Raw genomic sequence first — 57671 nt, 5'->3', positions numbered from 1 at the left:
TTCTGTAATTCTTGTACTGCATATTCTGGGACTTTCCCTGTGTCATTGCCCTTATTGCCGCAACTAGACAAGAGGGCTAAGCAAAATGCAAAAAAAACAATTCTACTTTTCATACTTTATATTTATCTGTTTTTTAAAATTGTGCGTTCGTCGCTGTGTACATTCATTGTATGGATAGATGATCTAAGGAAGAAAAGCCGGAAACTTATTCTATGAAATAAGTTTCCGGCTGCAAAAGTACTTTAAATTCGGTATTCTTGTACTCTGATACCGTGTTTTTTAACTATGTTTTTTACTTCAGTTTATGATATACAGGATTCATTATGAAACTGAACTCATAATCCTGATATGGAAGACGGTATTTTTCCAAAGCGATAGCACCCCAGCTGTTTACGCAGGCGAGTCCCGTTTGTGCCTTATCAATACAGAAGTTTGTGAAGTTGGCTTTTTCTACTTCCGGTGAGTGACGCTGGTCTTTGCCGGCACCGTCATCCAATGATTCGATTGTATAATTCAGTGCGGAAGCGGAGAACGGTGCATCGGCTACAAACTGCAGTCCGTTGCCGCCGATATTAAGCAGTCTCCACCAGCGGATATCAGTTTTGGTACCGGTTTCCTGCGGGCGGATGTATGGATAGAATTGTTCTTCTACGGTCTGGCGGTACTTGCCGATCCTTGCGGCGTGGTTACGGTCAGAATAGTTTTCACCCGGTCCGCGTCCGTAATATTCAATCTCATTGAAGGTGACAGGCATACGCAGCTGCATTCCGAAACGGAACATGTCGGAAACCTTCTTGCTCTTGTCTGCTTCCATCTTTTGAGTTACTTTTACTGCTCCCTTATTATTGATGGCATACGTCAGGTACAGCTTTCCACCAATAGATTTCATGTCATATTCTGCACGAACCACTGCTTGTTCGTTTTCTATATCATGCTTCAATGAAGTCAGTTTTAGTTCCGGATTCTTCCATGCGGCATATCTGTGTTGTAATCCTGCTCCAAAGTCGTTGTCGGTCGGAGCACGCCAGAAGTTGGGAGTCAGTGCACTTCCGTTTTCCATCAGTTGCGTTCCGCTGACGTCGTAGCGGCAGAGGTAACCGTTGTGCTTGTTGAATTCGAGTGTGAAGTCTTCGCCGGAAACAATCAGATAGTTGCGGTCGTTATCGTGGAAAGAGGGAACTACGACTGCGATATTGGAGGACTGCTTGTTTTCCAGTTTTAGTTCCGGTGCCTTGTAGTCACGGATACTCATTTGGTCATAAGCGATGGTTTCTCCCGCAGGAAGCAATGTCTCGGCAGCTTTTAGCTTGTAACTGACATTCAGAAGCAGTTCCTTGCAAGAACAGATGTTCTTTATGTCGAATGGGAGTTGAAGTTTTGCAGTCTGTTGCGGGGCTACATTCAGGTCTGATACGATGCCGTTTTGTACGATTTCCCCGTTAGCCAGTAACTGCCATTCCAGATAGAATGCAGACAAGTCACGGAAGAAGTTCTCGTTATAGATATTGATCTCACCTTTGGAAAGATCGGCCGGAGTAGTCCAGATATTCTGATAGAAATATCCTACTTCGTAAGCGTGCGGGTTTGGTACGCGGTCGGGGCTGATCAAGCCGTTGTCATTGAAGTTATTGTCCGAAGCGTCATATTTGTTAAAGTCGCCTCCATAGCCGTAGATGGCTACACCGTCTTTATTTTTCCAATGGCAGGACTGGTCGACAAAGTCCCAGATAAATCCACCTTGATATTTCGGGTACTTGCGGGTGATGTCCCAGTACTCCTTGAATCCACCTTGTGAGTTGCCCATAGCGTGTGCATATTCGCATTGGATAAGGGGTTTGTCAATGTTGCCTTCACAATATTTGATACAGTTATTGTAATCATAATACATCGGGCAGAAAATGTCGGTGAATTCGCTGGTTCCCGCTTGTTCATATTGTACGGCACGTGTTTTGTCTTCGTTCTTGATCCATGTATAGCAATGTTCGAAGTTAGGTCCCATACCGGCTTCGTTACCCAATGACCAGAAGATGATGGACGGATGGTTGTAACCACGTTGTACATTGCGTTGATTACGTTCCATATGTGCTTTGGCGTAAATGGGGTTTTTGGCAAGGCTCTTGTCTCCATATCCCATTCCGTGGGATTCGACATTGGCTTCGGCTACTACGTATAAACCATATTGGTCGCAAAGATCATACCAGCGGTTGTCGTCCGGATAATGGCAGGTACGTACTGCATTGATATTAAGCTGTTTCATAACTTTGATATCTTGTATCATACGTTCGAGGGAAACGACATAACCACCGTCCGGGTCCATTTCATGACGGTCGGCTCCTTTAAAGAGTACTGGTTGGCCGTTGACGAGTATTTGTCCGCCTGTCAGTTCGATCTTGCGGAAACCTACCTTGACAGGGATCACTTCAGTAACGGTACTTCCATTTTTCAGAGTAGCGGTCAATGTGTAGAGGTTGGGCGTTTCAGCAGTCCATTTGGCAGGATTGGCTACGTTGATAGTCGTGTTCAATTTGCCGGAACCTTTCAGATCGGCTGTGGCTACACTTTTTCCTTGTGCGTCTGTCAGGTCAAGAGCTACAGTGCCGCTGCCTTTCATGTCGATAGCTATGTTCAGTGTACCGTCTTTATACTGGCTGTCCAGATCGGGAGTGACGCGGATATCCTGAATGCGTTTCTTGTCGCGTGCATACAGATAGCAGTCGCGTCCTACGCCGGAATAACGGAAGAAGTCTTGATCTTCCAGATAACTGCCGTCGCACCAGCGGAACACCTGGAAGGCAATCAGGTTTTTGCCGGGTTTCAGGTAGTTGGTCAGATCAAATTCGGCTTCCAGTTTGCTGTCTTCGCTATAGCCTACGTAGCGGCCGTTTACCCAAAGATACATATTGGAAGTTACCGAGCCGAAGTGGGCAAAGATGTCTTTTCCTTTCCAGTCGGCAGGAAGAACGATTTCTTTTCGGTAAGAGCCTACGTGATTGTTTTCTGTGGGGACAAGGGGAGGATTGTTCTGAAATTGGTTTCTCCAGGCATAACCGACATTTACGTAGATCGGATCGCCATAACCATTCAATTCCCAAACGGCGGGTACTTTAATATTGTCCCATCCTTTGTCGTTAAAACTGGTCTGATAAAAGTTTGTCGGGCGTGCGTCTGCATTTCTTACCCAGTTAAATTTCCAGAGACCGTTCAGAGTCATAAAATTCTGAGAGTCTTCTTTGCTGCCCGCTTTAGCTTCATCAGCCGATGCATAGGCAAAATAATTAGTGTGCATTGCGGAGCGGTTTACGGAATTCACTTCCGGATCTTTCCACTCGTTAAAGTTTTGTGCTTGGATGGCTGTTGTTAGTCCTAGTGCAGCCAAACAGCAGGAAAGTAGTTGTTTCTTCATGGGTTTTTTGTATTAGGTTTGAATTTCGGGAGTCAAAGATAGGGATTTATTAACAAGATAAGGACCAATAATCATTCATTTAAGGCTACTTTTTAATAAATTAGCTAGAAAGTGTAGTGTTTATTGGTGAAGAACGTTTATTTTTGCACCATGTTACAATTTGAGAATCAAAAGATAAAACATATCGTGCGCAAAGCTCTTCCGGTGATTGCACTGGTGGCTATATTGTACTCCTGTGCCAGCATTGGACGGCCGGAAGGCGGGCCTAAGGATTACGATCCTCCGCGTTTTGTCGGCAGTACCCCTGCTGCAGGTGCGATTAATAATAAGAGGACTAAAGTTTCTCTTCAGTTCGATGAGTTTATTAAGCTAGAGAAAGCAACCGAGAAAGTGGTTGTTTCTCCTCCTCAGATTCAACAACCGGAGATAAAGGCTTCCGGAAAGAAAATACAAGTGAATCTGCTTGACTCACTAAAGCCTAATACTACCTATACTATAGATTTCTCGGATGCCATCGTCGATAATAACGAAGGCAATCCTCTGGGTAATTTTGCATTTACTTTTTCTACCGGTGCGCAGATCGATACAATGGAAGTATCGGGAACGGTGCTTGACGCCTCTAACTTGGAGCCTATTAAAGGTATACTGGTCGGACTGCATGCAAATCTGAATGACTCCGCCTTTACTAAACTTCCTTTCGACCGTGTGGCACGTACCGACAGCCGTGGGCGTTTCTCTATTCGTGGGGTAGCTCCCGGCAAGTATCGTATCTTTGGCTTGATGGATTCAGATCAGAACTTTGCTTTCACTCAGAAGAGTGAGGTCATTGCTTTTAATGATTCACTGATCATCCCCCGTATGGAAGAAAGACTTCGTATGGATACGGCTTGGGTGGATTCATTGACTTATGATACGATCGTTGAGAAGAAATATATGCATTATTTGCCGGATGATGTGATTCTCCGTGCTTTTAAAGAGCTCAATTATTCGCAATATTTGATTAAGTCCGAACGACTGGTTCCCCAGAAATTCACCTTTTATTTTGCTGGCAAAGCAGATACCCTGCCTGTACTGAAAGGGTTGAACTTCGATGAGAAGGAGGCTTTTGTGATAGAAAAGAACCAACGGAACGATACGATTCATTATTGGGTAAAGGACTCTTTGCTCTATAAACAGGATACTCTGGCTCTTAGCCTTACCTATCTTTATACGGATACGCTGAACCAGTTAATTCCGCGTACAGATACATTGAAATTGGTATCCAAACAAAAGACTCTGACCAAAGAAGAGCCCGAGAAGAAGAAAAAGAAGAAAAAGAAAGAGGGTGAAGAAGATGAGCCGATACCGACTAAATTCTTACCGGTGAATGTGAATGCACCTTCATCAATGGACGTGTATGGCTATGTTTCTTTAAACTTTGAGGAGCCGATTGCAAGTTTTGATACTGCGGCAATTCATCTACGGCAGAAGGTGGATACAATTTGGAAAGATATTCCTTTCGAATTCGAACAAGACTCATTGAATCTGAGGCGGTTTAATCTGTATCCGGCAAATGATTGGGACGCTACAATGGAATATGAGTTCTCGGTGGACTCAACTGCATTTCATGGCATTTATGGTTTGTTTACCGATAAGATAAAACAATCATTTAAGGTACGTAGTGAGGATGAATATTTTACTCTTCATTTTATTGTAACAGGAGCAGATCCTCAGGCATTTATAGAATTACTGGATACCCAAGATAAAGTGGTTCGACGAAGACTGGTGGATGATGGAAGGGCAGATTTCTATTACCTGAATCCGGGGAAATATGCCGCCAGACTGATCAATGATAGAAATGGAAACGGAGAATGGGACACGGGAGACTATGCAAAAGGAATACAACCGGAAGAAGTTTACTATTTCCCCAAGGTTGTTGAATATAAAGCGTTATGGGATGTTGACCAAAACTGGGATATACACGCAACTCCTGTAGACAAACAGAAACTGGATGAACTAAAAAAACAAAAACCAGATGAAGACAAGAAAAAGAAAGAAAGAGAAAGAGATAGAAATAACCAAAACCGTAACCGTCGCTAATTTGCGACGTCATCTAATTGTTGGAATTCTTGCATTGTTGATGGGAAGTTTTGCGCTTCCTGCCAATGCTCAGTGTGAAGCTAAAAACGATGCTTTTCAATCCGGAGAGCATGTAATGTATGATTTGTACTTCAACTGGAAATTCGTTTGGGTGAAAGCGGGTATAGCCAGTCTGACGACTAATGCAACTACCTATCATTCGGAACCGGCTTACCGTATCAATCTGCTTGCCTTAGGTAGCAAGCGTGCCGACTTCTTTTTCAAGATGCGCGATACACTGACTTGCGTCATGGGTGAAAAACTGGAACCTCGTTATTTCCGTAAAGGTGCCGAGGAAGGAAAACGCTATACGGTAGATGAGGCTTGGTTCTCTTATAAAGACGGCCTTTGCTTTGCCAAACAAAAACGTACGTTCCGTGACGGAGAAGTTCAGGAGTCGGAAGAAAGCGACAGTCGCTGCATCTACGATATGCTGACTATCCTTGCCCAAGCGCGTTCTTATGATCCTGCTGATTATAAGGTAGGCGATAAAATCAAATTCCCGATGGCTACCGGACGTAAAGTGGAAGAACAGACACTGATTTATCGGGGAAAAGAGAATGTGAAAGCGGAAAATGGGGTTACCTATCGCTGCCTGATCTTCTCATTAGTTGAATACGATAAAAAAGGGAAAGAAAAGGAAGTGATTACTTTCTTCGTAACAGATGATAAGAACCACCTTCCTGTCCGTTTAGATATGTTCTTGAATTTCGGTTCAGCCAAAGCTTTCTTAAATGATGTCAGAGGTCACCGTCATCCATTGACTTCTATAGTTAAATAGTCTGTCTACAGAGTAAAAGGTACTTTCTGATCTTTCCGGAAAACACTTGATTCGAATGTAGCGATCAAGTCTCCGTTCTGGTTAGTAACATCTACTTGATAGCAGCCGGTGCTTCGGCCGATATACCGTTCGCGTGCCTCGGCATAGAGAGTGTCGCCCGGACCGCTGGCACGCAGAAAAGTGATTGAGGATGAAAGAGAGAAAGCGAGTGTTCCGTGCGAATTGGCAGCTGCGGCGAGTGCCAGATCTGCCAGCGTGAAAATCGCTCCTCCTTGTGTCCGCGCTCCGGCATTAAGATGTTCGGGTTTTATTTCCAGTTTGGCTTTACTGTATCCTTCGCGTACTTCAAGCAATACTACGCCTGCATTTTCGGCGAACAGGTCCTTTTTAAAAAACTCTTGTGGGGTCATAATGATTAATTTTGAATTACTAATTTGAAACGTTGAATGATAAGTTATGAGAGCCGAATTAGCCTATAATTTAAAATTCAAGATTCTTCCGCAAATGTAATAAATATATTCCCATATATGGCTGTCGGATACTTACGTTTTTAGGGGGTATTATTCTTCATCAATCTCGAATACCTTATGACTGGTATGGTGTTTGCATTCGTATCATCTAATAAAAATGCTATATGGAGTATCCTGATAAAAGAAAGAGGAGATAAGCTTCTATGTTTAATCAAGTGCTTGTCTCCTCCTTTTTTAATTTTCTCTTACCATTCAATAGCTTGATCCTCATCCGGTATCAACGGGTTGATCTGGCGTTCCATTGTCATAGAACCTTTTACTTCGTAAGTTATCGGATAATCCGGATTGGAAGTGACATCCGTGTACTTATAACTCAGTTCCAGTGTGGTAAGGTGGCGTTCCATATATTTGATGGTCTCGTGCTGAATGATTCGTTTTTCATATTTGCATTCTCCCAATGGTCGGATATTGATTCCCGGTTCGCCTTCGTCACCGTACAACTTCAACTTTCCTTTAATAGTACCTTCCTCGTCCTCCGTTCCTTCTTCAAACTCGACAAATACTTTATACCTGGAGCGGTTTTCATCTTCCACCCACGTTGAGCCGGCATAGAAGAAAATGGTATTCTCGTCCACCACGCGGGCTAAGCGTGTATCTACCTTGGCGGGATCGGTTGTCGTTCCTTCGATGTAAATGTTCATCAGCGTGGTGTTATACGTTCCGGAGTAGTCATTGAACAGATTGACTCCCAGCAGCGCTTTATAACGTCCCTTATATTTGTTTTGAACATAAGAAGGGTCTTCTTCAATAGTCAGCGGAAGTACGTATTTCTCATCCAGTTCCAACCCGTTAAAGTTGAAATGGATGGGGTAGAGCTGTATATTCTCTCCCGCAGGAATATGGCAAATGTTTGATTCAAAAGAATAATGCTGTTCTGCAAGGGGGACATACCAGAGGTCCTGACGACCTACAGGGAATTTTTCCTGGTTAAGTATTCGGAGCGTATCCTCATCCACGGCTATTTTTGCATCGATATTCCGACTGTTGCTTTTCGAGCCGCTGACAATGACCGGCAACTGGTATATTCCTGTTCCATCCGGCTGATAGCGTACATAAATTTCACTCAAGCCGTTGTCACCTAAAGGTGCCTTGAAAGAAAGCATCTGTGTGTAAAGTTCATCTTTCCACTCGTCATTGCATGCACTGAATGTTGCATACATCCCCAGTATCATTCCTAAAATATATAATTTTCTCATATTGATCTTTTGGTTTATAATGTTAACACTAATCATAATTCTGCCATCCGGGAGCTTGTGAGAGATTATTGTTGCGTTTCAGCTCATCGAAGCTGATAGGCCAGAAGTACTGTTTGCGTGAGAAAGAAGTCTGTAGTTCGGCCACTCTGACTGGCAGATAAAACATGTCCTTGTATTCTTCGTTCATCAGTGTATTGCAACCGTAGATTTGTTCTCCTTCATGTTCTTCGACAATTTTCCAACGACGCAGGTCATAGTAGCGTTGGGTTTCTGCAAAGAATTCGATCTGCCGTTCATGAACTATTTTTTCAAAGAATTTTTTCGGGTTTTCATATACTTCATCGCTATAGTCGGGGACTCCGGCACGCATACGGACAGGCTTAACTCCACGGCGCATCTGTTCTTTGTCACGGAAGATGTCGTAAGTCTGGCTTCCGTCCCATGAGGCCACCTGGTAGTGTGTCCCTTCGGAAATATTATTCAGTGCTTCTGCATACATCAGTAATATGTCGGCATAACGTAATGTAGGTTCCACTTTCTGGTAGATCGAGCCTCCCCATTTGGCGCAATCGTTCGGATTTACATATTTCATGATGCCGATGCCCGTAATACACCAGTTATCAGATCCATTGATACGCCCGTCGGTTGCTCCGCGATAATACCAGATTTGTTTGTTTCGTGAGTCTTTTCCTCCTTCTTCCTTAATGCTCAGTGCGTTCCATTGTGCTCCGTTGAAAGCTACGGAAGCATAGAAGCGAGGCTCACGGTTGGTATATCCCCACCATACGCCATTTTTTACATTGTCGTACTTGTGTTCATCTTTGTTTTCATCGTTTGTGAACTTCCCTTTCCATAATGTGTAGCATTCTTTGTCAAATGATGTACCATCTGCCATAGCGTATGCTTCACTCTGCTTCAGGGTCATTCCGTGTACGTTATATCCTCCAAAAGTTCCGGGCAGTTGATGCTTTACGAAATCTACCATCGTGTTGTCTGTTTTTAAGTCATTGCTGTCACCATTGGTTCCTCGGGTAAAAATAAGTTCCGGATTTTCGGCTGCATAGATATCTCCATTAAAAAGAGACCGATATGATTCAAATGGATCTATATTGGACCATCCTTCCGGAAAAGGCTTGTTACTGTATTCCTCATGATATGGCGGTTCAATAGTGGTTGGATAAGCCTCGTCTGTACTAACCGGGCGCCTTTCAAAAGTATAAAGTTTGTAGAGTCCGCTCGTTTCCGAGTACTCGATCATGTCTCTGGCGGCAGCAGCGGCTTTTGCCCACTTCTCTTCATTGTATTCTTGTGGAATCAACTGTTGGCCGTCCTTGTTGATGAAGTCTGCCATTTCCGTATTCCCGTTTACCAGCGGACTGGCAGCATAAAGGAAAACTTTGGCACGTACAGCCAGCGCGGCTCCTTTAGTCGGGCGGGCAATGTTCAAGTTATCGCGTTTTTCGAACAGTTCGGTAGCTGCAATTTCGAGTTCTGAAGTGATGAATGCCACGCACTCATCATAGGTTTTACGTGGGTAGGCCAGTTCGTCATACGATTTTGTATAGTCGGCTCCTTCCGGTGGTAGAATGGGTATCGGACCGAATTTTCTCAGCAGTAACCAGTAGAAATAGGCACGCAGAAAACGGGCCTGTCCTCTTATGTCCGTCACTTCCTCCGGAGTGAGATCTTCATTCTCATACAATTCATTCAGTAGAATGGAGGCTTGATAGATTCCGTCATACGACCATTTCCAAGCATTTTGGCCGCCAGTGGAATTTAAATATTCGCCGCGTTTGAATTTGGCAAAACGGTCTCCTCGTTCGTTGAATACTTGGTCGTCTGAGAAATTGAAAGGGCATACGTCACTGTGTCCCACCTCCAGATTATCTCCCTGCAGGCGACTGTAGCAGAATGACAGCCATTGAAGTGTATAGTCTTTGTCCGAGAAAATGCGTTCTGTAGATTGTTGGTCTCTGAAATAGCGGTCTACATTTAGGAAATCGGAACAGGAAGTGAGTCCCAAGCCGAGTACCACTGCTCCCAATAAAATGTATTTATTTTTATTCATAACTTTTCTTTTAATGATTGTTTTAGATTCCTACCGTCAGTCCGATGGTCACTGTTCTGGATAACGGATATTGTTGTCCATTGGAACTACCCAGTTCCGGATCCCAAAGCTTAAAGTCGGAGAAGGTCAGTAGATTCGTTCCCATCAGGTAGAGGCGTACACGGTCCAAATGGAGTTTATTGACAAACCGTTTGGGGATGCTGTAACCTAATTCCACATTCTTTAAACGGATGTACGAACCGTTTCGCAGCCAGTAAGTAGAAGCACGATAGTTGTTGCTATTACCTCCATAACTCAGACGCGGGTATTTGGCATTCGGGTCTTCGTTGATTCCCAGCGACCAGTAGTTACCCACTACATCCGTCAGAATATTGCCCCATGACTTCTCTTGGAATGGATATACGGTGAATCCGTCTATGAAGAAGGATGACTTGCCGGCTCCTTGGAAGTGAACGTTGATATCAAATCCTTTCCATTGTGCAGATACACCGAACCCGTAAATCAGGTTAGGGCGGGTGGTCGCACCGATGGGCACTTCGTCATCTCCGTTAATGACTCCGTCACCGTTTACGTCCTTGTATTTGATGTCTCCCGGCATGATGCCTGAACCTTGTGAGGGTCTGTTACGGATTTCTTCATAATCCTTAAACAATCCTTCGGCTATCAGGCCGCGTGCCTGGTCTACACGGAATCCGTATTTCATCTTATACGGATAGCGGCTGTTCTCTTCGTCATACTCCTTGATTTCATTCTTACTATAGGTCATGTTGGCACGTACCGTAAGGTCTACCTCACCTATCCTCTGTTTATAAGCGATATTACCGTCAAAACCTTCGGACAAGACAGATCCCACGTTGGCATAAGGTTTCGTTGTGATGTGATTCAGACCGATGATCTGAGGAAGGTAACTACGTACCATATAAATACCGTTGCGTTGTTCGTGGAAGTAGTCAATGCTGCCACTGAACTTATCATTGAACATAGAGAAGTCAAGTCCGAGGTCATGTTTCTTGGCTACCTCCCAAGTGATGCTGCTTGACGCAATTCTCGAATAGGTCAGTCCGGTATAATAATAATTACTGGTGCCGATATCACCGTAATAATAACCGTCTTCATCCCATGTCCCGAATTTCTCTACGTATGGGAAGCGGGTTCCCACATTGTCGTTACCTACCTTACCATATGAGTAGCGCAGCTTAAACATATTCAGCCATTTGAGATGTTTCTTGATGATTGACTCTTCAGCGATGTTCCATGCTACAGAATAGGCGGGAAAGAATCCAAACTGCTGACCTGAGGCGAAGTTCTCGGAGCCGTTGTAACCGAAATTAAAGTCAAAGAAGTAGCGGTATTTCCATCCGTATGTGAAACGTCCTGCAAACCCCTGATGACGATTCTGAATACTCTGCACAATCTTCTCGTAGCTATCTGTATTGCCGTTGTGAGATGTATTGGTAGTCTTATCCTGAGAATACTTTAAAACGGCCCCTAGCATGTGGTCGCCAAACGTACGGTTATAGTGTAGCTCTGCCTCCAAGTATTCCTTCCGTTGTCCACTTGAATACATCGTTCCGTCCATCAGTTTCTGCGTCTCTATTCTTCTGAATTGCAGTTCTCCGTCGGAGGTACGCTGCCGTTCCGCTAACCAACTTTCCGGCCATTTGAAACGGTTGTCACCGTTATCCGTATATGTATCGAATCCGAAACGTCCGTAGAATTTTAATCCCTTTGTGATAAATTTCAAATCTTGTTCAAGATTAACCGTAGTCTGTATTTTATTCTTCCATGTTTCCTGATATCCCTGTTGGGTGGTCAGTACCCACGGATTTCTTCGTCCTTCACTACCGACTGCTGCCCATTTCCCGTCACTATACTGTACCGGAGAAGCGATGGGACTGTATCCCATTAACGAGTGCCATATTTCATGATACTGGCTTCCCGGCAGGTTCTGCTTGTCCAAAGAACCCGATACGCCTACTTTTAGCAGCGTGGATTTTGTCAGGTCTATGTCTACATTCATGCGGTAGTTCCAGCGATGGTAGTTGGCATTGGTGTTATAGTCCGTCATTGCACGATCCGTCTCGTACATGCCGCCTTCATTTACATAACTGGCAGAAATGAAATAGCGGGCTACCGTACCACCTCCGGTCAAGTCTACAGTTGCGCGATAAGTGGGGGCACCGTCTTTCAGTATTAAGTTCATCCAGTCCACATTCGGGAAAAGATCCTGATCCAGCCCGTTTGCAAACAGTTCCAAGTCGCTTTCGCTATAGGCCGGAGCCTGACTACGACTAACCAAGGCTTCGTTCATCATGCGGGCATATGTTGGACCGTCCACAAATTCCGGAGTTCTGGTGCGTGTATTATACGAGGTTTCTACTTTGGCATTGACGCGGGTCTTCCCTTCCTTGCCGCGTTTGGTCGTGATCAAGACAACGCCATTTGCACCGCGTGAACCGTAAATGGCTGTTGCGGAGGCATCTTTCAACACGGAGAAGTCCTGGATATCTTCCACATTGATTTCATTCATATCACGTTCGAAGCCATCGACCAACACCAATGCACTGCCTCCGGCACCGAAAGTGGAGATACCGCGTATCCAGAACTCAGAAATATTGCTACCCGGCTGTCCGGAAGTCTGGCGGGCGAGTATACCGGCTACATTGCCTGCAAGAGCATTGGTGATGCTTGCCGTCGGAGTACGTAGCTGGGAAACGTCGACTGTGGTAACGGCACCTGTCACAGTTACCTTCTTCTGAGCACCGGTCCCTGTGACAACAACCTCGTCAATGACCGTTTCTTTCGTCTCTGCCATAACGATGTTAATGATTTTTTTGTCTTTGATAAAGATTTCCTGCTTTGTAAATCCCACATAGGAAAAAATCAAGTAAGAGTAATTGGGAACCTTGATCTTGTAACGTCCGTTTATGTCTGTTATCGCACCGAAGCCGGGCATATTTCTTGCTGTAACGTTCACGCCTATTAAAGGTTCGTTCTTTGGATCAGTGACGATTCCCGTCACCTCAATCGTCTCTTGTTCATTTTGAGCGCAGACTGTAGTTGTCCAGCCTACTATCAATAAAAATAGTAAGATTACATTTCTCATATTTACTTGTGTTTTAAATAGTATTATTCCGTTGTCATATAACGAATCCCTTTATTATCAATATCTCCAATATAGAACATATCTGTATCAGGGTCGTAAGCAAGACCGGCTGGCTGATTGAAACGTGCCTCATGCAATGGATTGCCGTCTACGTATCCCCATATTTTGCCGTCGGCGTTTTCGTTACTTCGTCCGGCTGCAAGAGACGCTACCCCATGAGGATCCAGTTTCCAGATGCAGTGATTTTCTCTGTCACAAAAATAGAAGTCATATTGGTCGTTGTCAGGACCAATTCCTTCGCCGTATTTCTCGTTTTTTACGAATACACCGAACTGTGGTTTGTTAAACCGGGCGCTTCCTCCCGTTCCTTCCTTGAAACTTTTATCGTTCATGTTTCCGGCAATGATGCTAGGATTACCGAATGTTTTTGCCACCGGATCATAATCGGCTCTGAACACTGCGCCAAAATTGTCGGAAAGCATATACATAAATTTATTGGACGGGTGCCTGAATAATATCGTATGTGAACCGCCCACTGCCGATATCTGACTCAGGCTAAAGGCAACCTCCGCATTCTCGTCGATATTGGGAATAGCCCCATTGCGTATCATTTTGTAGACTTTTCCCTCCCACCAGGTGGTGTAAAAGATGGTTCCGTCATCCATATACACTAAGCTATATGCTGTCCTGCCATAGTTGTAGGGACGAATTCGTCGAAAGTTTTCACGACGGAGAGAATAATAGATATTTGCCCGGGTGGTGTTGTCCTGACCGTGATCATCGGTAAACAGCAACGTGTCTCCGTCAGCACTGAATGTGAAAGAATACATTGTGCTATATCCCGTTCTTGGGAAGAGACGTTTTACAGTCTGTTCTGTCAGGTCTATTAGATGGAGACCGTCAGAATGGTTTGAAGAAAAAAGTAACCGGTTGTCCCCATCCTTGTACTTGGGGTCGAACACCATACAGTCATTGGAAGGAATAGAAGCTCCTTCATCGAACGAACCCTCTTGAAATGCAGAATTATTATCCTCGTCTACCTTACGTAGCAAGGTACCTACGATCGTTGCAGGAGTGTACTTGAATTCCTCTTCAAATGTATGTTCTGCAATAGGTTTGCCATCCGGACCATCTACACGAACATTGATTATTCCATCAAAAGCCTTGGAAGGAACCATGCAATAAATCTTTTTTCCATCGGCTCCGATGGTTTTGGTTTTTTCTCCACCGATCGTAATGTGAATTTTGGTGGGATCATTCCCGAAGTTACTGCCTTCAATGTACAGGCGGGTTCGCATACCTCCCTCTTTAGGGCTAAAATCTGTAAATACTACTGGTTGAGATGGGTCATACTGATTAGAGTTGGCTTTATCATCTTTACAACCGATGAAGAATAAACAGCAGACAAGTACTGTTATTAGGTGGTTTTTCATAAATATAAATAATAAAATGGTTAAAGTGCATCCGAACAATAAATATTATTGCTTACAACGTTTGCCTATCTTTCTTATTATAAGCATAATATGTATCTAAATCTTTAGGAGTTTTAGGTATCCTTCACCTTGTTGATGTTGGCATGTTGTGCTCATAATATGTTGTAGATTTAAGTACAAATATCTATATATGTCTGATTCTCATCAACGAAGAGTTTGACTGAGAAAAGACATGGCAAAGCTAACTAAATAAGTAATTTCTTATTTAGTTTGCATAACTTTATGTAGGTGTGATGATGATAATTATAATTAACAATCAATCGGTTAATTACAAATAAATATAATAAAAATGTAGAAGAGTTAGAATGCCTTTTTTTTGAAATGACCAGAATATATTATATATTAGTCAGATTATTATAATTACATTTTCAATTACATTAAATAATTAAGCAGGCTTTTGGGGAATATCTGTGCAAATATGCCCTTCAAGGGAGAAATGTACCAAATTTGTCCCTGAATTGGATTATTTGGGACGGTCTATTCTATTTGAAAGTACTACTTTTGCCACCAGATAATTATTAACTTAACAAATAATCCATGTATTATGAAAACAATTCTTAGCGCATTGGGACTTTCGCTTCTGATCTTTACGAGTTGCGGTGGACAAAAAAAGGTTGAAGTCGATTTTATTCAGGACAACATCGACAACGCTGTAGCACAAAACACAATTCAGACAGACATTATCGAGAAATCCGGTAAAATTCTGAATCCAAGAACCATCAATGCAGATGGTAGTATCTCCTATATACCTATTGATGACTGGTGCTCCGGTTTCTTTCCGGGCAGCATGTGGCTGACTTACAATCTGACAGGGGATAAAAAGTGGTTGCCTTTGGCAGAAAAATACACAGAAGCCCTCGATTCTGTGAAATATCTGAAGTGGCATCACGATGTCGGCTTTATGATCGGGTGCAGTTATCTTAACGGTTACCGTTTTGCAGATAAAAAAGAATATAAGGATGTGATTGTAGAAGCCGCAAAATCATTGTCTACCCGTTTCCGTCCGGGAGCAGGCGTTATCCAGTCATGGGATGCCGATAAAGGCTGGCAGGGAACACGCGGATGGAAATGTCCGGTGATTATCGATAATATGATGAATCTGGAATTGCTGTTTGAAGCTACGGCTTTTTCCGGTGACTCTACCTTTTACAATATAGCAGTGAAACATGCGGATACAACGATGGCCCACCATTTCCGCCCGGACAACAGTTGCTATCATGTGGTAGACTACGATCCCGAAACAGGAGAAGTGCGTAAGAGACAAACAGCACAAGGATATGCGGACGAATCATCATGGGCTCGCGGACAGGCTTGGGCATTATACGGTTATACCACTTGCTATCGCTATACAAAAGACAAGAAGTATCTCGATCAGGCACAGAAGGTGTATAACTTCATCTTTACCAATAAGAACCTGCCGGAAGACCTCGTTCCTTACTGGGATTACGATGCTCCGAACATTCCGAACGAACCTCGTGACGCTTCGGCAGCCGCCTGTACGGCCTCTGCTCTGTACGAACTCGACGGTTATCTGCCGGGCAATCACTATAAGGAAACTGCTGATAAGATTATGGAAAGCCTCGGCTCACCGGCTTATCGTGCCAAAGTGGGCACGAATGGAAACTTTATACTGATGCACTCTGTAGGCAGTATCCCTCACGGCCAGGAAATAGATGTGCCTTTGAACTACGCTGACTATTACTTCCTGGAAGGATTGATGCGCAAAAGAGACCTGGAAAAGAAGTAAGAACTGCCTTGCTTGTACTTAGCCGGATATGTGCATATATTAGTCTCTTCCGGTGCATTAACTGTTATTCTTTATATCATGATAAACAAATCAGTAAACTTATTGATGGGTGGCTTGACCCTCTTTGCAGCGCAAGGCTGTAAAGCTCCCAAACAGGTGGCAGAGCAGGCGGAACATCCAAACATCATCTATGTATTTCCTGATCAGTATCGCAATCAGGCAATGGGCTTCTGGAATCAGGAAGGTTTCAGAGATAAGGTAAACTTTCGGGGAGACCCCGTGCATACTCCTAACATAGATACCTTCGCACGTGAATCTATGGTGCTGACTTCTGCTCAGAGCAACTGTCCGCTGAGCAGCCCCCATCGTGGAATGTTGCTGACCGGTATGTATCCGAATCGCAGTGGTGTACCTTTGAACTGTAACTCTACACGTCCTATCAGCTCTTTGCGTGACGATGCGGAGTGCATAGGCGACGTATTCAGCAAGGCTGGTTATGATTGTGCTTATTTCGGTAAACTTCACGCTGACTTCCCGACCCCGAATGATCCGGAGAATCCGGGACAATATGTAGAAACACAGCGTCCAGTGTGGGACGCTTATACGCCGAAAGAGCAGCGCCATGGTTTCAACTATTGGTATTCGTACGGCACGTTTGACGAACATAAGAACCCGCATTATTGGGATACGGACGGCAAGAGGCATGATCCGAAAGAATGGTCACCGCTCCATGAGTCGGGCAAAGTTGTTTCTTATCTCAAGAATGAAGGAAACGTGCGTGATACGAAGAAGCCATTCTTCATCATGGTGGGAATGAACCCGCCGCATAGCCCATACCGTTCGCTGAACGATTGTGAAGAACAGGACTTCAATCTTTATAAAGATCAACCGCTGGACAGTCTGCTGATTCGCCCAAACGTAGATCTGAATATGAAAAAAGCGGAATCCGTCCGTTACTACTTTGCTTCTGTGACCGGAGTAGACCGTGCTTTCGGACAGATTTTGGAAGCACTGAAACAATTGGGATTGGATAAAAATACAGTAGTCATCTTTGCTTCCGACCATGGCGAAACAATGTGCAGCCAGCGAACGGACGACCCTAAGAACTCTCCCTATTCCGAATCTATGAATATTCCGTTCCTGGTTCGTTTCCCCGGTAAGATTCAGCCCCGGGTAGATGATTTGTTGCTTTCTGCTCCCGACATTATGCCTACCGTACTCGGCTTGTGCGGTCTGGGGGATTCGATTCCTTCCGAGGTGCAGGGACGCAACTTCGCACCTTTTTTCTTCGATGAAAAGGCGGAAATTGTTCGTCCGGCAGGTGCGTTGTATATTCAGAATCTGGATGGAGAGAAAGATAAGGATGGATTGGTGCAATCTTATTTCCCCTCTTCGCGCGGCATTAAGACGGCTCGCTATACATTGGCTCTGTATATCGACCGGAAGACGAAACAGCTAAAGAAAAGTCTGCTGTTTGATGACGTAAACGACCCTTATCAGCTGAATAATCTGCCTTTGGATGAAAATAAGGAAGTTGTGGAGCAACTTTATCGTGAAATGGGAACAATGCTGAAAGAAATCGACGATCCGTGGTATACGGAAAAGATTCTTTCGGACCGTATACCTTACTGATACCGTATACTAATACGGTTTGTATGACACCCGGGTCTCATACATACCGACACCCGGATCTCATACATGCTGACACCCGGGTGTCGTGCATCCTGACACCCGGGTGTGGTAAGAACTGCCTTTAAACAATTAATGATCATGAAAGCTGTTTGTTTTATATTTCTGTTCTTGTTTTGTTCTTTGTCCTCTTATGCGCAGGTCATAGGGTTTGAAGAAAAGGTTCCCGAGACGTTCAAAGTTTCGGGGAAAGGTGAAGTGAAACTTTCTTCTCTTTTCTATAAAGAGGGAGAAAGCAGTCTGGAATGGGATTTCCAACCTGCCTCGACACTGGACGTTCAGATAGAACCTTTATCGCTGAATGCCAAAAAGGAACAGCAATTTGGTATTACCCTGTGGATATATAACGAGAAACCCCAACAGGACTCTATCCGTTTTGAGTTTCTAAATAAGGCGGGTGAAGTCTCTTATTGGTTCACGTATCATCTGCAAGCGGCAGGCTGGCGGGCTTGCTGGATATCTTTCGCCTACATGAACGGTGATAAGAAAGATAAAAATATAGTTTCTTATCGTCTGGTCGCTCCCGACCGTAAAGGGCGCATCTTTCTGGATCGCCTGATCTTTCCGGAAAAGAAGATGAATCTGCGCACGACACCGGACCAACAATTGCCAGCTAACAACGGTCTTTCCAATCGTGACCTCTGGCATTGGTGTCTTGTATGGAAGTGGGAACAGCAGTCTTATGATGTCCCCTTGCTTTCTAAACTGACAACTCGGCAAAAGAAGGACTTGAAAACAATCGAACAACGCCTGACTGAATTTCTCGATGTGAAGAAAGCTCCCCAAGGACAGATCAACGCTGCCTATAAAACTTTTGAAAGAGCTGCCATTACTCCCTCCGCAGCCGGAACCGGCTTTATCGGAACTCCTGTTGTAGCACCGGACGAGCAAGACAAGAAGAAAGGGGAGATGTCATGGAATGATATCGAAACGATGCTTGCCGGTTTTGCATACGATGCCTTCTACAATCAGAATGAGGCATCGAAGAAGAACTATTTTACCGTATTCGACTATGCAATGGATCAGGGATTCGCTTTTGGCAGCGGCATGGGGACGAACCATCATTACGGCTATCAGGTACGTAAAATATATACTACCGCCTGGCTCATGCGGGACGCGATTTATAAACATCCTCACCGGGATGCCTATCTATCCACTTTACGTTTCTGGGCTGCTTTACAGGAGACCCGTCAACCGTGTCCGCCGGAGCGGGATGAATTACTGGATTCATGGCATACGCTCTTGATGGCAAAGTTTATCTCCGCCATGATGTTCCCCGATGCAAGGGAACAGGAACAGGCTTTGAATGGTTTGTCGCGCTGGTTGTCTTCATCGCTGAATTATACTCCGGGCACTCTCGGCGGTATCAAAGTAGATGGAACGACCTTTCATCACGGAGGTTTCTATCCCGGCTATACAACCGGAGTACTGGCTACCATCGGCCAATTTATCGCTCTCACCAACGGGACTGGATTTGAACTGACGGAAGAGGCACGGCAACATATCAAGTCTGCCTTCCTCGCCATGCGCAATTATTGTAACCTTTACGAATGGGGGACAGGCATTAGCGGTCGCCATCCTTTTGGCGGAAAGATGGGAAGCGATGATATAGAAGCATTTGCCAATATTGCATTGTCAGGAGACTTGTCCGGTCAGGGAAATACATTCGATCATGGACTGGCCGCCGATTATTTGCGTCTGATACGTGATCGGAATACAAGGAATGCACATTTCTTCAGAAAAGAAGGTATTCAGCCTGCACAGGCTCCCCACGGTTTTTTTGTTTATAACTATGGATCGGCAGGTATTTTCCGCCGTGCAGACTGGATGGTGACACTGAAAGGATATACCACAGATGTATGGGGTGCTGAAATCTATGCGAAAGATAATCGTTACGGACGTTATCAAAGCTACGGATCGGTACAGATTATGGGAAAAGGAAATCCCGTCTCCCGTGCCGGAAGTGGTTTTGTACAGGAAGGATGGGACTGGAACCGTCTGCCCGGTACGACCACCATTCATCTTCCTTTTGAACTCTTGGACAGTCCCCTGAAAGGTACGACGATGGCACGGTCTACGGAAAACTTTTCCGGAAGCAGCTCTTTAGGCGGCATGAACGGAATGTTTGCAATGAAACTGACGGAACGTGATTATGAGAACTTTACTCCTGACTTTGTAGCCCGTAAATCCGTCTTCTGTTTTGATAACCGGATGATCTGCCTCGGAACAGGCATCACGAACAGCAATGCTGACTATCCTACGGAGACCACTCTCTTCCAGACGAAATTTAACGGCAAAGAGCAGAAGACAGGTAAGGATAACTATTGGTTGCACGACGGCTATGATAATTATTATCATGTAGTTGACGGAACCCTTCGTTCACAGATAGCCGAACAGGAGTCGCGTCATGAGAAAACCCGCGAAAAGACTAAAGGAACATTTTCTTCTGCCTGGATTGAACATGGCAACGCCCCGAAGAATGCTACTTATGAATATATGGTACTGATTCAGCCTTCAGCTTCGGATTTGGATGAACTGAAGAAAACGCCTGTATACGAAGTATGGCAACGTGATCAGACTGCGCATATTGTCTATGACAGGAAAACGGGTATAACCGGATATGCTGTTTTTGAAGATTACCGGTCTGCTGACGATAAGCTGGTGGTTGCTTCCATTCCTGCGGAAACGATGGTCATGTATGCGGCAGAGGGAAAAAAGGCGATTCGTCTCAGCGTCTGTGACCCAAACTTGAATATTGCGGAAAAGACGTATACGACAAAAGAACCGAGCCGCCCTGTTCGTAAAATAATAGAGCTGAAAGGCCGCTGGAGTTTCTTGGAGACACCGGCGAATGTAAGGCTTGAATATAAAGGTGCCCATACGATACTGGATGTAACTTGTCAGCATGGACAACCGGTGGAAATGATTCTTGAAAATAAATGAAGAGAGAATTTAAATAGGTATTGATGTTTGTGTTTCTATGAAAGAAAGAGGGTCGGTTCAGCGAAGAATCGACCCTCAGTTTTATATGCGATTAATGAGACAGTCTGCTAGGGAGAACTTGAATTACTTGTTTAATCTCCATTCGAAACCATCTTTCGTATCTTTCACTTCAAATCCGAGTGCAGTCAATGTATTACGGATTTCGTCGGAAGTAGCCCAGTCTTTGTTGGCTTTTGCTTTCATGCGTTGTTCAAGAAGCATATCAACGACTTTGCCATAAGCGGCTTCGCGACCGTCGGAAGAACCTTTCTCTTCTTTCAGCCCCATGATGTCGAAGCAGAACAGGTGGAAAGTTTCTTTCAGGTCTTTCAGATCTTCTGCGGAGATCGTTGCATTTCCTGCGTTGATATTATTGATGATGCGGGCACCTTCGAAAAGCTGTGCGATGACAATAGGAGTATTCAAGTCGTCATTCATAGCTTCGTAGCATTTAGCACGCAGCTCTTTCACGTTGATACCTTCCGAAGTTGTTGCGGCCGGAGTGATCTTGTCGAGTCCTTCGATTGCTTCTATCAAACGTTGCAGCCCTTTTTCCGAAGCTTGCAATGCTTCGTTACTGAAGTCTACAGTGCTGCGATAGTGAGCTTGCAGGATGAAGAAACGGATGGTCATCGGAGTGTAGGCTTGTGCCAGCAACTTGTGAGTACCGTTGAAGAATTCATCCAGCGTGATGAAGTTGCCGAGTGATTTACCCATCTTCGTACCGTTGATGGTAATCATGTTGTTGTGCATCCAGTAGTGAACCATGTCATCGCCTTGCGAAGCTACCGACTGTGCGATCTCACATTCATGATGCGGGAAGATCAGGTCCATTCCTCCTCCGTGAATATCGAAGTGCTCGCCCAGATACTTGCGTCCCATGGCGGTACATTCGGCATGCCATCCGGGGAAACCGTCGCTCCATGGAGAAGGCCAGCGCATGATGTGTTCCGGCTGCGCTTTTTTCCAGAGGGCGAAGTCGGCGGGATTACGTTTTTCGCTTTGTCCATCGAGGTCGCGGGTGGTATTCAGTACGTCGTCCAAGTTGCGCCCTGAGAGTTTGCCGTAATGATAATCCTTGTTATATTTAGCTACGTCAAAGTAGACGGAACCTTCGCTTTCGTAAGCGTATCCGGCGTCCAGAATCTTCTGTACGAGCTGGATTTGTTCGATAATGTGACCCGAAGCGTGCGGTTCGATGCTGGGAGAAAGTACATTCAGTGCTTCCATTGCCTTATGATAGCGGTTCAGGTAATACTGAACAACTTCCATAGGCTCCAATTCTTCGAGACGGGCTTTCTTGGCTATTTTGTCTTCTCCTTCGTCAGCATCATGCTCTAGATGACCGACATCGGTAATATTTCGTACATAGCGTACTTTATATCCTAAATGAGTCAGATAGCGGAAGAGTACGTCAAATGTGATGGCGGGACGGGCATGTCCCAAGTGAGCATCACCGTATACTGTCGGTCCGCATACATACATGCCTACATGCGGTGCGTGAAGCGGTACGAATAGCTCTTTTTTTCTATCTAAAGTGTTGTAGATGGTCAATTGATGTTCCATAACGTTTACTATTTATTCGATTTGAAACCACAAAGTTAGAATAAAACTTTGATATATAATGATAAATCAACTTGAAATCTGTATCCGGAACATTATATTATATGTATCAATCATTAAGTAAAAACCATCGTCTGACTTGGATTGGCGGAAAACAATATGTATATTGAATAAATTGTAAAGATCAAGTTAAATTATATTTATTCGTGAAATATAATACGATGATTAGCAGTATATTCATTTTTTATTTTTATATTTAGCGTATTAAAACTAATACACAAACATTATGAAAGAAGCACAAGACATAAGACAAGTAACATCTTTGGATGTCATTATCTGCAATCCATATTCTGTTTGCGTTTTATCCTATTGCTCTCCCAATAAAGAAGTCTGAATACATACAAACAAAATAAGAATATGGAAGATCAGGAACTATTGCATAGATATTCAGTTACCAACATTTTGAATAATGACTTTTATTCATCATTGGGATTGGCGCACGGTAAGATGCGTGCTGTGATTTTCTTTTTTCACTGTGCTCGTTGTTCTGGTGATGTGTACTATGAAGAAATTGCCGGCGACTTGTTGGATAAGCTTTTAGAAGAACTTTCTTTAGAAATACCTCTCACTTTTGCGGATGGACTGTGTGGCATCGGCTGGGGAATAGAATATCTGATCCAATCCGGTTTTCTGGAAGGGGATGCCGATGAGATTCTTGTCGAAGTAGACCAGTGTGTTCTATATGCAATTAATTACGAACCAATCAGTGAACTGGGGTTAGATAATGGCATTTTAGGCTTGGGACGCTATATACTGATGCGCCTGCGTCCAAGCTGGCAAAGGGGCGATACCTATTCTAGCATCGAACTAAAAGAAAATTTGATTTACTTGATCGACTGGATGGACCGAAAACTGGATGGACCGGGAAATGATGTAAATGACCTTCTCGACTGGCTACTCGAACTGCGTGTGACAGGATTCTATAAGACGAAAGTGGACAAGATGATAAACAAAATAACATGGAAGAGTTAATCTATGACATTGGATTTCATAAAGGCGAAGATACTCTTTTTTATCTGTTGAAAGGTTATAACGTAGTGGCTGTAGATGCAGATATTGAACTGATAGAAGAAGGTAAAAGCTCTTTTAAAGAGTATATTGATAACGGCAGGCTTATCCTGCTTAATTATGCGATAACGAATGAGAGTGATAAAGATATAAATTTCTTTATTAGTCAAAATACTCTTTGGAACTCGACCAATGGTGCGGTCGCTTCCAGGCAGGGAAATAAAACACTAAAGAAAAAGGTTCGGTCAAAACGGCTGGATGACCTATTCAGAGAATATGGAATGCCTTTTTATTGCAAAATAGATATAGAAGGAAATGATATTATTGCATTGCAAACAATAGAAAATAGTGATGAAAAGCCTCCATATATATCAGTGGAGACAGAATGCCTGGGAGAGAATGAAACCATTGCGATGGGCAAGGAACTGGAGACTCTGGAACGCTTGTATCAATTAGGATATAGAAGATTTAAGTTGGTAGACCAACAAACCCTTACCGTATTAAGTAAACGCGACTTCTATTTTAATATTCCTGAACATCATTGGACTGCGCAAACAGCAATAGATTGTAGATACGCAAAAGAACAATTAGAACTCACTTCAAACCAACGAGGAATGAAATTTACGGATTTCTTTCCAAATGCTTCAGGACCATTCGGTGAAGAACTAGCCGGCAGATGGTACGGCTATAAACTAGCTAGGGAAATACTTAAAAAACATAGAAGAGATAAGATGCAACTGGATGAACCGGAATGGACCTTCTGGTGCGACTGGCATGCTGCATTTTGAGTGTTATAGAAATTGTATTAATAAAAAGGTATCTATCTCATGGAAAACACAGAACAAATAACAATAATAACCACGCTTCGGGTCGATAGCTCCGAACGTCAGCGCAATATGGACGCTGTGCTCCGTTATCTACAGCCTACAGGTATCCGGGTGCTTGTTTTGGAAGCAGACAGGGAGAATCTTTATACGACATGGAAAGACTTTGAGAATGTTGATTTCTGTTTTGTGTATGACGAAGACCCTGTCTTTTATCGTACACATTATTTAAATAGGCTATTGAAAAGATGCACAACTCCTGTTGTTGCTGTATGGGATGCCGAAATGATACTTCCTTATAAGCAGATAGACGAATCATTGGATATGATTATGAATGGGAAGGCGGCAATGGTGATTCCCTATGATCAAACTGTCCTGTTTTTGTCAGAAGAACAGACTGTTGCAAGCTTGAGAGCTGACTCTATCTTAGAACATTTGCAGCTACACTCAGCTTCTTATAGGCGGTGGCTTGGGCGCCCTTCCTGTGGCGGACTTTTCTTTGTGAATAGGGAGGTCTACTTGAAATGTGGCGGAGAGAACGAACATTTTTATGGTTGGGGACCTGAGGATGCCGAACGGGTCCGGCGAATGGAAATATTGGGTTATCCTGTAGGTGTGAATACCGAAGGCCCTTTATATCATTTGTGGCATCCAAGAGGAGATAACTCTCGCTTTTTTAATAGGCAGCTTGCTTCCAACAGTCGTTTGGAGTTAATCAGAATTTGTAACATGGATACTAAGGAGCTAACAGATGATGTAGCATCTTGGAGAAATCGGAAATAAATATGGAAGATAAAGATTTATTGTTAAGTCGGATAGCCAATCATCAATTAATGTTTGGCAGTTTTAATACAGACTCAAGTATTGTATATGGTCGAATGGGACTCGTACTTTTTTTCTTTCACTATGCACGGTATACAGAAAATACCTTATTTGAAGATTTTGGAGGTGAAATATTGGATGAAATCTTTGATGATATGCATACGGAGATGATTTGGGGGTTTGAATCCGGACTGTGCGGCATTGCTTGGGGTATAGAATATTTGTTGGCAAATAAATTTATATCAGGTGATTCTAATGAAGTTCTTTTTGATATCGATCAGAAGATTATGGAGAAGGATCTGAGACGTATCACCGATTACTCTTTTGAAACAGGTTTGGCCGGTTTAGCTTGCTATGTTTCATTACGCCTTATTGGAAAGAATGAGGAAACCGCTTTTGATAAGAGTTTTATTGATGAATTGATGTATGCTTGCTCCAGAATGGAAATAAGCGATCATAATTCTACTGTTGGGGTTGCCATGTTGCTTGATTTGTATAATGGGAAACGGGTTGATTATCCATATATTGATATAATAAAACGGATTGTAAACAAGCAGGTCGATGGCAAACAGGAAGAATTATCATGGAGAAATGGATTGAAATTATTATTGCTATGAAGCAAATTTACTTAATCAATACAAGAAATAGAGCTGCCAGCTATGGTATAGGTACTTATATAAACCAACTTATAACGTGCCTTTGCCAAACTGCATCTTTGTATCTCACGGTGGTAGAACTGGATTCTGATGAAAAAGAAGTTACACTAGTGAAACAAGATAATATAAGGTATTTGAAATTTCCTCAAATAAGCAGCTTCCTCTACAATACTTATACTGATAGATATAATCGTAATGTAGCTTATTTATTGTCCTTGTTTGTTGATGAAAAGATTGGTTGTATTTTTCATTTCAATTATTTACATCATGCTTCTTTGGCTAGGTGTATTAAATCTCGATTCCCAGAGGCATCTATTATTCTGACGATACATTATTTTAATTGGTGTCTCCTTTTGAAAGGTAACACCTTGTTATTTCGTGAGATTATATATGGCGAAAAAGATGAAAGAAATGATTTTGAACAAATGATTTATATGGATTTTCTGCAGGATAAATCTTTTCTTAATGGCGTAGATAAAGTGATTTGTCTCTCACAATACACTTATAAGCTACTAAATAATGAATATAAGATTCCTGATTCTAAAATAGTGTCTATGGTTAATGGTATTCGTCTGCCTGATACGCTGCTGAACGAGCAGGAATGTGAGAATGAAAAGCGTAAGATGGCATTTGGAAAGGATGAAAAAGTAATACTTTTTGTCGGGAGATTGGATGAGATAAAAGGAGTCAGTTTAATCATTCAAGCTTTCAAAGGAATTCGGGAAAAATTGCCTGATGCCCATTTGTTACTGGTGGGAGATGGGAATTATGATAAATATTTGCCTTTATGTCGGGATTGTTTTGGGAAGATAACGTTTGCCGGGAAAGTAGATAAGGAGCTTTTATCAGTCTTTTATCAAATTTCTGATGTCGGAGTTATGGCTTCTTTCCATGAACAATGTAGCTATGTGGCAATTGAAATGATGGCTTATGGCATTCCTTTGGTTGGTACTGATACGACAGGACTTAAAGAAATGCTCGAAGATGAATGCTATATTTCGGTAGAATATATTGAAGGTAAAAAAGATTTGATAATGAATGCTTTAACTGAAAATTTATTGACTGTTTTATCATTAAACCGGCATAAAAGAATAAGAGATCAATCATGGAAGTATAATATAGAGAATGTAAAACTTCAACTCCTCTCTTTTTATTTGGGAATGTAACACGCGTGTTATTTATTATATTGTTTAATTTAATTTTTTGCAAGATGAAGAAAATTTCAAAAATTAGCCTTCATCAGCTCGATAGAGCTGAGTTGAGCAAAAAGCAGCAGGGTCTTCTCTTTGGAGGAGGCGACCCAGGTTGGTGTAAATGTGGCTCTTGTGCCACTCCATCAGGTGGATCACCATCAACAGCAGAGAATGAGGCTGCAAACAAGGAGAATGGTTATACCATTACCGGTTCAAATGATCCTGTTTGTGTTTGCCAAGGTGGTGAAGGTAGTGCTATGCAAACTGTTTCAAAATAGTGAAATGGCTTGACTAGACATTGAGAGTGGTTATACTCTCATGTATAACTACTCTCTTTTAATTGTAAAATTAAAGCTATTATTATGAAACAATTAATTATTATGTTTCTTTGTGCCTTTCTATTTGCATGTACTTCTGCAAATAAAGGTCGAATAGGGAATGAACAGGATATTACGATTATAGATTTGAGTGATGTGAAATATTCCGAAGAACCGTCGAAGCTATCGGAGTTTGTAGAAAGTATATCTTATATACGTTTAGATGATACGCCATTGATTCCTGATCTACTTTTTACAGGTATAGCGGTAATTGATGATGCCATTTATATTGATCAGAAATTTGTTTATAAATATACTCTTGATGGTAAATTCTTGATGTCATTATTTAAGCAAGGACAAGGACCGGGGGAAGCTAATAAAGTAGCGACGAGGGCTGCCTATGATTTAGAAAACAAGATGGTGGCTGTCAATAATAATATGGGATTAACATTTCGTCTGTATTCATTGGAAGGTGAGCATATAGGTGACGTTTCAAAAGCAGATAGTATTGGTTGGAATAAAACAATTATTTCTTATGTAAATGGGAATGAAGTATATTATTATCTGCCTTGGTCTCGCCCTTTGAGAGGCGATACCATCAATTACGATGGTCCCAATTTTATATTTGCAAAAGATTTGCAAACGGATTCTATTGTTTATCGTCAACAGAATTATCATTATGATATAAAAGCTGTAGTTCAGAATGGAATAGTAAAGGATCAAGGCTATCCTTTCAGTTATGGTTTTAATGACAATCTGTTTTGGTGGAAACACCAATCTGTGGATACAATTTATTGTACTTCTGACTTTAAGGATGTGCGTCCTTGCTATATCATCAAGAAAGATAAATCATTTGCAGATTATGATTTTTGTGTTCATCGCATGGTACTGGACATCCCTGAATATGATTTTGGACGTAGATTGTTGTCTATGGTATATCCGTTGGGAAATGGTGTTTTGTATCATGTAGCAGGAAGATTGGATGACTCCGGCTCGGGTTTCTGTAAGAATAATGATAAGGCCTTGACGTTCTCTCCAAATGGCTTTGTTAATGATGTTGATGAATGCTTTAAATACTGGAATCCCTCTGGCGTTTTAGGTGGAAGTGGATGGGTGAAAGATGGATACCTTTACGCTTTAATGAATGCTTATGAGTTCTTTGAAGAAGGCTGCAAACCTCCATTCTCGGACTTGACAGAAGAAAGCAATCCTGTTATTGTAAAACTAAAATTGAAAAAGTATGAGGAATAGTGATTTATTAGAGCAACTTCAGCAGAAAGATGTTACTTATGTCTACAATTTGTCCGGGCATAATGTATTGAATTCTTTGATAAATTTAAAGCAATTAACCTTTGAAGTGACAGATGCCTGCAATCTTAAATGTAAATATTGCGGTTATGGAGATTTCTATGAAACGCATGGAAAAAGAGAGGATAAGTTTCTTCAGTTTGATGTTGCTAAAAGGCTAATCGATTATCTTTATGATATATGGACTAATCATCAGGCAGCTTCCTCTCCTCATAAGATTGTATTCGGATTCTATGGTGGAGAACCACTTATGAATATGAGCCTTATTGAACAGATTGTTGCTTACCTGGAGTCATTGCCGACAATACCCGGAGTGAAATACGGATATGCAATGACAACTAATGGAATGTTGTTGGATAGATATATGTCTTTCTTGGCAGAAAAGGAAGTGATGTTGTTGCTTAGCCTGGATGGTGACGAATATGCTCAGGGATATCGTGTGGACCATCGGGGAGCTAATTCCTTTCAACGGGTGTTTCATAATATGAAATTGTTGCAATCAACTTATCCTGAATATTTTGCAGAACATGTGAGTTTTAATTCTGTAATTCATGATAAAAATAATGATGTTGAAGTTCTAAAGTTCATTATTGAGCATTTTAATAAACGTCCTCGATTGGCTGAACTAAATAATTTTGGAATAAGTGAAGCTAAAAAGGAGGAATTTAGGAAAATGTTTCGATCCGCTCAAACTACGGAATTTTCATGTGCTGATAGTGATTTCCTGTATGCTTCTTCTGATGTGATGGATCTTCTTAGACTGATAGACAGATTGACTGATAATGTTTATTATCAATATAACTCGTTGTTGAAAAAAAATGCAAGTATAATATTTCCTACAGGAACGTGTCTGCCATTTCAAAAAAAGATATTTCTCACAGTAAATGGAGATATACTGCCATGCGAAAGAATTGATCAGAAGTATATATTGGGGCATGTCACATCTGAAAAAGTCGATCTGGATTTGGATGCGATAGCCAAACAATACTCTGCATACTACAATAAGACCAAACACTTGTGCAAGGCTTGCTATATGAAGCCGTTTTGCAAACAGTGTTTGTTCTATATGGAGAATTTGTCGTCTTCTCCTAGATGCCCCGGTTTTAAAAACAGGAAAGAAGCGTTGGATTATTTGGGCTATTATCTGAATATGCTCCAACAACAGCCCGAAATATATGCAAGAATATCAAAAGAACTAATGGTACAGATATGATGAAACCGACTTATTATTACACCTTATATCCTGATACGTTTCTGTGGATAAATGAAACGGAAGGAGTTATGTATAATGCAAAAGAACACACTTACTTGAGTTTCGACATACACGGTTTGATAAAGAAATACTGCTTGATGTTGAATGAATTAAGAAACTTGTACACTATAGATGTATCACCGGAAGACTGGGAAGATACTGATCTGCGATCATGGATGCTGGATACAGTAGAAAATAAAATGGGGTGTCTGATTGAATATTCGGATACCGAATCACGCCCCATCAGTTTTCCTCCATTACTCAACCTGCAATCGGATGTAGACCGGATTGAAAAGGAGAAAGGAAGAGAAGTGGGGGAATATGTAGCTTATAACTGGAACGAATTATCCCTCTTCCTGGGTGGGCAGAGTGAACACCCCGATTACTGCCGGCAGTTTCTCTATCCGATAGCCGATGAACACTTCTTGGATATTCAGACATTGGAAACTTTTTTGGCTACGGCAAACAATACTTATCTCTTGCAGGTCAATGTAATAGGAGATATACTGCAATATCCTTATAAAAAACAACTGATGTGCTTATTAGGAGGTTTAACTGCGAAAGTTTGCCTGTATATGCTGGGAGATAATGCTAAGGGTATCGGGGACTTGTTGAACTCTTCGGAGTTTGATAAAGACAAATATGAATTAAAACTTTACTATGCCGGGCAAAACTCATTTGATGAAATAAACCGGATGCTGGCAGATTCTTCTATATCGTTTTCATGGATCTATATCATACTCGGAGAGTCTGATATAGAGGAGATGGAAGAAATGAAGCAAAACAACGTTAATGTGGAAATTATTCCGTGTCCTGCCTTTACCGGAGATAATTTGGATTTCTTTGAGCAATACATATATACTTGTAAAGAAGATATTACTGTATGTAGTTATGATAAAAAAGATATTTTTGCGCATCAGGTGATGAATTCAAATTATTGGGGCAGATTGTCGGTATTCCCTGATGGTAGTGTTTATTCTAATATTAATAATCCTCCTGTCGGTACCATAAAAGATACTATATATGATTTGATAATCAAAGAGATGAAGAATCGCTCGGCTTGGAGATTAACACGGGACGTTACTCCCGAATGTGCAAAGTGCCTGCACCGTTATTTGTGTCCGCCGCCTTCTAATTATGGGTTTGTGATTGGAAAATTCAATTTATGCCATCTGAAATGAATAAGCAGATATATGTTTTAGATGAATACATCACTTCTACTAAAAATGGGATAGGGGTATTTATCACTGAGCTTCTACAGTGTCTAAAGAAAATGGATGTGGATATTTGCCATGTAATCTTTAATGTCAGGCAACCGGAGATTAGGGTATGTTCTAAAAATGGAATGAAGATAATATCGATACCTCGTTTTCCTTCTGGTAATTTCTTTGATAACTGGAAAGTGGTGAACAGAGTTTTTCGTCTGTTCGTTCCTGATTCTTTGGAGAATGTGTTTTGCTTTAATCATTCTCCTTGTCCTGAATTGCTGGAGAGTCTACGCAACTCTCATCCTTTGTCCAAGCAATTGTATGTTATTCATAATCTTTGGTGGACTTCACCTTTACTTGGGGATGACTGTTTGTTGGCAAATATTGTAAAGAATAGAAGTAGATCGTTGAAGAATAAAACATATAAATGGATTTTAAATACTGTTGATAAGGAGCTACAGATGTGCCAGACAGTAGATGCAGTAGTTTGTCTGACAAAAGGAACACATCAAGTACTTACTAATATCTATAGGATTGATCAGGAAAAGATATTCTTAATACCTAATGGACTGAAAAGAAATCAATACATAAACTCAAAAATGGATAAGAATAAACTTCGAGAACAATACTATATAGATGACAAAGAGAAAGTGATTCTTTTTGCAGGAAGACTTTCTGAATTTAAAGGGATATATGCTGTGTTGGATGCTTTTTGCATATTACTAAAAGAGTTTTCTAATATTCGTTTAGTACTTGCAGGTTCTTTACTACCCGAATTTGTCTTGTCTAATTATGCTCATATTTCTACTAAAGTAACATATACCGGGCATTTGGAACGTAAGGAGTTGAAGAAGTGGTATCAAATGGCAGATATTGGAGTCATTCCTTCTTACACAGAACAGTGTAGTTATGTTGGTATTGAAATGATGATGCATGGACTTCCGATAGTGACATCTGATGGTTTCGGTTTACGGGATATGTTTAAAGATCAGGGCAATGCTATAGTAGTCCCTATTGGGAAAAGAACAAAGAAAAATGGTACTTTTAGTGAGAATTTGGTCCATGCTTTGACTATGCTTTTATCTTCGGAAACACTAATGAATGAGATTGGACGAAATGCGCGGAAGGCTTATCTCAAACATTACGGTTTATGCCAAATGAAAGAGGGATATAAACGCTTGCTGGATGCTTTTTAAAAAATTAAATATATGATGGAAATACCCCGAATTCTTTATTCTTCCCCTTTTATGGGAAACTATTTTTGTGAAATCGCTCATTATAATATGGCTTTTGTCGCTATAGCAAAGAATGCAGTGACTTATCTTAAGAGTCTGGCTATCTATGCTAAAACAGGTACTGTTGTTTCTGATAAGGAAGAAATACATGAAGTGGTCGGTTATAGTTCCATGAATGGTTATCTATATCCGGTGAAACAACTTGATGGAGAGTGGGGAAATGGTATTATGAAGTTTGCTGTTTGGAGAGATCCTGTTGAAAGATTAGTTTCCTGCTACAAGAATTTCTGTTTGGAATACCACCACCAGCAACGGCGTTATTTTGAGTATTTGGATTTGTGTCGGGAACCGTCCTTCGACCGGTTTATGGAATTTGTGCGTTTTGAACTGGGGAAAAGTGATCCTCTTTATCAAGATGAGCACATTCGTCGGCAGTCGGATTATTATTCTTGCGAGGATGTAGACTATATCGTTCCTATAGAAAAGTTGGATACCTTTCTGCAGGTATATAAGATCCCTCAGGTTGGAGATATTAGAAATTCTACTCATGCAAAATTTGCATTGATTAATACTGATTATATTGAAGAGATTAAAGACCTTTATAGGTTAGACTATCAGATTCGTCCCAACTACTAATTTTATATTTAGATCAAATGAAAAACGCACTAAAAACATGAAACGTTTTCCTCATTATATCCAACTGGACGCCATGGATTGTGGTCCATCCTGCCTCCGTATGATAGCGAAGTACTACGGCAAGACTTACTCGCTTCAAACGCTTCGTGCCCGTTCCTTCATTACTCGCGAAGGAGTATCGATGCTTGGAATCAGTGATGCTGCCGAATTCATAGGCTTCCGTACATCCGGTGTGCGAATCACTTTTAAGCAATTAGTGGAAGATGTCCCTTTACCATGTATTCTTCATTGGAACCAAAATCACTTTGTCGTTTGCTATGACATTCGTAAAAAGAAAGACGGTTATTGGGTTAGTGTTGCTGACCCTGCTAGCCAGTTGGTAACTTATAAGGAAAAAGAATTCAGGAAATGCTGGATTTCCACGAAAGTAGGTGGGGAAGAAAAGGGGGCTGCCCTGACATTAGATCCTACTCCCGACTTTTATGAAATGGATGATGAGAAAAGGGCGGGGGAGCGCAGCCTCTCTTTTTTCCTGAAGTATCTGACTCCCTATAAAAAGCAGTTAATCCAATTAGTTTTGGGTATGCTGACTATCAGTGTGCTGCAACTCATCTTTCCTTTCCTTACCCAGTCTCTGGTGGATGTCGGCATTCATGGAGGTAATCTGTCTTTTATTACTTTGATATTGATAGCTCAGCTGGTCGTCTCTCTTTCTCAGCTCTCCGTAGAATTTATTCGTAGCTGGATTATGCTTCATATGAATGCCCGTATCAATATCGCACTCATTTCAGACTTTCTGGTCAAGCTGATGAAGCTACCTTTGCATTATTTCGATACGAAAATGATAGGAGATATCATGCAGCGCATCGGTGACCACGGACGTATTGAGTCTTTCCTTACCGGCTCTTCTATCAGTACATTGTTCTCATTTGTCAACTTCTTTATCTTTGCTTTCGTACTGGCTTATTATAACTTGGGTATTCTTGCCATCTTTCTGGTTGGCAACTCTCTTTATGTCTGCTGGATACTTCTCTTCATGAGATATCGTCGGGAACTGGATATCCGTCGCTTTGCACAGGCGGCGGGTGAACAGAGCAGCCTGATACAGCTTGTAACCGCTATGCAGGAAATTAAACTGAACAACTGCGAAAAGCAAAAACGTTGGCAATGGGAGCGAATTCAGGTGAAACTCTTCAAGATTAGCGTGAAAGGTCTTGCATTGGGACAAACCCAACAGGTGGGTTCCATCTTCTTTAACCAAACTACCAACATCGTCATCTCTTTTATTGCTGCCAAATCGGTGGTGGACGGCGAAATGACTTTGGGCATGATGATGTCTCTTACCTATATTATCGGTCAGTTATCGGGACCTATCGGTTCCTTCATCGGTTTTGTCCAACAACTTCAGGATGCCAAGATCAGTCTGGAGCGATTGAACGAAGTGCATGGCAAGGAAGATGAGGAACAGAATATCGAATCAAAACTAACATTGCTGCCGGAGGAACGCGATATCTGTATCGAAGGACTCTCTTTCAGCTATGACGGGGCGGAAAGGGACTATGTATTGGAAGACTTGAATCTGCATATTTCGGAAAGGAAAGTGACTGCGATAGTTGGTGCGAGCGGTAGCGGAAAGACTACGCTGATAAAACTGTTATTAGGTTTTTATACTCCCAACAAAGGAAAAATAAAACTGGGAGAGACTCCTCTTGAAAATATCAATCCTCATTTATGGCGTTCCCGTACGGGGTCGGTGATGCAGGACGGATTTATATTTTCCGAATCTATTGCTCAGAATATTGCCGTTGGTGAGGAGCAGATTGATATTGAAAGACTCCGGCATGCTGTTACGGTAGCCAATATTCGTGACTTTATCGATTCGCTGCCTTTAGGCTATAACACCAAAATCGGTATGGAGGGAAATGGTATCAGTCAGGGGCAACGGCAACGCATCCTGATTGCCCGTGCCGTCTATAAGAATCCTGAATTTCTTTTTTTCGATGAGGCTACGAATGCCTTGGATGCCAATAATGAGAAGGAGATTATGGAACATTTACATGAGTTTTATAAAGGCAAAACAGTAGTTGTAGTAGCCCATCGCTTGAGTACTGTGAAAGATGCTGATAAGATTGTAGTGCTGGATAAAGGGCGCATCATGGAAGAAGGTACCCACCAGGAATTGACAGAGAAGCGAGGACTGTATTATGAATTAGTGAAGAACCAGTTGGAACTAGGGCAGTAGGAAGGAGCATTTATGGTACAAGAAGACAAAAAGGAATATAAAGAAATAGAACTTCGGAGCGAAGAAGTGCAGGAAGTGATGAGCCACGTTCCTGTGTGGATTCTCCGTTGGGGGATCACTGTCTTGTTTTGTATTGTTATCATTCTACTGATTGGGAGCTATCTGTTTAAATATCCGGATGTAGTGGAAGCGGAGATTACGGTTAGTACACAGAATCCTCCAGCTTATGTGGTTGCTAGGGTAGCCGGAAGATTGGAAGAGTTGTGTGTGGAGAACGGTGCGGTAGTCAGGAAGGAGGCTGTGTTGGGAATGATAGAGAATTCAGCAAAAGCGGAAGATTTGTTTTTACTGAAAGAGCGCATGAAACAATGGGAAGCTCAAGGGTTTGTCCTGAGTATGGCCGAACAGCTTTTCGACGGGCAATATTTGCAACTAGGCGAAGTGCAGCCTGCCTATGCTTCGTTTATTTCTGTTCTGAAAGATTATGCGAGTTTCGTGAAACAGGATTATTACCGCAGGAAACTGGAGAGCAGTCGGAAACTTTTGGAGAGTCAGAAGACGTATTACCAACTGGCAGAGAAACAATTCCAGTTGGGCGGACAAGAGCAGATGTTGATAAAACGTATTTATGGACGTGATTCTACTCTGTATAAGAAAAATGCGATGATTGCAGCGGAATATGATGAGTCGGAGCGTAGTTATCTGCAACAATTGCAAGGTTACGAAGGAATGCGGATGTCGCTTTCTCAAATTGAGATGCAAATAGAGCAGGGGAAGGAAAGTTTGCTTGACGTCCAGCACCAGGCACTGACAGAAGAACAGAAACATATCGTGAATCTTAAAAATACAGTTGAGCAATTGCAGGTAAGTATCACAACTTGGGAGCAAAGTTATTTGTTAGTGGCGCCCATATCAGGAAAACTGACTTTCATGAGTGTATGGAGTAATAATCAGAATGTGGCTTCCGGTGAAAGTGTTTTTGTGATTGCACCCGATGAAGGAGCTTTACCAATGGGGAAGGCATTGCTTCCGGTTCAAGGCTCCGGTAAAGTGAAATCGGGGCAAGAGGTTAACATCCGTTTGAATAACTATCCTGACCAGGAGTTTGGCTATGTTAAGGGGCGGGTCTGTAGTGTTTCTCCTGTTCCTACTGCCGAGAATATGTATGTGGTTGATATAGAACTACCGGATGGAATGCGGACTAATTATGGTAAGGATTTGCCCTTAACCCGTGAGATGAAAGGGGTTGCTGAGATTGTGACGGAGGATATGAGGCTGATTGAAAGACTGCTGGCTCCGTTGAGAAAGTTGAAGGACAAGATGGGAGGATAACTTTCACACATACGGGGACAGAAAGCATGGTCTGTATAATATGATTAGAGTAACCGTTCTATCACTTCCGCAACCCCATCTTCGTCATTAGTCAGCGTAATGTAGTCGGCAGCCTTCTTCACAGGCTCCTGCGCGTTGCCCATCGCTATGCCTATACCAGCAAACTTGATCATCGACAGGTCATTGTAGCCATCGCCTATAGCTATCACTTCCTCGCGTGTCATTCCTATATTTTCCAACAGTACGCTGAGGGATAAAGCCTTGTCGATACCTTGCGGAACCAACTCCAGGAAATAAGGTTCCGAACGGAAGACATTGATCTTTCCTTGCAGGCGGATGCAAAGCTCGGATTCTACAGGAATCAGCTTGCCGGCATCCCCGACGATGAGGCACTTGGCTACCGGCAGGGTGATGTCAGTCAGGAAGTCGTTTGTTTCCCGTATCGCCATTTTATTGAGAAAGGCTTCTTTTTGTACATACGGATCTTGTGAGTTTTCGGTCACTATTTCTGCTCCGTCGTAAGTCAGTATGCTTAGATGATTGGTGCGGGCACATTCGTAGAGTACCGGAACGACTTCATTGGGCAGTACATTCTCGTACATCATTTCTTTGGTTTCCCAGTTGATGATCTCTCCACCGTTATAGGACAGGATAAATCCGCCGAACTCATTCATGCGTAACTCGTTGGCGAGCGGTACGATGCCGTAAGTCGGTCGCCCTGATGCAAGTACCAGACGGATACCTTGTTCTTGTATGCGTATCAGCGTTTCCCGGTTGCGGGAAGAGATTTCCTTTTTAGAATTGGTGAGTGTGCCGTCGAGGTCGAGCACTATGAGTTTGTATTTCATGTCGCATTGTTTTGGGTTGCAAAGATAGGAGAAAATGGATGACTACAAAGTGCGTGGTAATTAAAATATGCTTAGATTATGCACTTTTATGGTGCAATAGTGAGATGTTTGATTGTTATTGCAGCAAATCCGCCCACTGCTCATTGCTCAGTGCAGGCAGTGCCTCACTATCCGTAATAAATGTTTCTGCCAGCCTCCTCTTGTCCTCCTGTAGTTGGAGAATCTTTTCTTCGATACTGTTCTGAGTAATAAAACGATAGGCGATAACCTGTTTATCCTGACCGATACGATGTGCACGGGCGATGGCTTGTGACTCGGCAGCAGGATTCCACCAGGGATCAATGATAAATACATAATCGGCTTGTGTAAGGTTAAGACCGACTCCTCCTGCTTTCAAAGAAATAAGGAATGCCTGCACATCCTTTTGCTCGGTGAAATGGGCGATTTCGGAAGGTCGGTTGTTGGTGGAACCGGTCAGCAGAGCATACTTCCAGCCCCGTTGGCGGAATACCTCGGCAAGTATCTCCAGATGCCGGACAAAGGAAGAAAAAATAAGTACCTTATGTCCTTCACTTCTTAGTGTGTCAAAGGTATCGATGATTTGTTCCGTTTTTCCCGATATCCCGTCGAAGTCGGGAAAGATAAGCTGCGGATGGCAAGCCAGTTGACGGAGACGCAGGATACCGTTCAGGATGCTGAACATATGGTATCTGTCTCTGTTTTCGGGTTGCTGGAGTAATATGTTGCGGAGGCTGTTTTTCTCCTGTTCGTAGCTCTCATCCTGCTTTTCGGACATGGCGCAATAGATCGTTTCTTCGGTAAGCGGGGGAAGTTCCGGCGCTACCTCGCTCTTGCTTCTGCGAAGGATAAACGGAGCGATGATCTGTTGCAGCCTTTTCTCCATACGGACGTTTCCTTGCCGGATCGGAATGATAAATTGCTTATGAAAAGCGCTTTCTTCTCCTAGCAGGTCCGGTTGCAGAAAACGGAACTGTGCCCACAAATCTTTGAGAGAGTTCTCGATAGGCGTACCGGTAAGTGCAATCCGGTGCTTGCCCTGCAACTGGATGACCGAACGGAAAGTAAGGGAATCATTGTTCTTGATATTCTGACTCTCATCAAGTACGATGTATTCGAATGTGTAGGAGCGGAGAATATCAATGTTATTCCTCATCATCCCATAAGTCGTGAATATCAGATGGAAATGATTGAAGAACTTTTCCGGATGTCCTTTGGGAAACGTGGTGTTGCTGTTATATTCCGCTATCGCAAGAGTCGTGAAGCGTTTAGCCTCTCTTCGCCAGTTGTGGAGCAGGGAAGTGGGGACAACGATCAAAGTGGCAGGCTTACGGGAGTTCTTTCCGTGTTCCTGTCTATGATCATTTTCTTTCGGTTTATTTTTCTCTCTGATTTCCCGTGTGTCCGGCAGCAGCTCATCTTCGGAGGAGAACGAAAATAAAGAGAATTGTCCTTCGGCATCTGCTATCTGCTCTCTGGCGGGAGGATTGCCGGCAGTACATTCCTTGTCCGGCTGATTGTCGGAAGCTGTGGTTTCTGTAAATACGGGCTTCATAGGAGCAGTGACCGCATCGGGAGAAAGCGGTTTGTATATATATTGCAACAGTGTCAGGGTCTGAAGTGTCTTTCCAAGTCCCATATCATCTGCCAGGCAGCCGCCGAATCCTTGCTTGTTCAGCTGCACCATCCATGAGAATCCCTTCTGCTGATAGGGTCGTAGTTCCGCTTTCAGTCCTTGGGGAACAGGAACATTACGTATCTCTCTCTTGAAAGGCAGGTTTTTAGGTCCGTTCTCTTCTAAAGCCGATTGTACGGCACCGACAAAGGTCGGTTTCAGACGAATCCCCGTCTCCGTCTGGGTGCCCAGTTCCAACAGGTTTCCGTATTTGCTGAACCATTCTTCCGGTAAAAGAATCATGCGTCCGTCCGGTAACAGAAACTCTCTTTTCTCTTCAAGGATGTGCTTGCGGAAGCGTGAGAAAGGGATTCGCAGATTGCCGATGACTACCGTGATATGCAGTTCAAACCAGTCGGGCTCATCATCACAACTCTGTTCGATGCGGATTTCGTCCAGACAGTAAGGGGTATTCTCCATATTTCCTGTCAGCAGAAAAGACTGTTGGAGCATCTCCCGATATGTACTGATCCATTCGGTAATTGTCTTTTCAGGCGCATCGGGCGACAGCTTGAAATGAACGTCGCTGACTCGTTGCAAGCCGGAATCCGTTAACATCCGGAGCTTCTCTTCTTCGGCATCGCTATCCCGACGGAAGAAGAATATCTCGCCGAAATCGTTCCGGTAAATGATTTTCTTCATTTCGGTCACGGTGTTGGGAGTAAATGACTGGTCTCCATAACGGAAGCTAAGCCGCAACATCTGTTCGTCGTAAATGGTATCTTCAAGAGACAGGACAGCTTCGCAGGCATACGTCTCTTCAATGATATTCAGTCCCTGAGTCGTAATTTCATGATAGCGTGCTATCGGAATGACGATGTTATCGATATATTTCTCGATTTGGGAAGCAGGGACGCTGATTTTCTTTTTCTTGGTAAAGGGCAGAATGCGTACGCTCTCAATATGCGGAAAGAAGTACAGCTCCATTCCCAGTAAAAGGGCAGACGGTGAGGAGGTCAGCACGATAACAGGCTTCTGCTCACTTAATGAGAGCGGCTGCCCGTCATAATAGCATTGTAGCTGGTAGCGGAAATTGGTCTCATCGGCAAGAAACGTAAAACGGATTTCCACGTCATGAGGATGCACATGATAGGCATGATGCGCATATAGCAGTTTGCTTCCGACCTGTTTCTGATACAGAGGGAGATTATGATGGCGTATCAATGCCAGCATCTCCTGCAACTTTTTCTCGATGAATGGGCGGATATTGTTCTTTACCCGTTCCGGATCTTCGGATAATTTACGCAGAAAACGGGATACTGTTTTCTCGCGCGAATAGATCCCCATCAGATATTTCTCTGTATAATGTGAGGCGATGTCGATAGCTTGTTGCTCGGCCTCGTTCATTCGGTTGATTGCTTCGGGTGAAGCGTGAAAAGCCTGTTCAATGAGTTGGTATGTACCGTCGTCAGATTTCTCTGCCATATAAGGAATCAGCAGTGTGCCGAACGTCAGATGTTCGGTTAAAACGATGATAACTTGTCCGGTATTTGCTTTCTCTTCCATTCTCTTTAGGCTTTAACAAACAAAGATACGGGAAAATCCTTAATTTTGCAGCATGATGGAAGAAAACAAACGAGTATTGTTAGGAATGAGCGGCGGTACGGACAGTTCCGTAGCTGCCATGCGATTGCTGGAAGCCGGATATGAGGTGACCGGAGTTACTTTCCGTTTCTATGAGTTGAACGACTCGACCGAATATCTGGAAGATGCCCGCCATTTGGCAGAGCGTTTGGGAATCCGCCATATCACGTATGATGCCCGTGAGATATTCCGCAAACAGATCATCGAATATTTTGTGCGTGAATATATGGTGGGACATACTCCTGTGCCCTGCACATTGTGCAATAACTATCTGAAATGGCCTCTTCTATCCAAAATTGCCGATGAAATGGGGATTTTTTATATTGCTACGGGGCATTATGTACGGAAAGTAAAGGTGGATGATACCTGTTATATAACTTACGCTGCCGATTCGGACAAGGATCAGACCTTTTTCTTATGGGGACTCAAACAGGATATTCTTCGGAGAATGATGCTTCCGATGGGAGATATTACCAAAGTGGAAGCACGTGCCTTTGCTGCTGAACGGGGATTTCAGAAAGTGGCGGTGAAAAGGGACAGTTTGGGAGTTTGCTTTTGCCCGATGGATTATCGAAGCTTTCTGAAAAAGTGGTTGGTCAGCAATTGTCAGTCGCAGGTCAGCGTAGGTCAGCCACAGGTCAGTGCAGGTCAGACTTGGTCAACGGAAGTCAGACGTGGACGATTCGTCGATGAAAAGGGAGATTTTATAGCCTGGCATGAGGGCTATCCTTTTTATACCGTCGGACAGCGGCGTGGCTTGGGCATTCATTTGAATCGTGCCGTCTTTGTGAAGGAAATTCGCCCGGAAAAGAATGAAGTAGTACTCGCTTCCCTACAGGCTTTGGAGAAAACGGAGATGTTCCTTAAAGATTGGAATATTGTTAATCGGGAACGTTTGTTAGGGCATGCGGATATCATTGTGAAGATTCGCTATCGGAAACAGGAAAATCATTGTACTGTGACAGTTACACCGGATAACTTCCTGCATGTACAACTTCACGAACCGTTGACGGCAATCGCATCCGGGCAGGCTGCTGCCTTCTATAAAGATGGTTTGTTGCTAGGCGGCGGAATCATTGTAGAAGAATCATTGCTTCAGTCTCTATAAAGTTTGAAAAAGTAAAAATCATCTGCCATCTGCAACAGAATCGACTCATCTTATTCTTTATTTTTTGCTTATAGCGTTGTAGATACCAGTTGCAAGCTGGTGATACAAAAAAAGTCCCACAGTGCATATTATGTACACTGTAGGATACTTTCTGTCATATAATGATTTAATTTGTTCGGATAACTTTATTCGTTGTTCAGCACCAGCATTGACTCTATATACTCGCGTGTATTGCTTAATCTGGGCACTTTGTGCTGTCCGCCTAATTTTCCCTTCTGTGCCAGCCAGTCATGGAACAATCCCGGACGCGCAACGATGACTTCCAGTGGTTGCAGAGCAATATCTTTCCAACGCTTCGCCTCATAGTCCGAATTTACTTCTTTCAATGTAGCATCAAGTATTGCGGCAAATTTCTCTACGGAATCCGGCATCTTGGCAAATTCTATCAGCCATTGATGACGGCATTTGGCATGTTCGTCCATAAATACCGGTGCGGCAGAGTATTCGCTCACCTGTGCACCTGTCTCGGCACAGGCCTTAGCTAAGCCTTTTTCGGCATTATCTACAATCAGTTCTTCTCCAAAAGCATTGATGAAATGCTTCGTACGTCCTGTGATGACGAACTTATATGGGTTCTTGCTGGTAAACTTCACCGTATCACCGATCATGTATCGCCACAATCCGCAGGACGTAGAAATCACCATTGCGTAATTCTTGTTAAGCTCCACCTCTTCGAGGCAGTAAGCGCGTGGATTTTCCTTATCAACTTCTTCCAATGGAATGAACTCGTAGAAAATACCGTAGTCGATCATCAGCAACATGGCAGGGTCTGAAAGATCGTTCTGCGTACCAAAGTACCCTTCGGAAGCGTTGTAGGTCTCTACATAATGCATCTTCTTTGAGTGAATCACCTGTTTGTACTGCTCACGATAAGGGGTGAAAGCCACTCCGCCGTGGAAGAATACTTCCAGATTCGGCCACACTTCCTCCAGAGTTTGTTTGCCGGTCTTTTCGAGAATACGCTTGATAAGTACCAGCATCCATGAGGGTACACCGGACAAACTGGTCACATTGACCGGAATAGTACTGTTGGCTATTGCTTCTATTTTGGTTTCCCATTCGCTCATCAAAGCGATTTTCTTGCTCGGCACACGAATGAAATTGATTAACGGATTGACGTTCTGAATCAGAATCGCCGACAAGTCTCCCACCAAACTATGGTTGGAGTTGAGGTTCGGACTATGGCTGCCTCCCAGAATCAACCCTTTTCCCGAGAAAAAGTGACTGTCCGGATTGATGCGGAAGTAGAGTGCCGCAGCATCTTTACCGCCTCTATAGTGAATGTCTTCCAGAGCTTCTTTGCTGACAGGCAGGAATTTGCTTTTATCATTGGTCGTTCCGGATGATTTGGCAAACCAGCGTATTTCCGATGGCCAAAGCAGATTCTGTTCCCCCGCCCGCAAGCGTTCTACATAAGGCTTTATTTCCTCATAAGTCTGTATTGGAAGGCGGTTTCTGAAATCCTCATAGCTACGGATGGAGGCGTAGTCGTACTTTTTTCCCCACTCTGTCTGTGCAGCTTGGTTCACTAAGCGACTCAGCACACGGTGCTGTATCTCACTAGCCTGACTAGCATAAAGGTCTATTTGTTTTAAACGGGAATCGAAAGTCTTACTAATAATCTTTGTAATATTCATTTCTGCTTTAACATAATAATGTTTAGTCGTGCAAAAGTAACCTTATTTATCTTTTTTTTCTATCTTTACGACGGAAATAATCGTTAAAATTTGGCGACTTTTCTTGAATCCCGAGTTTCTGACTAAAAAAAACGACAATGAGAATTGGAATCCTGACTTCCGGAGGAGACTGCCCCGGTATAAATGCCACTATCCGTGGCGTGTGCAAAACTGCCATCAATCACTATGGGATGGAAGTAATAGGAATTCATAGTGGTTTTCAAGGTTTGCTGACAAAAGACATCGAATCCTTTACTGATAAATCCTTATCCGGATTGTTGAACCAAGGGGGTACGATGTTGGGTACTTCGCGCGAGAAACCTTTTAAAAAAGGAGGCGTTGTCTCGGATGTCGACAAGCCGGCACTGATTCTTCAGAATATTCAGGAAATGGGACTGGATTGTGTCGTCTGCATCGGAGGAAACGGAACGCAGAAAACTGCCGCTAAATTTGCCGCAATGGGCGTCAACATCGTATCGGTCCCCAAAACTATTGATAATGATATTTGGGGAACGGATATTTCCTTTGGATTTGACTCTGCCGTGAGCATCGCTACGGACGCCATCGACCGCTTGCATTCTACCGCCAGTTCGCACAAAAGAGTGATGGTTATTGAAGTGATGGGGCATAAAGCCGGCTGGATTGCCCTGTATTCGGGCATGGCAGGTGGCGGCGACGTCATTCTTGTCCCCGAAATCCCTTACAACATCAAGAATATAGGAAATACAATCCTCGAAAGACTGAAAAAAGGCAAACCCTATTCCATTGTAGTGGTGGCAGAAGGCATCTTGACGGATGGCCGGAAACGTGCTGCGGAATACATCGCACAGGAAATAGAATATGAAACGGGTATCGAAACACGTGAAACTGTATTGGGATATATTCAGCGTGGCGGTTCGCCTACTCCTTTTGACCGTAATCTGTCTACCCGTATGGGAGGACACGCGACAGAATTGATTGCTAACGGGCAATTCGGGCGTATGATTGCTTTAAAAGGAGATGACATTTCATCCATCCCTCTTGAAGAAGTGGCCGGTAAATTGAAGTTGGTAACTGAAGATCACGATTTAGTAATTCAAGGCCGCCGCATGGGGATTTGTTTCGGTTAACTTATAATTTACTCTTTTATCGTTAGGATAGTAGTTGGAGGCATCATGCCTTTTCAGTTTCTGTTGCTTCGATCTCATTAACAGTCGTTTCGACTTCATTTGCAGCCGTTTCCACTTCCGGTGTTTCGGTCTCCAAGGTATCCGGTTCCATGGCTTCCGACTCAGTCAATTCGGGCTCAACCAACTCTGTGTCCACTTCTGACGGCATCGAATGCTGCGACTTCGCTTCATTGACTGTATCCATGAATGTCTGGTCTTTCACCTTCTTGATAGCCATTTGTGCGGCATTCTGCTGAGACTCTTTTTTGGAATAGCCCGTACCGGTTCCGGCAGGAAGCCCTTCGATACGAACCTCTGTCTGGAAAACGGGATTACTGTCATGGTCGAGGAACTGCTCGATCAACTCAAAGGAAACCTCCATCTTGTTCTTCTGGCTCCATTCGATAAGCTTGGACTTGAAGTTAACTTCTTTGCGGGATATTTTGTCCAGATCAATATAACGGTTGATGATCCGCTGCTCCATAAACTGCTTGCAACGCCCATACCCCTGATCAAGATAAATGGCTCCGATAAATGCTTCGAAAGCATTCCCGTACATATAACTGTTGTGGGAAGAGGAGCGGGTAGAATATTTGATAAGTTTGTCCAGACCGATCTCCACAGCTAACTTGTTCAAAGTCTCCCGTTGTACGATCTTGGAACGTGTGTTTGTCAGGAAACCTTCCCGTTTCCCTTCGAAACGTTTATAGACAATATCTCCTACGATGGCGTCGAGGATGGCGTCACCCAAAAACTCCAGTCGTTCGTTGTTCAGCGGACGTCCCTTCTCGGAGCGGACGGCAGATGACTTGTGCAGGAGCGCTTGTTCGTAGATCTGGATATTGTGCGGATAAAATCCGAGTATCCGGTAAAAACAAAGATAAGACTCTCTGTCTTTGCGGAACAGGAGTCTTATCTTATCTATTTGGTTACGTAACACGATTTTACTCAGCGTATTTCTTGAAGATAACGCACGCATTGTGACCACCGAATCCAAATGTATTGGACAGGGCAACATTAACCTCACGTTTCTGAGCTTTGTTGAACGTGAAATTAAGGTCGTAGTCAATGTTCTCGTCGTTGTCACCTTCTTCGTGGTTGATAGTCGGAGGAACAATGCCGTTCTTGATGGCAAGGATGCTTGCGATAGATTCTACCGCACCGGCAGCTCCCAGCAAGTGACCAGTCATTGATTTTGTAGAACTGATGTTCAGTTCGTATGCGTGATCACCGAATACTTCCTTAATTGCTTTCGCTTCAGAAATATCACCTACCGGGGTAGATGTTCCGTGAACGTTGATGTAATCTACTTCTTTCGGATCCATTTCTGCATCTTCCAGAGCGTTCAGCATTACCAGTTTGGCACCAAGACCTTCCGGATGGGAAGCTGTCAGGTGATGAGCATCTGCAGACATGCCTACACCGGCAACTTCTGCATAGATTTTCGCACCACGGGCCTTAGCGTGTTCCAGTTCTTCCAAAATCAGGCAACCGCCACCTTCGCCCATGATGAAGCCGTCACGGCTTGCGCTGAATGGACGTGAAGCCTTGCTAGGCTCATCGTTGCGTGTTGACAGAGCATGCATAGCGTTGAAACCGCCTACGCCTGCAGGGAAGATGGCTGCTTCCGAACCACCGGATACGATTACGTTTGCTTTACCCAGACGAATCAGGTTGAAGGCATCCGCAATGGCATTGGTAGAAGTAGCACATGCTGAACAAGTCGCGTAGTTAGGGCCATGGAAGCCATACATGATAGAAATCTGTCCGGCAGCAATATCCGAGATCATCTTCGGGATGAAGAACGGATTGAACTTGGGACCTATTTCCTTGTGAGTGTAGTAGTTGCCTACTTCTTCCTCGAATGTATGTATACCACCGATACCGGCGCCAAAAATAACACCGATTCTGTTCAAATCTTCTTTTTCGACGTCAAGACCGGAGTCCGATACCGCTTCTTTGGCAACAGCGACAGCATACTGAGTGTATAAGTCCATCTTTCTTGCCTCTTTACGGTCGATATATTTAGTTACATCGAAGTTTTTCACTTCGCATGCAAACTGGGTCTTGAATTGCGACGCATCAAAATGAGTAATAGGCCCTGCTCCACTAACCCCGTTCACTAGATTTTCCCAGAATTCGGGTACATCATTGCCAACAGGAGTAATGGCGCCAAGGCCTGTTACTACCACTCTTTTTAATTCCATATTGATGAAATCGGATAATTACTTAGCGTGTTCTTCGATATAAGATACAGCATCACCTACAGTACCAATCTTTTCTGCTTGGTCATCAGGAATAGAGATACCGAATTCTTTTTCGAATTCCATGATAAGTTCTACAGTGTCAAGAGAATCTGCTCCCAGGTCGTTAGTGAAGCTTGCTTCGTTAGTAACTTCTGATTCTTCTACGCCTAATTTATCAACGATAATCGCTTTTACTCTTGATGCAATTTCAGACATAACTTTAAGTTTTTAATTAATAATTAGTTTTATTTCTTTAAATTTGCGGTGCAAAGGAATGAATATTTATCGTTTTGCGCAAATATTTGACTAAATAAATGCAGTCTTTTGCACATTTTTCACTGTTTTGTGCATTGAATTCGAGTATAATGAAGAAAAACATCGCCATTTTCGCTTCCGGTTCCGGCTCAAATGCCGAGAATCTCATCCGGTATTTCCAGAAGAGCGACTCCGTTGAGGTGTCGTTAGTGCTTTCTAATAAAAGTGATGCCTACGTTTTGGAACGTGCGTATCGTTTGAAAGTGCCCTGTAACGTGTTCCCGAAGGAGGACTGGACAGCCGGAGATGAAATTCTGGCTATTTTGCAGGAATATCGCATTGACTTTATCGTGCTGGCAGGTTTCCTTGTCCGCGTGCCGGATTTGCTTTTGCATGCTTATCCCGATAAAATCATAAATATACATCCTGCTCTCCTGCCCAAGTTCGGCGGAAAAGGTATGTATGGCGACAAAGTTCACCAAGCCGTAGTGGCTGCGGGCGAAAAAGAAACTGGCATTACTATACATTATATTAATGAGCACTACGACGAAGGAAGCATCATCTTCCAAGCCACCTGCCCCGTACTTCCCGATGACTCACCCGAAGAGGTGGCTAAAAAAGTACACGCTTTGGAGTATGAGCATTTCCCACATACTGTAGAAGAAGTAATAAGTAATAGGTAATAAGTTATAGGTAATAAGTAATAGGTAATAAGTAATAATCGTAGTTACTTTGGTACCGTACCCGTTCGATAGATATCCGCATGGTTATTACCTATTACTTATTACCTATTACCTGCATATACGCCTTCGCTTCTCTCCTCAACGGGTAATCTCCCCGTAAGGTTTCGAATAGTTCCGGATGGGATTTTAATCGGTTGCTGTCTTCGATGGGATTGTACATTTTCAGCAGAGCTTCTTCACGGTCTTTTGCTTCGATAATAGGCGAAGATGGGGCGGGAGGGGTGATTTCATAAGTTGCGCCTAGGTGGAAGAAACGGCAGATGGAGTCCAGCGACATTCGGGTGGCATTTGCTTTTCCGTCGGCAGAGTATCCGGCGATATGTGGGGTGCCTATCAGTACCTTTTCTAATAATTTACGGTTGATTTCCGGTTCATGTTCCCATACGTCGATTACTGCGTCCGAGATTGTACCGTTGTTGATGGCTTCCAGCAGGGCGTTTGTTTCGATCACTTCTCCTCTTGAAGTGTTGATGACAACAGGCTTCCGTTGGAGAGACCGGAAGAAATTCTCGTCTGCCAGATGGTACGTTTTATATTTCCCTTCCTTATATAAAGGTACGTGAAAGGTGATGATATCACATTCTTCGGCTATTTTCTCTAGTGAGGTGAAGGTAATGTTTCCTTCTTTCTCTTCTCTTGGCAAGTCGTTCAGTAGTACACGCATACCGAAATCCTGTGCGACTTTGGCCACCTTGCTTCCTACATTACCTACACCGATAATGCCGATCGTCAGTTCGTCCGGCTTTTTATTCCGAAGAGATTTCCAGATCAGAAGAGAGGATTGTATATACTGAGCCACCGAGGCGGAATTGCATCCCGGGGCATTCGCCCACTCGATACCCGCCTGCTTGCAGTATTCGGTGTCGATATGGTCAAATCCGATGGTTGCTGTGGCGATAAATTTTACTTTGCTGCCTTCCAGCAATTCGCGGTTGCAGTGAGTGCGGGTCCGGATGATGAGTGCGTCCGCATCCTGTACCAGTTTCCGTGTAAAATCCTTTCCCGGTGCGTAGATTACCTCTTCGGCAATTTTCTCTGCTGCCTCTTTTATATAAGGTATCTTATCATCTATAATAATTTTCATATACAATTCCTTTTTTACTCAGACAAAGGTAAGAAATAAAAAAGTAAGAAACGGTTGCTTGTCTGAAAAATATTACATAGCTTTGTCCTATTATACATCTATTAGCTAGTTAAGATTATGACATTTAGTAACCTTTGCAATGATATTTTTTGGAAATCGACGACAGATTACCATGTGACGGACAGCGTAGATGCGCCGATGAACAATCCTTACGAGTTGAAGTCGATAGAGTATTATTTGTATCTGAAAAACTGGATTGATGCCGTACAATGGCATTTCGAAGATATCATCCGTGACCCGCATATTGATCCGGTGGCAGCCGTAGCTTTAAAGAGAAGAATCGATAAATCCAATCAGGACCGTACGGATCTGGTGGAGTTGATCGATAGCTATTTTCTTGATCGATATAAGGATGTAAAGCCGCTGGCAGATGCTACCATCAATACGGAAAGTCCTGCCTGGGCAGTAGACCGTCTCTCTATTCTTGCTTTGAAAATTTACCACATGCAGCAAGAAGTGGAGCGTACGGATACGACGGAAGAACATCGTGCACAATGCCAGGTAAAACTGGATATTCTGCTGGAACAACGGAAAGACCTTTCTTCGGCTATCGATCAGCTGCTGGCTGACATCGAAGCAGGGAAGAAGTATATGAAAGTATATAAACAGATGAAGATGTATAATGACCCGGCGCTGAATCCGGTGCTTTATGCAAAAAAATAACGAATGGCGCGTATTCTCATTATCCGTTTCTCGGCTCTTGGCGATGTAGCCATGACGATACCGGTAGTACATTCGCTGGCAGTACAATATCCTCAACTTGAAATTACTGTGTTGAGCCGTGCTGTGTGGCAACCGCTTTTTCAGGGACTTCCTGCAAATGTGAGTTTTATCGGTGCTGACCTGACGGGTAAACATAAAGGATTATGGGGGTTGAACACCCTTTATTCGGAACTGAAAGCAAAGAGTTTCGACTATGTGGCAGATTTTCATCATGTGCTTCGTACGAAATACCTGTGTCTGAGGTTCCGGCTGGCTAATATACCTGTGGCATCTATCTATAAAGGTAGAGTGGGAAAAGAAAAATTAGTCCGCCGCCGGCATAAAGTATTGGAGAACCAGAAAAGTTCTTTCCGTCGTTATGCCGATGTGCTGGAGAAACTGGGTTTTCCTGTATTGTTGAATTTTTCTTCGATTTATGGAGATGAAAAAGGAAACTTTGCAGAGATAGAACCTGTCACAGGCGCAAAAGATAATTTGAAATGGATTGGTATAGCTCCTTTTGCCAAGCACATGGGTAAGATATACCCTATTGAATTGCAGGAGCAGGTAGTAGCCCATTTTGCCGCCGATCCGAAGGTGAAGGTTTTCCTTTTCGGAGGTGGCAAGAGTGAACAGGAAGTATTCGATGGCTGGGTGGCGAAATATCCTACCGTCGTTTCTATGATTGGTAAGTTGAATATGCGTACCGAATTGAATCTAATGAGTCATCTGGATGTGATGCTCTCGATGGATTCGGCGAATATGCATCTGGCTTCGCTGGTCAACATTCCGGTGATCTCTGTCTGGGGAGCTACTCATCCATATGCCGGGTTTATGGGATGGAAACAGTTGCCGGTCAATACGGTACAGCTTGACCTGTCATGCCGTCCCTGCTCCGTATACGGACAGAAACCATGCTGGCGGGGCGATTATGCTTGCCTGAGAGAAATAAAACCCGAACAGGTGATAGCGAAGATTGAAGGAATAATCAATTAGGAGCCAGGTACTCCTGAGATATGGAACAAGAATGAAGAATAAACTTTTATATAAGTTGCGTAGCGGGAAGAATCCTAAGTTCATTTACTATTCGGTAAATGCTCTCAGACTGGTCATTCCGAAAGGCATTTTCCGGCTACGGTTACAAGGAAAGTTGTCTTCACTATCCCGCCGGAAGGACAAGGATTATATAGAACGTCGCGTTGACTATTATAACAAACTTTCCGGAACGGTGCAATTACCTTCTTCTGCTCCGCATCTTTCAGAGCACAAGATGAGCAAACAAAAAGTGTATTTCTTTGATACTTATCAATATACCCGCTGGTTTTCTGATCAGTTTCAGTGGGGCTTTTGTCCCGGTGATGTGACATTTGTTCCCGACTATCCCTCTATTGTGAAAAGCCGTCCGCTGACAGATGATAATGCGAATTCGATTGTGATGAAACTGGATAAGGTTCGTCATTTTATATTTGTGGAGGATAAGAAGGCTTTTACTGAGAAGAAAAATATGGTAATCTTTCGTGGAAAGGTAAAAGGAAAACCTTCCAGAAAGCTTTTTATGGAAATGTATTTTCATCATCCGATGTGCGATTTGGGCGATGTCAGCAAAAATACGACTGATCCGGCAGAGTGGCGCACGGAGAAGAAAACGATTAATGAGCATTTGGATTATAAATTCATAATGGCTCTTGAAGGAATCGATGTGGCCAGCAACCTGAAATGGGTGATGTCATCAAATTCAATAGCAGTGATGCCCCGGCCTACCTGTGAGACATGGTTTATGGAAGGCACGCTTATTCCCAATTATCATTATATTGAAATAAAACCGGATTTTTCTGATCTGGAGGAGCGGTTGAATTACTATATAGAGCATGTAGACGAATCATTGGAGATCATCAGACATGCCCATGAATATGTGTCCCAGTTTAAAGATAAGAGAAGAGAAAATTTGATATCACTGCTTGTGTTGGATAAATATTTTAAGATGACCGGGCAAAAGAGTTGAGAGATGAAGAGAAGTATGACCATTCTTGTTTTTTCGTAAGATGAAAATAATGATTAACCCCAAATACGAATATCTGAGAGAATATGTAGAACGTATTCCGAAAGATTTTGAGACAATAGGAACGGTAATTCATTCCGGGCGAAATTTGATAAAGATGATCACGGTGGATGGATTGGATATTAACGTGAAACGGTATACGATACCTCCACTGATAAATCGGATCGCTTATGCTTTCTTTCGCCCTTCGAAAGGGAAACGGGCTTTTGTTTATCCGGAGAAACTGTTGGAGAAAGGGTTTGAAACCCCATGTCCTATTGCCTATATAGAAGAGACAAAAATGGGCTTGATTGGTCATTCATATTTTATGAGCATACAATCTCCCTATCGATATAATTTTTGCCAGTTTGGCAATGCGGATATAAAAAGCTGCGAAGATGTAGTGACCGCTTTTGCGGAATTTACAGCGCGTTTGCATGAAGCCGGAATTCTGCATCTGGACTATTCGCCGGGAAACATCCTGTATGACAAGATAGGAGAGGAATATCATTTCTCACTGGTGGATATTAACAGAATGCATTTTGGTGAAGTGGATATTAAGAAAGGTTGTGCGAATTTTGCCCGTTTATGGGGGCAGACACCCTTCTTCATCTTGTTGGGAAAAGAGTATGCCCGTTCGAGAGGGATGGATGAAGAAGAATGTGTGCGTTTGATTCTGCATTACAGAAAGAAATTCTGGAACAGATATCGTCGCAGACATCAGGTCTGGTTTCAGTTGGATATTTAATGGCTAAAGGAGGGTAATTAATGATAGTAGCTTTTGAAAATAATGTTGTTTGTTCGGATGAAAAAGTGCGGGACTACTTGCTGGCTCATCATGCTGACTTGAAAGAAGATCAGGATGAGGACGCATTATGTCTGGTTCGTTTGCATAAGGAGGAAGACATTGATGGCACTGATCGTGTGGACTTAGTCGGATGGAGGGAGATTTCGAGAGAACTTTATTGGGCTGGGGAACAGATGGAGTGCAATTATTCTATTATCCGTTTTAGTCGGAAGACTACTTCTTTGCAGATGTCGGTCGTACTGTCAACCTGCAACCAGCTTGAATGGCTGGAGAAGGTGTTGTGGGGATATGAAGCCCAGGATACTAAGAACTTTGAATTGATTGTTGCCGATGATGGTTCGCGGAAAGAAACTTATGATATGTTGCAGAGGATAACTCCGCAATTATCCTTTCAGGTGAAGCATGTATGGCACGAAGATAAAGGATTCCGTAAGTGCGATATTCTGAATAAAGGCATACTGGCTGCGCAAGCAGATTACCTGCTTTTCAGTGATGGCGATTGTATTCCACGTAAAGACTTCGTCTCAACTCACCTGTGTCTTCGCCGTAAAGGACGTTTCCTGTCCGGCGGATATCATAAGTTGAGTATGGATTTGTCGAAAGATATTACAAAGGACGATATATTATCCGGCAGATGTTTTGATCTGCAATGGATGAGAGGAAAAGGGATGCCTGCCTCTTTTAAAAATAATAAACTGACTGCTACAGGATTTAAAAGGTGGGCATTAAATACATTTACTCCTACCAAAGCAAGCTGGAACGGGCATAACGCTTCTGGTTGGCTAAGCGATATTCTGGCAGTGAATGGTTTTGACGAGCGTATGCAGTACGGTGGACAAGACCGTGAATTTGGAGAACGTCTGGAGAACTATGGAATTCATGGTATGCAGATACGTTACTCTACCGTATGCCTCCATTTGGATCATGCAAGAGGGTATAAGACGAAAGACTCTATTCAGAAGAACCGGAATATACGAAAGCATACTCGTGGAGCAAAGGTTCAATGGGCTTCTCTGGGCATTGTAAAGGATGAACTGAGAGGTCAGTCTGTGAAGGTGAACAGTTATTATGATCGCTATATACGGGAAGAAGAGAAGCTGACTTCCTATAAGGAAAAAGGAGGATTTTACCGACATATCTATTCTTTGTCTTGCAGGTGGAGAAGAGCAAAGTATCATGATAAAGTGGTGCGTGCTTATCAGCAGGACACTGATGCTCCGGCATTATCGAACCATTCGGGAGTCATTGTCTCGTTGACGACATTTCCTCCCCGTATTTCCCAGCTTCATCTGATGTTGAAATCAATTCTGTGGCAGACTTGTCCGCCCGAAAAGATAATTGTATGGTTGTCGGAACAGGAGTTCCCCGGACGGTTGAATGATCTGCCAGAAGAACTTAAAATGTTGATGGCTAAAGGAATAGAATTCAGATTTGTGTCTGAGAATTTCCGTTCACATAAGAAGTATCATTATGTTTTCCGTGAATATCCGGATAGTAAAGTGATAACAGTGGATGATGATCTGATTTATCCCCGGAATACGGTTGAGCGTTTGCTTTCCTTATCGTATCAGTATCCGGATACGGTTTGCGGAAACGTTATCCGGAAGATTCATATGGATGGAAATTCTTTTTCGGTATATAGAAAGTGGACGAAAGTGTTTACGATGCCGGTGAATAGTTCTTTGCAGAATGTGGCAATCGGATGTGGCGGGATTTATTATCCTCCCCATTGGTATGGAGAGGAGTTGTTTGACTGGAAAATAATCAGTGAACATTGTCCGTCTGCGGATGATTTATGGTTGAAAGCGAATGAATTAAAGAGGCGGGTCAAGGTGACAGGAGGGGGTGAATTCTATCCCCGGCCGATAGAGCTGCCTCAAACGCAGAATAATAGCTTACAAAAGAAAAATAATGGGAAAACTAACCTGAATGATAAACAGTGGAAATCTTTGAATGAACTTTGGAAACTAGACGAATTATACTGTATAAATGGCAAATAAGAGGTAATTGTTTGATTTGAGAGTGTTTAGATTGTATTATCGAATCACAGACAAGTGTGAAATTTATTTAAAATCGAGGGTAGTTTTGCAGTATTCCTTGTTATATAGCATTCTATATAGAAGGGGCTGCAGTAAAAATAAAAAGTTGACAAGTAGAATAATATGAATACTAATATCTCTGGACCATTGATTAGTCTTATAGTGCCTGTTTATAATGTAAAGGACTATTTGAAGACTTGTCTGCAATCTATACTGGAGCAGACCTATAAGAACCTTGAGATTATCTTAGTTGATGATGGTTCTGACGACGGCTCTTCCGGTATCTGCGATGAGTATGCGCGTATGGATCAGCGCATTAAGACTATTCATTTGCCTCATAGTGGGGTGAGTGCTGCCCGTAATGCTGGTTTGGCTGCAGCTACGGGAGAGCTCTTGGGCTTTGTTGACAGTGATGACTGGATTGATCATGATATGTATCAGTATCTTTACGCTTTGATGCAAGAGCATGATGCAGATGTTTCTGCTTGTACTTATCTTCTTGAGCAGGAGGGAAGACCTTCTAAAATAATCAACAACACGGGTAAGTTATATGTTTTCTCCAGAAAGGAGATTATACGTGCTTTGGTAAAGAATGACTTGGTAAAGAACTATTTATGGGCGAAGCTCTTTAAACGTAAATTGTTTGACCGCCTTTCATTCCCTGTCGGACGGGTTTATGAGGACGTAGCTGTATTATATAAAGTATTTTATAGCTCTCAGAAAGTGGTATTGAGTTGTGTCTCTAAATACCATTATATGATTCATAAGAATGAAAGCATTACTCGTGGTGGTTATGATCCGGTAAAGGAATATCATTACTTCCTGAGTCTTTATGAACAGGATAAGTTTATTCAGAATGCGGAACTTGGAGGTGAATCTTCCGTTGGCGTACTTAAGAGAGGGATTCATTTGATTAACCATACTTTATTGTGCCCTCCGTCACCGGCTTTTGAGGATATCATAGATGAAACGATGTTGAAAATGCGTGAATATCGTCATATTACTCCTTGGCAACTAGGCCCGAGTATGTCAATCAAACGATATTTTATGTGTAAACACTTCGGTTTTTATAGGATGCTATATCGTGGTTATCGTGCTATATTTAAGAGAAAGCACAAATTGTTGATTGACTAGAATGACTAAGGAAAAGATAGCTTTTATAGTAGTTCGTTATGGAAAAGATATAAACGGAGGTGCTGAATATCATTGTCGTATGCTGGCCGAAAGGCTGGTTAACGATTATGATGTTGAAGTATTGACTACGTGTGTCAAGAATTATGTTACCGGTGATAATGAATATCCTGAAGGAGAAGAAATCCTGAATGGAGTTTTGGTACGTCGATTCTATTCAGATCCTGTTGAACCGGACTTACATAAGAGCTATGTCAGGCAGGCGGCTCCGGCAAAGAAGTGGAGGCACTTCTTGTACAGATGTCGTCTTTTGAAGCCTTTGTCTTATGTGAAACCGATTTGGCATTATAAAGAACAAGAAGAAATAAAGGCCTTGAATAGTCAGGTTTTTTATTCATCTTCAATGTATGCTTTTATAAGAGAGAATAAAGCTTCTTATAGAGCATTCATCCCACTTTCCTTTTTCCCTCATACTTATTATACTGCACTATATGCACCGGAGAAGACGATTCTGATTCCTACTATGCATAATAACGGTTCATCCTTTCGTTCTATTATTACTTCTGTTTTCTCTGAGGTTGCCTATATTGGATTTAATATAGAAGCAGAACAGAAATTGGTAGAGAATATAGTTGGAAAGCCTTTGGCTGCTCACGGCATTATAAGTGTAGGTATAGAGAAGACAAAAGCTGCTGATTGGGAGCGAACAAAGGTAAAATATAATTTGCCGGAAGATTATCTATTGTATGTAGGGAGAATTGATGCTATAAAGTTGAATAATATAGTTGATTACTTTTTAAGCTATAAAAAGAAATATACAGGTTCTCGATTAAAGCTAGTTTTAGTCGGAGGCATTTTTGGAAAGACAGTCGAACATCCGGATATAATTTACACAGGTTTTGTTGATGATGCGGAGAAAGTAGCGATTCAGTTGAATGCTAAAGTAATAGTGAATCCTTCCAGATATGAAAGTTTATCACTTATTTTACTTGAAACGATGAGCGAAGGTAAGGCGATGTTGGTCAATGGCAGGTGTAATGTGTTGAGAGAACATTGTGAAAAGAGCAATTATGCAGCTTTGTATTATATGAGTCGTAGAGATTTTATGCGAAAATTACATAACCTTGAGAACTCAGAAACATTACGTCAACAGATGGGAGAGAAAGGGCGTCACTATGTTCAGGAGAATTATAATTGGGAGATGATTATAGGACGGATGAAAAATGTGATTCAGATGCTCTCATAAGTAGAATGTTGTATTAAGGGAAGCTATGAAGAAAGAGAAAGTTGCTTTTGTTGTTGTCAGATATGGCAAAAATATAAATGGCGGGGCTGAATATCATTGTCAGATGTTAGCAGAACGGTTAGTATCTGATTATGATGTGGAAGTACTTACTACCTGTGTCAGAGATGTTGCGACAGGTGAAAATATATATCCGGAAGGTGAGGAAGAATGGAATGGAGTGGTGATTCGTCGTTTTAGGACGAATCCTGTTCAGCGTGAAAAGGAACGCTATTTCGCAAAGAAGGCTAAACCAGCAAGAAAACTACGCCAGTTCCTTTTTAAATTAGGAATCTTGAAATACTTGTCTTATTTGATTCCTGTATGGTCTTACAAACATGATGATGAGGTACAGGCGATGAAGAGTGATAAATTCTATTCGTCCGCATTGAATGAT

General features: G+C 42.7%; 44 protein-coding genes (2 of these 44 cut by a window edge). 29 read left to right on the top strand and 15 right to left on the bottom strand.

Going from position 1 to position 57671, the window contains the following annotated elements:
* Positions 1-113, bottom strand: partial view of an efflux RND transporter periplasmic adaptor subunit gene (locus DW640_RS04560; protein WP_008762940.1) — the 5' portion only. It extends 1063 nt beyond the left edge of the window; the window shows 113 of its 1176 coding nt (coding positions 1-113); its start codon is at positions 111-113; the stop codon falls past the left edge of the window.
* Between the two features lie 179 nt (positions 114-292).
* Positions 293-3403 (bottom strand): glycoside hydrolase family 2 TIM barrel-domain containing protein, encoded by a 3111-nt coding sequence (locus DW640_RS04555; RefSeq protein ID WP_117577449.1) that lies wholly within the window; start codon positions 3401-3403, stop codon positions 293-295.
* Positions 3404-3553: 150 nt separating this feature from the next.
* Between DW640_RS04555 and DW640_RS04550 the strand changes: the two genes are divergently transcribed.
* Together DW640_RS04550 and DW640_RS04545 are read left to right on the top strand one after the other, a co-directional pair.
* The gene (locus tag DW640_RS04550) at positions 3554-5482 is read left to right on the top strand and encodes an Ig-like domain-containing protein (protein ID WP_054959313.1); all 1929 of its coding nucleotides are present in this window, start codon (positions 3554-3556) and stop codon (positions 5480-5482) included.
* Positions 5418-6302 (top strand): DUF3108 domain-containing protein, encoded by an 885-nt coding sequence (locus tag DW640_RS04545; protein ID WP_008762943.1) that lies wholly within the window; start codon positions 5418-5420, stop codon positions 6300-6302. Before DW640_RS04550 ends, DW640_RS04545 begins: the two co-directional genes overlap by 65 nt.
* Positions 6303-6307: 5 nt before the next feature.
* On the opposite strand, the gene DW640_RS04540 is transcribed toward DW640_RS04545, so the two are convergent.
* The 5 genes from DW640_RS04540 to DW640_RS04520 form a co-directional block, all read right to left on the bottom strand.
* Positions 6308-6712: a PaaI family thioesterase gene (locus DW640_RS04540; RefSeq protein ID WP_008762944.1), complete on the bottom strand. Its 405-nt coding sequence runs from the start codon at positions 6710-6712 to the stop codon at positions 6308-6310.
* Positions 6713-7017: 305 nt separating this feature from the next.
* A complete protein-coding gene (locus DW640_RS04535) occupies positions 7018-8028 on the bottom strand; it encodes a DUF4973 domain-containing protein (RefSeq protein ID WP_048695231.1) in 1011 nt (336 codons plus the stop codon).
* A 28-nt stretch (positions 8029-8056) separates the two neighbouring features.
* On the bottom strand, positions 8057-10096 hold the full coding sequence (locus tag DW640_RS04530; protein ID WP_016269275.1) for a RagB/SusD family nutrient uptake outer membrane protein: 2040 nt from the start codon (positions 10094-10096) through the stop codon (positions 8057-8059).
* Positions 10097-10118: 22 nt separating this feature from the next.
* The gene (locus DW640_RS04525; protein ID WP_016269276.1) at positions 10119-13202 is read right to left on the bottom strand and encodes a TonB-dependent receptor; all 3084 of its coding nucleotides are present in this window, start codon (positions 13200-13202) and stop codon (positions 10119-10121) included.
* 23 nt (positions 13203-13225) lie between these two features.
* A complete protein-coding gene (locus DW640_RS04520) occupies positions 13226-14635 on the bottom strand; it encodes an IPT/TIG domain-containing protein (protein WP_061473281.1) in 1410 nt (469 codons plus the stop codon).
* A gap of 604 nt (positions 14636-15239) precedes the next feature.
* Between DW640_RS04520 and DW640_RS04515 the strand changes: the two genes are divergently transcribed.
* The 3 genes from DW640_RS04515 (at position 15240) to DW640_RS04505 (ending at position 21074) form a co-directional block, all read left to right on the top strand.
* Positions 15240-16442: a glycoside hydrolase family 88 protein gene (locus tag DW640_RS04515; RefSeq protein WP_016269279.1), complete on the top strand. Its 1203-nt coding sequence runs from the start codon at positions 15240-15242 to the stop codon at positions 16440-16442.
* Between the two features lie 81 nt (positions 16443-16523).
* Complete coding sequence (locus DW640_RS04510) at positions 16524-18074, top strand: sulfatase (RefSeq protein ID WP_199610231.1); 1551 nt, start codon at positions 16524-16526, stop codon at positions 18072-18074.
* 138 nt (positions 18075-18212) lie between these two features.
* A complete protein-coding gene (locus DW640_RS04505) occupies positions 18213-21074 on the top strand; it encodes a chondroitinase family polysaccharide lyase (RefSeq protein WP_117577508.1) in 2862 nt (953 codons plus the stop codon).
* 123 nt (positions 21075-21197) lie between these two features.
* Here the strand turns inward: DW640_RS04505 and cysS are convergent, their stop codons facing one another.
* Positions 21198-22679, bottom strand: coding sequence for a cysteine--tRNA ligase (cysS, locus tag DW640_RS04500; RefSeq protein ID WP_008762954.1), 1482 nt, complete (start codon positions 22677-22679; stop codon positions 21198-21200).
* Between the two features lie 414 nt (positions 22680-23093).
* Between cysS and DW640_RS04495 the strand changes: the two genes are divergently transcribed.
* The 13 genes from DW640_RS04495 to DW640_RS04435 all read left to right on the top strand — a co-directional run bounded on the left by DW640_RS04495 (position 23094) and on the right by DW640_RS04435 (position 36769).
* Positions 23094-23708 (top strand): hypothetical protein, encoded by a 615-nt coding sequence (locus DW640_RS04495; protein WP_016269282.1) that lies wholly within the window; start codon positions 23094-23096, stop codon positions 23706-23708.
* Positions 23696-24532, top strand: coding sequence for an FkbM family methyltransferase (locus DW640_RS04490; protein WP_016269283.1), 837 nt, complete (start codon positions 23696-23698; stop codon positions 24530-24532). Before DW640_RS04495 ends, DW640_RS04490 begins: the two co-directional genes overlap by 13 nt.
* Positions 24533-24571: 39 nt before the next feature.
* Positions 24572-25351, top strand: a complete 780-nt coding sequence (locus DW640_RS04485) for a galactosyltransferase-related protein (RefSeq protein WP_016269284.1) — start codon at positions 24572-24574, stop codon at positions 25349-25351.
* A gap of 2 nt (positions 25352-25353) precedes the next feature.
* Positions 25354-26007 (top strand): hypothetical protein, encoded by a 654-nt coding sequence (locus DW640_RS04480; RefSeq protein WP_117577447.1) that lies wholly within the window; start codon positions 25354-25356, stop codon positions 26005-26007.
* Complete coding sequence (locus tag DW640_RS04475) at positions 25974-27212, top strand: TIGR04157 family glycosyltransferase (RefSeq protein ID WP_016269286.1); 1239 nt, start codon at positions 25974-25976, stop codon at positions 27210-27212. The genes DW640_RS04480 and DW640_RS04475 overlap by 34 nt, the downstream gene beginning before the upstream one ends.
* A 44-nt stretch (positions 27213-27256) precedes the next feature.
* The gene (locus tag DW640_RS04470; RefSeq protein ID WP_016269287.1) at positions 27257-27517 is read left to right on the top strand and encodes a TIGR04149 family rSAM-modified RiPP; all 261 of its coding nucleotides are present in this window, start codon (positions 27257-27259) and stop codon (positions 27515-27517) included.
* Between the two features lie 84 nt (positions 27518-27601).
* Positions 27602-28807: a hypothetical protein gene (locus DW640_RS04465; RefSeq protein WP_016269288.1), complete on the top strand. Its 1206-nt coding sequence runs from the start codon at positions 27602-27604 to the stop codon at positions 28805-28807.
* Positions 28797-30077: a radical SAM peptide maturase gene (locus tag DW640_RS04460; RefSeq protein WP_048695184.1), complete on the top strand. Its 1281-nt coding sequence runs from the start codon at positions 28797-28799 to the stop codon at positions 30075-30077. The genes DW640_RS04465 and DW640_RS04460 overlap by 11 nt, the downstream gene beginning before the upstream one ends.
* Entirely contained in the window at positions 30074-31297 is a 1224-nt protein-coding gene (locus tag DW640_RS04455; protein ID WP_048695181.1) for a TIGR04150 pseudo-rSAM protein, read from the top strand. The genes DW640_RS04460 and DW640_RS04455 overlap by 4 nt, the downstream gene beginning before the upstream one ends.
* The gene (locus DW640_RS04450) at positions 31294-32520 is read left to right on the top strand and encodes a glycosyltransferase (protein ID WP_016269291.1); all 1227 of its coding nucleotides are present in this window, start codon (positions 31294-31296) and stop codon (positions 32518-32520) included. The genes DW640_RS04455 and DW640_RS04450 overlap by 4 nt, the downstream gene beginning before the upstream one ends.
* Positions 32521-32532: 12 nt before the next feature.
* Positions 32533-33195 (top strand): sulfotransferase family 2 domain-containing protein, encoded by a 663-nt coding sequence (locus tag DW640_RS04445; protein WP_225664854.1) that lies wholly within the window; start codon positions 32533-32535, stop codon positions 33193-33195.
* A gap of 37 nt (positions 33196-33232) precedes the next feature.
* Positions 33233-35437, top strand: coding sequence for a peptidase domain-containing ABC transporter (locus DW640_RS04440; RefSeq protein ID WP_016269293.1), 2205 nt, complete (start codon positions 33233-33235; stop codon positions 35435-35437).
* 12 nt (positions 35438-35449) lie between these two features.
* Positions 35450-36769, top strand: a complete 1320-nt coding sequence (locus DW640_RS04435) for an HlyD family secretion protein (RefSeq protein ID WP_055229105.1) — start codon at positions 35450-35452, stop codon at positions 36767-36769.
* A 44-nt stretch (positions 36770-36813) separates the two neighbouring features.
* On the opposite strand, the gene DW640_RS04430 is transcribed toward DW640_RS04435, so the two are convergent.
* Positions 36814-37617, bottom strand: a complete 804-nt coding sequence (locus DW640_RS04430; protein ID WP_016269295.1) for a Cof-type HAD-IIB family hydrolase — start codon at positions 37615-37617, stop codon at positions 36814-36816.
* A 115-nt stretch (positions 37618-37732) separates the two neighbouring features.
* Complete coding sequence (locus DW640_RS04425) at positions 37733-40816, bottom strand: DEAD/DEAH box helicase (RefSeq protein ID WP_117577445.1); 3084 nt, start codon at positions 40814-40816, stop codon at positions 37733-37735.
* Positions 40817-40871: 55 nt separating this feature from the next.
* Between DW640_RS04425 and mnmA the strand changes: the two genes are divergently transcribed.
* Positions 40872-42002 (top strand): tRNA 2-thiouridine(34) synthase MnmA, encoded by a 1131-nt coding sequence (gene mnmA, locus DW640_RS04420; protein ID WP_072066456.1) that lies wholly within the window; start codon positions 40872-40874, stop codon positions 42000-42002.
* Positions 42003-42187: 185 nt separating this feature from the next.
* Here the strand turns inward: mnmA and DW640_RS04415 are convergent, their stop codons facing one another.
* The gene (locus DW640_RS04415) at positions 42188-43699 is read right to left on the bottom strand and encodes a GH3 auxin-responsive promoter family protein (RefSeq protein ID WP_016269298.1); all 1512 of its coding nucleotides are present in this window, start codon (positions 43697-43699) and stop codon (positions 42188-42190) included.
* A 137-nt stretch (positions 43700-43836) separates the two neighbouring features.
* Here DW640_RS04415 and DW640_RS04410 point away from each other — a divergent pair, with 137 nt between their 5' ends.
* Positions 43837-44847 (top strand): ATP-dependent 6-phosphofructokinase, encoded by a 1011-nt coding sequence (locus tag DW640_RS04410; protein WP_008767561.1) that lies wholly within the window; start codon positions 43837-43839, stop codon positions 44845-44847.
* Positions 44848-44890: 43 nt separating this feature from the next.
* Here the strand turns inward: DW640_RS04410 and rnc are convergent, their stop codons facing one another.
* From rnc to DW640_RS04395, 3 genes are read right to left on the bottom strand one after another with little or no spacing between them, the layout of a single operon-like run.
* Entirely contained in the window at positions 44891-45865 is a 975-nt protein-coding gene (gene rnc / locus DW640_RS04405; protein WP_117577504.1) for a ribonuclease III, read from the bottom strand.
* On the bottom strand, positions 45831-47093 hold the full coding sequence (fabF, locus tag DW640_RS04400) for a beta-ketoacyl-ACP synthase II (protein WP_016269300.1): 1263 nt from the start codon (positions 47091-47093) through the stop codon (positions 45831-45833). The genes rnc and fabF overlap by 35 nt, the downstream gene beginning before the upstream one ends.
* 18 nt (positions 47094-47111) lie before the next feature.
* On the bottom strand, positions 47112-47348 hold the full coding sequence (locus DW640_RS04395) for an acyl carrier protein (protein WP_004291965.1): 237 nt from the start codon (positions 47346-47348) through the stop codon (positions 47112-47114).
* A 98-nt stretch (positions 47349-47446) separates the two neighbouring features.
* Here DW640_RS04395 and purN point away from each other — a divergent pair, with 98 nt between their 5' ends.
* Positions 47447-48070 carry a phosphoribosylglycinamide formyltransferase gene (purN, locus tag DW640_RS04390; RefSeq protein WP_117577443.1) on the top strand — a complete coding sequence of 208 codons (624 nt, stop codon included), beginning with the start codon at positions 47447-47449 and terminating at the stop codon, positions 48068-48070.
* Between the two features lie 94 nt (positions 48071-48164).
* Here purN and pdxB read toward each other — a convergent pair whose 3' ends face one another.
* Complete coding sequence (gene pdxB, locus DW640_RS04385; protein ID WP_117577441.1) at positions 48165-49214, bottom strand: 4-phosphoerythronate dehydrogenase PdxB; 1050 nt, start codon at positions 49212-49214, stop codon at positions 48165-48167.
* Positions 49215-49331: 117 nt separating this feature from the next.
* Between pdxB and DW640_RS04380 the strand changes: the two genes are divergently transcribed.
* The 8 genes from DW640_RS04380 to DW640_RS04345 all read left to right on the top strand — a co-directional run.
* On the top strand, positions 49332-49937 hold the full coding sequence (locus DW640_RS04380; protein WP_008767565.1) for a DUF4254 domain-containing protein: 606 nt from the start codon (positions 49332-49334) through the stop codon (positions 49935-49937).
* A gap of 3 nt (positions 49938-49940) precedes the next feature.
* Positions 49941-50972, top strand: coding sequence for a glycosyltransferase family 9 protein (locus tag DW640_RS04375; protein ID WP_048695952.1), 1032 nt, complete (start codon positions 49941-49943; stop codon positions 50970-50972).
* A 31-nt stretch (positions 50973-51003) separates the two neighbouring features.
* Positions 51004-51978, top strand: a complete 975-nt coding sequence (locus DW640_RS04370) for a glycosyl transferase family 90 (protein ID WP_048695955.1) — start codon at positions 51004-51006, stop codon at positions 51976-51978.
* Between the two features lie 40 nt (positions 51979-52018).
* Positions 52019-52762 carry a tyrosine protein kinase gene (locus tag DW640_RS04365; protein WP_032814211.1) on the top strand — a complete coding sequence of 248 codons (744 nt, stop codon included), beginning with the start codon at positions 52019-52021 and terminating at the stop codon, positions 52760-52762.
* A gap of 20 nt (positions 52763-52782) precedes the next feature.
* A complete protein-coding gene (locus tag DW640_RS04360) occupies positions 52783-54822 on the top strand; it encodes a glycosyltransferase family 2 protein (RefSeq protein WP_117577439.1) in 2040 nt (679 codons plus the stop codon).
* 162 nt (positions 54823-54984) lie between these two features.
* On the top strand, positions 54985-55995 hold the full coding sequence (locus DW640_RS04355; RefSeq protein WP_008762970.1) for a glycosyltransferase: 1011 nt from the start codon (positions 54985-54987) through the stop codon (positions 55993-55995).
* A 1-nt stretch (position 55996) separates the two neighbouring features.
* Entirely contained in the window at positions 55997-57238 is a 1242-nt protein-coding gene (locus tag DW640_RS04350; RefSeq protein ID WP_048695965.1) for a glycosyltransferase family 4 protein, read from the top strand.
* Positions 57239-57263: 25 nt separating this feature from the next.
* Positions 57264-57671 carry the 5' end (the start) of a glycosyltransferase family 4 protein gene (locus DW640_RS04345; protein ID WP_055229099.1) on the top strand. Its footprint extends 852 nt past the window's final position, so the window shows 408 of its 1260 coding nt (coding positions 1-408); the start codon lies at positions 57264-57266; the stop codon falls past the right edge of the window.

Source organism: Bacteroides sp. AM23-12, assembly GCF_003434395.1.
GTDB lineage: Bacteria > Bacteroidota > Bacteroidia > Bacteroidales > Bacteroidaceae > Bacteroides > Bacteroides thetaiotaomicron.
This window is presented reverse-complemented; position numbering and strand designations above follow the sequence as displayed.

Coding starts and splice junctions, on each gene's coding strand:
- DW640_RS04530 (WP_016269275.1), bottom strand. CDS start 10,096: ATGAATAAAAATAAATACATTTTATTGGGAGCAGTGGTACTCGGCTTG.
- DW640_RS04465 (WP_016269288.1), top strand. CDS start 27,602: ATGAAACAATTAATTATTATGTTTCTTTGTGCCTTTCTATTTGCATGT.
- DW640_RS04395 (WP_004291965.1), bottom strand. CDS start 47,348: ATGTCTGAAATTGCATCAAGAGTAAAAGCGATTATCGTTGATAAATTA.
- DW640_RS04415 (WP_016269298.1), bottom strand. CDS start 43,699: ATGAATATTACAAAGATTATTAGTAAGACTTTCGATTCCCGTTTAAAA.
- DW640_RS04475 (WP_016269286.1), top strand. CDS start 25,974: ATGGAGAAATGGATTGAAATTATTATTGCTATGAAGCAAATTTACTTA.
- DW640_RS04380 (WP_008767565.1), top strand. CDS start 49,332: ATGACATTTAGTAACCTTTGCAATGATATTTTTTGGAAATCGACGACA.
- DW640_RS04450 (WP_016269291.1), top strand. CDS start 31,294: ATGAATAAGCAGATATATGTTTTAGATGAATACATCACTTCTACTAAA.
- DW640_RS04555 (WP_117577449.1), bottom strand. CDS start 3,403: ATGAAGAAACAACTACTTTCCTGCTGTTTGGCTGCACTAGGACTAACA.
- DW640_RS04410 (WP_008767561.1), top strand. CDS start 43,837: ATGAGAATTGGAATCCTGACTTCCGGAGGAGACTGCCCCGGTATAAAT.
- DW640_RS04540 (WP_008762944.1), bottom strand. CDS start 6,712: ATGACCCCACAAGAGTTTTTTAAAAAGGACCTGTTCGCCGAAAATGCA.
- purN (WP_117577443.1), top strand. CDS start 47,447: ATGCAGTCTTTTGCACATTTTTCACTGTTTTGTGCATTGAATTCGAGT.
- DW640_RS04445 (WP_225664854.1), top strand. CDS start 32,533: ATGATGGAAATACCCCGAATTCTTTATTCTTCCCCTTTTATGGGAAAC.
- pdxB (WP_117577441.1), bottom strand. CDS start 49,214: ATGAAAATTATTATAGATGATAAGATACCTTATATAAAAGAGGCAGCA.
- DW640_RS04550 (WP_054959313.1), top strand. CDS start 3,554: ATGTTACAATTTGAGAATCAAAAGATAAAACATATCGTGCGCAAAGCT.
- mnmA (WP_072066456.1), top strand. CDS start 40,872: ATGGAAGAAAACAAACGAGTATTGTTAGGAATGAGCGGCGGTACGGAC.
- DW640_RS04375 (WP_048695952.1), top strand. CDS start 49,941: ATGGCGCGTATTCTCATTATCCGTTTCTCGGCTCTTGGCGATGTAGCC.
- DW640_RS04455 (WP_048695181.1), top strand. CDS start 30,074: ATGATGAAACCGACTTATTATTACACCTTATATCCTGATACGTTTCTG.
- DW640_RS04440 (WP_016269293.1), top strand. CDS start 33,233: ATGAAACGTTTTCCTCATTATATCCAACTGGACGCCATGGATTGTGGT.
- DW640_RS04515 (WP_016269279.1), top strand. CDS start 15,240: ATGAAAACAATTCTTAGCGCATTGGGACTTTCGCTTCTGATCTTTACG.
- DW640_RS04460 (WP_048695184.1), top strand. CDS start 28,797: ATGAGGAATAGTGATTTATTAGAGCAACTTCAGCAGAAAGATGTTACT.
- DW640_RS04470 (WP_016269287.1), top strand. CDS start 27,257: ATGAAGAAAATTTCAAAAATTAGCCTTCATCAGCTCGATAGAGCTGAG.
- DW640_RS04535 (WP_048695231.1), bottom strand. CDS start 8,028: ATGAGAAAATTATATATTTTAGGAATGATACTGGGGATGTATGCAACA.
- fabF (WP_016269300.1), bottom strand. CDS start 47,093: ATGGAATTAAAAAGAGTGGTAGTAACAGGCCTTGGCGCCATTACTCCT.
- DW640_RS04545 (WP_008762943.1), top strand. CDS start 5,418: ATGAAGACAAGAAAAAGAAAGAAAGAGAAAGAGATAGAAATAACCAAA.
- DW640_RS04365 (WP_032814211.1), top strand. CDS start 52,019: ATGAAAATAATGATTAACCCCAAATACGAATATCTGAGAGAATATGTA.
- DW640_RS04360 (WP_117577439.1), top strand. CDS start 52,783: ATGATAGTAGCTTTTGAAAATAATGTTGTTTGTTCGGATGAAAAAGTG.
- DW640_RS04370 (WP_048695955.1), top strand. CDS start 51,004: ATGAAGAATAAACTTTTATATAAGTTGCGTAGCGGGAAGAATCCTAAG.
- DW640_RS04485 (WP_016269284.1), top strand. CDS start 24,572: ATGGAAAACACAGAACAAATAACAATAATAACCACGCTTCGGGTCGAT.
- DW640_RS04495 (WP_016269282.1), top strand. CDS start 23,094: ATGGAAGATCAGGAACTATTGCATAGATATTCAGTTACCAACATTTTG.
- DW640_RS04490 (WP_016269283.1), top strand. CDS start 23,696: ATGGAAGAGTTAATCTATGACATTGGATTTCATAAAGGCGAAGATACT.
- DW640_RS04430 (WP_016269295.1), bottom strand. CDS start 37,617: ATGAAATACAAACTCATAGTGCTCGACCTCGACGGCACACTCACCAAT.
- DW640_RS04350 (WP_048695965.1), top strand. CDS start 55,997: ATGACTAAGGAAAAGATAGCTTTTATAGTAGTTCGTTATGGAAAAGAT.
- DW640_RS04435 (WP_055229105.1), top strand. CDS start 35,450: ATGGTACAAGAAGACAAAAAGGAATATAAAGAAATAGAACTTCGGAGC.
- DW640_RS04355 (WP_008762970.1), top strand. CDS start 54,985: ATGAATACTAATATCTCTGGACCATTGATTAGTCTTATAGTGCCTGTT.
- DW640_RS04505 (WP_117577508.1), top strand. CDS start 18,213: ATGAAAGCTGTTTGTTTTATATTTCTGTTCTTGTTTTGTTCTTTGTCC.
- DW640_RS04525 (WP_016269276.1), bottom strand. CDS start 13,202: ATGAGAAATGTAATCTTACTATTTTTATTGATAGTAGGCTGGACAACT.
- DW640_RS04520 (WP_061473281.1), bottom strand. CDS start 14,635: ATGAAAAACCACCTAATAACAGTACTTGTCTGCTGTTTATTCTTCATC.
- cysS (WP_008762954.1), bottom strand. CDS start 22,679: ATGGAACATCAATTGACCATCTACAACACTTTAGATAGAAAAAAAGAG.
- rnc (WP_117577504.1), bottom strand. CDS start 45,865: ATGCGTGCGTTATCTTCAAGAAATACGCTGAGTAAAATCGTGTTACGT.
- DW640_RS04425 (WP_117577445.1), bottom strand. CDS start 40,816: ATGGAAGAGAAAGCAAATACCGGACAAGTTATCATCGTTTTAACCGAA.
- DW640_RS04480 (WP_117577447.1), top strand. CDS start 25,354: ATGGAAGATAAAGATTTATTGTTAAGTCGGATAGCCAATCATCAATTA.